This window comes from Massilia rubra (genome assembly GCF_011682065.1).
GTDB lineage: Bacteria > Pseudomonadota > Gammaproteobacteria > Burkholderiales > Burkholderiaceae_D > Telluria_A > Telluria_A rubra.
Map to the genome: position 1 here is coordinate 1 of NZ_VUYU01000042.1, position 46,280 is coordinate 46,280.

At 65.7% G+C, this 46,280-nt stretch carries 38 protein-coding genes and 4 tRNA genes; 24 read left to right on the forward strand and 18 right to left on the reverse strand.

Annotation, left to right across the window (positions count from 1 at the left end; genetic code table 11):
• Nucleotides 1-160: 160 nt before the first annotated feature.
• Nucleotides 161-655, reverse strand: a complete 495-nt coding sequence (rraA, locus tag F0185_RS32255) for a ribonuclease E activity regulator RraA (RefSeq protein WP_167232511.1) — start codon at nucleotides 653-655, stop codon at nucleotides 161-163.
• A 232-nt stretch (nucleotides 656-887) separates the two neighbouring features.
• On the opposite strand from rraA, the gene F0185_RS32260 reads away from it, so the two are divergent.
• Complete coding sequence (locus F0185_RS32260) at nucleotides 888-1,619, forward strand: hypothetical protein (protein ID WP_167232513.1); 732 nt, start codon at nucleotides 888-890, stop codon at nucleotides 1,617-1,619.
• A gap of 12 nt (nucleotides 1,620-1,631) precedes the next feature.
• Here F0185_RS32260 and F0185_RS32265 read toward each other — a convergent pair whose 3' ends face one another.
• On the reverse strand, nucleotides 1,632-2,840 hold the full coding sequence (locus F0185_RS32265) for an MFS transporter (protein WP_167232515.1): 1,209 nt from the start codon (nucleotides 2,838-2,840) through the stop codon (nucleotides 1,632-1,634).
• Between the two features lie 73 nt (nucleotides 2,841-2,913).
• On the opposite strand from F0185_RS32265, the gene F0185_RS32270 reads away from it, so the two are divergent.
• A complete protein-coding gene (locus tag F0185_RS32270; protein ID WP_229477297.1) occupies nucleotides 2,914-3,741 on the forward strand; it encodes an AraC family transcriptional regulator in 828 nt (275 codons plus the stop codon).
• Nucleotides 3,742-3,837: 96 nt separating this feature from the next.
• On the opposite strand, the gene F0185_RS32275 is transcribed toward F0185_RS32270, so the two are convergent.
• From F0185_RS32275 to F0185_RS32285, 3 genes are read right to left on the reverse strand one after another with little or no spacing between them, the layout of a single operon-like run.
• Complete coding sequence (locus F0185_RS32275; protein WP_167232517.1) at nucleotides 3,838-4,386, reverse strand: hypothetical protein; 549 nt, start codon at nucleotides 4,384-4,386, stop codon at nucleotides 3,838-3,840.
• Nucleotides 4,387-4,400: 14 nt separating this feature from the next.
• Entirely contained in the window at nucleotides 4,401-4,955 is a 555-nt protein-coding gene (locus F0185_RS32280; RefSeq protein ID WP_167232519.1) for a hypothetical protein, read from the reverse strand.
• A gap of 14 nt (nucleotides 4,956-4,969) precedes the next feature.
• Nucleotides 4,970-5,947 carry a questin oxidase family protein gene (locus F0185_RS32285; protein ID WP_167232521.1) on the reverse strand — a complete coding sequence of 326 codons (978 nt, stop codon included), beginning with the start codon at nucleotides 5,945-5,947 and terminating at the stop codon, nucleotides 4,970-4,972.
• 158 nt (nucleotides 5,948-6,105) lie between these two features.
• On the opposite strand from F0185_RS32285, the gene F0185_RS32290 reads away from it, so the two are divergent.
• The 3 genes from F0185_RS32290 to F0185_RS32300 all read left to right on the forward strand — a co-directional run bounded on the left by F0185_RS32290 (nucleotide 6,106) and on the right by F0185_RS32300 (nucleotide 12,033).
• Entirely contained in the window at nucleotides 6,106-8,520 is a 2,415-nt protein-coding gene (locus F0185_RS32290; RefSeq protein WP_167232523.1) for a catalase, read from the forward strand.
• Nucleotides 8,521-8,862: 342 nt separating this feature from the next.
• On the forward strand, nucleotides 8,863-10,677 hold the full coding sequence (locus tag F0185_RS32295) for a response regulator (RefSeq protein ID WP_167232525.1): 1,815 nt from the start codon (nucleotides 8,863-8,865) through the stop codon (nucleotides 10,675-10,677).
• A 309-nt stretch (nucleotides 10,678-10,986) separates the two neighbouring features.
• Nucleotides 10,987-12,033: an NF038122 family metalloprotease gene (locus tag F0185_RS32300; RefSeq protein ID WP_167232527.1), complete on the forward strand. Its 1,047-nt coding sequence runs from the start codon at nucleotides 10,987-10,989 to the stop codon at nucleotides 12,031-12,033.
• Nucleotides 12,034-12,205: 172 nt separating this feature from the next.
• Here the strand turns inward: F0185_RS32300 and clpB are convergent, their stop codons facing one another.
• The gene (gene clpB, locus F0185_RS32305; RefSeq protein ID WP_167232529.1) at nucleotides 12,206-14,788 is read right to left on the reverse strand and encodes an ATP-dependent chaperone ClpB; all 2,583 of its coding nucleotides are present in this window, start codon (nucleotides 14,786-14,788) and stop codon (nucleotides 12,206-12,208) included.
• Nucleotides 14,789-14,925: 137 nt separating this feature from the next.
• Here clpB and pepN point away from each other — a divergent pair, with 137 nt between their 5' ends.
• The gene (gene pepN / locus F0185_RS32310) at nucleotides 14,926-17,571 is read left to right on the forward strand and encodes an aminopeptidase N (protein WP_167232531.1); all 2,646 of its coding nucleotides are present in this window, start codon (nucleotides 14,926-14,928) and stop codon (nucleotides 17,569-17,571) included.
• Between the two features lie 64 nt (nucleotides 17,572-17,635).
• Here pepN and yiaA read toward each other — a convergent pair whose 3' ends face one another.
• From yiaA to F0185_RS32335, 5 genes are all read right to left on the reverse strand, one after another.
• Nucleotides 17,636-18,070 (reverse strand): inner membrane protein YiaA, encoded by a 435-nt coding sequence (yiaA, locus tag F0185_RS32315; protein ID WP_166895767.1) that lies wholly within the window; start codon nucleotides 18,068-18,070, stop codon nucleotides 17,636-17,638.
• Between the two features lie 21 nt (nucleotides 18,071-18,091).
• A complete protein-coding gene (gene crcB, locus F0185_RS32320) occupies nucleotides 18,092-18,478 on the reverse strand; it encodes a fluoride efflux transporter CrcB (protein WP_187362711.1) in 387 nt (128 codons plus the stop codon).
• Nucleotides 18,463-18,921, reverse strand: coding sequence for a molybdopterin synthase catalytic subunit MoaE (gene moaE / locus F0185_RS32325; RefSeq protein WP_166895771.1), 459 nt, complete (start codon nucleotides 18,919-18,921; stop codon nucleotides 18,463-18,465). Before moaE ends, crcB begins: the two co-directional genes overlap by 16 nt.
• Nucleotides 18,918-21,485 (reverse strand): DUF349 domain-containing protein, encoded by a 2,568-nt coding sequence (locus tag F0185_RS32330; RefSeq protein ID WP_167232535.1) that lies wholly within the window; start codon nucleotides 21,483-21,485, stop codon nucleotides 18,918-18,920. Before F0185_RS32330 ends, moaE begins: the two co-directional genes overlap by 4 nt.
• Before the next feature lie 159 nt (nucleotides 21,486-21,644).
• A complete protein-coding gene (locus F0185_RS32335) occupies nucleotides 21,645-22,259 on the reverse strand; it encodes a hypothetical protein (RefSeq protein ID WP_187362712.1) in 615 nt (204 codons plus the stop codon).
• 485 nt (nucleotides 22,260-22,744) lie between these two features.
• On the opposite strand from F0185_RS32335, the gene F0185_RS32340 reads away from it, so the two are divergent.
• Both F0185_RS32340 and F0185_RS32345 read left to right on the forward strand, forming a co-directional pair.
• On the forward strand, nucleotides 22,745-25,705 hold the full coding sequence (locus F0185_RS32340; protein ID WP_229477298.1) for a PAS domain S-box protein: 2,961 nt from the start codon (nucleotides 22,745-22,747) through the stop codon (nucleotides 25,703-25,705).
• A gap of 126 nt (nucleotides 25,706-25,831) precedes the next feature.
• On the forward strand, nucleotides 25,832-26,221 hold the full coding sequence (locus F0185_RS32345) for a hypothetical protein (RefSeq protein WP_167232539.1): 390 nt from the start codon (nucleotides 25,832-25,834) through the stop codon (nucleotides 26,219-26,221).
• Here F0185_RS32345 and F0185_RS32350 read toward each other — a convergent pair.
• Nucleotides 26,218-27,252 (reverse strand): metallophosphoesterase, encoded by a 1,035-nt coding sequence (locus tag F0185_RS32350; protein WP_167232541.1) that lies wholly within the window; start codon nucleotides 27,250-27,252, stop codon nucleotides 26,218-26,220. The two genes, F0185_RS32345 and F0185_RS32350, sit on opposite strands and share 4 nt — an antisense overlap.
• A 198-nt stretch (nucleotides 27,253-27,450) precedes the next feature.
• Between F0185_RS32350 and F0185_RS32355 the strand changes: the two genes are divergently transcribed.
• The 5 genes from F0185_RS32355 (at nucleotide 27,451) to F0185_RS32375 (ending at nucleotide 34,249) form a co-directional block, all read left to right on the forward strand.
• On the forward strand, nucleotides 27,451-27,852 hold the full coding sequence (locus tag F0185_RS32355) for a hypothetical protein (protein ID WP_167232543.1): 402 nt from the start codon (nucleotides 27,451-27,453) through the stop codon (nucleotides 27,850-27,852).
• A gap of 219 nt (nucleotides 27,853-28,071) precedes the next feature.
• Entirely contained in the window at nucleotides 28,072-28,596 is a 525-nt protein-coding gene (locus F0185_RS32360; RefSeq protein ID WP_167232545.1) for a hypothetical protein, read from the forward strand.
• A complete protein-coding gene (locus F0185_RS32365) occupies nucleotides 28,587-29,018 on the forward strand; it encodes a PIN domain-containing protein (protein ID WP_167232547.1) in 432 nt (143 codons plus the stop codon). Before F0185_RS32360 ends, F0185_RS32365 begins: the two co-directional genes overlap by 10 nt.
• 201 nt (nucleotides 29,019-29,219) lie before the next feature.
• Nucleotides 29,220-30,491 carry an exonuclease SbcCD subunit D C-terminal domain-containing protein gene (locus F0185_RS32370; protein WP_167232549.1) on the forward strand — a complete coding sequence of 424 codons (1,272 nt, stop codon included), beginning with the start codon at nucleotides 29,220-29,222 and terminating at the stop codon, nucleotides 30,489-30,491.
• A complete protein-coding gene (locus F0185_RS32375) occupies nucleotides 30,488-34,249 on the forward strand; it encodes an AAA family ATPase (protein WP_167232551.1) in 3,762 nt (1,253 codons plus the stop codon). Before F0185_RS32370 ends, F0185_RS32375 begins: the two co-directional genes overlap by 4 nt.
• 24 nt (nucleotides 34,250-34,273) lie before the next feature.
• On the opposite strand, the gene F0185_RS32380 is transcribed toward F0185_RS32375, so the two are convergent.
• Nucleotides 34,274-34,426: a hypothetical protein gene (locus F0185_RS32380; protein ID WP_167232553.1), complete on the reverse strand. Its 153-nt coding sequence runs from the start codon at nucleotides 34,424-34,426 to the stop codon at nucleotides 34,274-34,276.
• 125 nt (nucleotides 34,427-34,551) lie between these two features.
• On the opposite strand from F0185_RS32380, the gene F0185_RS32385 reads away from it, so the two are divergent.
• The 11 genes from F0185_RS32385 to F0185_RS32435 all read left to right on the forward strand — a co-directional run bounded on the left by F0185_RS32385 (nucleotide 34,552) and on the right by F0185_RS32435 (nucleotide 43,525).
• The gene (locus F0185_RS32385) at nucleotides 34,552-34,764 is read left to right on the forward strand and encodes a hypothetical protein (protein WP_167232555.1); all 213 of its coding nucleotides are present in this window, start codon (nucleotides 34,552-34,554) and stop codon (nucleotides 34,762-34,764) included.
• Between the two features lie 104 nt (nucleotides 34,765-34,868).
• Nucleotides 34,869-35,720, forward strand: a complete 852-nt coding sequence (locus F0185_RS32390; protein WP_167232557.1) for a hypothetical protein — start codon at nucleotides 34,869-34,871, stop codon at nucleotides 35,718-35,720.
• 98 nt (nucleotides 35,721-35,818) lie between these two features.
• Nucleotides 35,819-36,976: a methyltransferase gene (locus F0185_RS32395; protein ID WP_167232559.1), complete on the forward strand. Its 1,158-nt coding sequence runs from the start codon at nucleotides 35,819-35,821 to the stop codon at nucleotides 36,974-36,976.
• Entirely contained in the window at nucleotides 36,955-37,731 is a 777-nt protein-coding gene (locus tag F0185_RS32400; protein WP_167232561.1) for a substrate-binding periplasmic protein, read from the forward strand. The genes F0185_RS32395 and F0185_RS32400 overlap by 22 nt, the downstream gene beginning before the upstream one ends.
• A 53-nt stretch (nucleotides 37,732-37,784) precedes the next feature.
• Nucleotides 37,785-37,861 (forward strand) — tRNA-Met (locus tag F0185_RS32405).
• A 94-nt stretch (nucleotides 37,862-37,955) separates the two neighbouring features.
• Nucleotides 37,956-38,189: a hypothetical protein gene (locus F0185_RS32410; RefSeq protein ID WP_166895797.1), complete on the forward strand. Its 234-nt coding sequence runs from the start codon at nucleotides 37,956-37,958 to the stop codon at nucleotides 38,187-38,189.
• Nucleotides 38,190-38,259: 70 nt separating this feature from the next.
• Nucleotides 38,260-39,669: an ATP-dependent RNA helicase DbpA gene (gene dbpA / locus F0185_RS32415; protein WP_166895799.1), complete on the forward strand. Its 1,410-nt coding sequence runs from the start codon at nucleotides 38,260-38,262 to the stop codon at nucleotides 39,667-39,669.
• A 307-nt stretch (nucleotides 39,670-39,976) separates the two neighbouring features.
• Nucleotides 39,977-40,606: a type VI secretion system-associated FHA domain protein TagH gene (gene tagH, locus F0185_RS32420; RefSeq protein WP_166895801.1), complete on the forward strand. Its 630-nt coding sequence runs from the start codon at nucleotides 39,977-39,979 to the stop codon at nucleotides 40,604-40,606.
• A complete protein-coding gene (locus F0185_RS32425; RefSeq protein WP_167232563.1) occupies nucleotides 40,584-41,372 on the forward strand; it encodes a PP2C family protein-serine/threonine phosphatase in 789 nt (262 codons plus the stop codon). The genes tagH and F0185_RS32425 overlap by 23 nt, the downstream gene beginning before the upstream one ends.
• A complete protein-coding gene (locus F0185_RS32430) occupies nucleotides 41,369-43,042 on the forward strand; it encodes a serine/threonine-protein kinase (RefSeq protein ID WP_229477299.1) in 1,674 nt (557 codons plus the stop codon). The genes F0185_RS32425 and F0185_RS32430 overlap by 4 nt, the downstream gene beginning before the upstream one ends.
• Before the next feature lie 18 nt (nucleotides 43,043-43,060).
• Complete coding sequence (locus F0185_RS32435) at nucleotides 43,061-43,525, forward strand: TssQ family T6SS-associated lipoprotein (RefSeq protein ID WP_167232567.1); 465 nt, start codon at nucleotides 43,061-43,063, stop codon at nucleotides 43,523-43,525.
• 66 nt (nucleotides 43,526-43,591) lie between these two features.
• On the opposite strand, the gene F0185_RS32440 is transcribed toward F0185_RS32435, so the two are convergent.
• The 5 genes from F0185_RS32440 to F0185_RS32460 all read right to left on the reverse strand — a co-directional run bounded on the left by F0185_RS32440 (nucleotide 43,592) and on the right by F0185_RS32460 (nucleotide 46,230).
• Nucleotides 43,592-44,167, reverse strand: coding sequence for an elongation factor P (locus F0185_RS32440; protein WP_054267202.1), 576 nt, complete (start codon nucleotides 44,165-44,167; stop codon nucleotides 43,592-43,594).
• Nucleotides 44,168-44,285: 118 nt separating this feature from the next.
• The gene (gene earP / locus F0185_RS32445; RefSeq protein ID WP_167232569.1) at nucleotides 44,286-45,461 is read right to left on the reverse strand and encodes an elongation factor P maturation arginine rhamnosyltransferase EarP; all 1,176 of its coding nucleotides are present in this window, start codon (nucleotides 45,459-45,461) and stop codon (nucleotides 44,286-44,288) included.
• Nucleotides 45,462-45,882: 421 nt separating this feature from the next.
• Nucleotides 45,883-45,958: transfer RNA gene (locus tag F0185_RS32450), tRNA-Glu, on the reverse strand.
• Nucleotides 45,959-46,013: 55 nt separating this feature from the next.
• Nucleotides 46,014-46,089 (reverse strand) — tRNA-Ala (locus F0185_RS32455).
• A gap of 65 nt (nucleotides 46,090-46,154) precedes the next feature.
• Nucleotides 46,155-46,230 (reverse strand) — tRNA-Glu (locus F0185_RS32460).
• Nucleotides 46,231-46,280 lie beyond the last annotated feature (50 nt).

A 46,280-nucleotide genomic window follows, 5' to 3' on the forward strand; every position in this document is an offset into this window, starting at 1 on the left:
CCCGCCCCCCCCCCCCTCCGCCCCCGCCCCCCCCCCCCCCCCCCCCCCCCCCCCCGGGGCTCCAACCCCCCCGGCGGCGGGGGGCCCCGCCCCCCCCCCCCCACGCTGGTTCGACGCCCTTCCCCGCTGTTTTCCGCTTTTCCGCGCCCTTCCCTCCCTGTCAGGCCAGCTTGCGCTGCGCCACCACGATGCCGTCGGCATCGGCATACAACCAGTCGCCCGGCTGCACCGCCACCCCGCCGACGCAGATGCGCACATTGCGCTCGCCCGCGCCCAGCTTGCTGCTCTTTTGCGGATGCGTGCCCAGCGCGCGCACCCCGATGGCGCAGGCGTTGATTTCCTCGCTGTCGCGCACGCACCCGTCGACCACGATGCCGCTCCAGCCATTGTTTTGCGCCAATAACGCCAGCTGGCCGCCCACCAGCGCGCGCCGCAGGCTGGCGCCGCCATCGATCACCAGCACATTGCCGTTGCCGGGCGCTTCCAGGGTGGCGCGCACCAGGGCGTTATCTTCAAACACTTTTAGTGTGGTCACGCTGCCGCAAAAGCGCAGGTGCTGGCCGTAGTGCCTGAACAGCGGCGGCAGCACGGCCATGCGGCCCTCTTCCAGCAGGTCGGGATGGTCGTCGCACAGGTCGGTGGTGGCAAAAGTCATGTCGGCTCGCTCGCAAAAGGTGAAATGAGAACAATTCTAAGCGATTGCCGCCGCCGCCCCTGCGCGCGCCTGCCGCTGCATGCAGTAGGACCACGCGAACGGCGTTCAGGTTCCCGTGAAAACCAGGCATTCGCGGCGCGCGTGACGTGTCACAAGCAATGCGCAGGGAGCGGCTGACGCGGGGCCCAAAGCGCGCCATAATCGGCTCCTCTTTCTCGTCAAGGGGGCATGCATGCTCAGCACGCTGTCACAGCTCCGGCGCCTGTGGGACATTCTCGCCGCGATCGTCAAACTGCCGCTCGCTCACTTGCAATTCGACACGGCGCTCGCGCCCGCCGAAGTGGGCGCCACCTACCGCCATTTCACCCGGCGCCATCCGCGCTACCGCATCATCGGCAACAAGACCATCGGCGCGGCCCTGCTCGACATCGGGCAATTCGCATCAAGCGCGCAGTACCGCGACTCGATCGGCGAGCGCAACTGGGGCGGTTTCTTCGCGCGGCGCGCCCAGGCGCGCGGCTACCACTTCACCCGCATCGAGCGCAACCGCTATGTCGACGACATCCACGCCATCAACCAGTCCATGCCCGAGCGCCAGGGCCGGCCCATGGCCGCCGGCTACCAGGACCGGGTAGCGCATTACACCGACCGCGAGAACTTCCGCTATTTCGGCGTGCTCGATGCATCGGGCAAGCTGGTCGCGTACTGCGAACTGGGCATCTACGGCAACTTCGCCCTGTTCTCGCGCCTGCTCGGCTACCGCAACAACGATGGCGTCATGCACTTCATGATCGTCGAAATCGTCAGCATGCTGATCGCCGAGCGCAGCGTGCGCTACGCCATGTACGACACCTGGTTCGGCGCCTCCGAGGGACTGCGGCGTTTCAAGACCATCCTCGGTTTCAAGCCGTACCGGGTGCGCTACGCGCTGCTGGGCGTGGCCAGCCTGTGCCCGGTCACCTGAGTAGCCTGGCGCTCAGGCTTGCTTGAGCGCCGGCGCCCGGCTGCTGCCGCCCACGGTCAGGGCGGTGCCGATCGCCAGCACCTGGAACAGGGCGATGCAGCCGAACACCCAGGCCGGATGGCCCCGGTCCATCATGGCGCCGAACAGTAGCGGACCGAGCGCCAGGCCGCTGTCGAGGCCCGAGTACACGATGCCGAATACACGGCCGGTCGCGTTTTTCGGGGCCGCGGCGCGAATGAGCAGGTCGCGCGAGGGACCGGCGACGCCGGCGGCCAGGCCGATCCCGCCCATCAGCACCACCGCCATCCATCCCGGCGCCACGGCCGCCCCCACCAGCAGCGCCATCAGCGCGGCGCAGACGAAGGCGAGCGCAATGGTGCGGTCGTGGCGCTTGGCGCGCGTCGCCAGGAAGCCGCCCAGCACCATGCCGGCGGCGGACGCGAGCATATAGGCGGTGTAGGCGGTGGTGGCCGAGGCCAGCGAAATGCCGTACAGCGCCACCAGGCTGGCCGACGAAAAACTCTGGATTCCGCCCAGCGCAATGGCGGTCAGGAAAAAGAAGCCAAAGCTCATCCACACCGCCGGCAGCTTCATGAAGGCGAACGAGCTGTCCTGCGCCGTGCCGGCCGCCTGCAGCGGGGCCGGGTCGGCGCGCAGGTGGGCGCGTTGAAAGAACAGCAGCGCCAAGGTGGCGAAGGGAATGGCGGCGGCCGACAACAGGGCGATGCGCCAGCCGGCCAGCGCGGCGATGCCGGCCAAAAACGCCGGCGCGGCAGCCCAGCCCAGGTTGCCGCTGATGCCGTGCAGCGAAAAGGCGTGGGCGATGCGGGCGCGGCTCACGCGCTGGTTCAGCAAGGTGTAGTCGGCCGGATGGAACACGGCGTTGCCCAGGCCGGCGAGCATCGACCCGGCCGCCAGCATCACATAGCTGTGCGCGCCCGCCAGCACCAGGGCCGCCGTGCCGAGCAGCGCCAGCCCGCAAAACAGCACGCGGCGCGCGCCGACCTTGTCCACCACGAAGCCGGACAGGGCCTGGCCGATGCCGGAGACCACGAAGAACAAGGTCATCAACAGCCCCAGCTGGGCGTACGACAGGTCGAAGGCGGGCTTGAGCCACGGGAACAAGGCCGCCAGGATCAGGTGATAGAAGTGCGATACGCCGTGCGCCAGGCTGACCAGGCCGATGACGCGCGCATCGTCGCGCAGGGTGGGTGTGTTCATAAAGCATCCTTAGTTGAGCAGATGTCAGTGTAAGCAAAAAGCCATCGACAGTTTTGAGACAGGAAGCCATACTTTGTCGCAAATCCGCCAATTGCATCCCGAGCCGACCGTGTCCCTGACCATCCTTACCGATACCCGCTGGCAAGCTCCCGATCTGGCGCCGACCCCGGCACGGCCGGTACGCGCCCTCGCCCGCGACCTCGACATCACCCAGTCGCTCGATCCACACCGGCATGCCTGGGGCCAGGTGACCTTCGCCCTGTCCGGGGTGCTGCGCGTGACCACGCCCGGCGCAAGCTGGATCCTGCCGCCGCTGCGCGCGATCTGGGTAGCGCCGGAAGTGATCCACTCGGTCCATGTGCTGGAAGATGCGCGCCTGCGCCCGCTCGGTATCCTGGCCGCGCGCGCCCCGTTCGAAGGTGACGAGTGCCGCGTGCTGGCCGTGTCGGCGCTGTTGCGCGAACTGATCGTTGCGCTCGGCGAGACCGGCGCCGGTCCGCGCGAAACGCTGCTGGCCGAACTGATCCTCGACGAGTTGCCCGGCGCGGCCACGCGGCCGATGCGGGTGCCGCTGCCGCAGGACAAGCGCCTTGGCGCCCTGTGCGCGGCCCTGATCGACGACCCCGCCTGCCAGCTGACCCTGGGCCAGTGGGCGGCCCGGGTCGGCGCCTCCGAGCGCACCCTGACCCGCCTGTTCGAAAGCGAGCTGGGCATGCGCTTCGGCCACTGGCGCCAGCAGGTGCGCCTGGCGCACGCCGCGCCGCTGATCGCGCGCGGCATGCCGCTCTCGCAGGTGGCCGGGGAGCTCGGTTACGCCAGCCAGTCGGCGTTTTCGGCGATGTTCAAAAAGACCTTCGGCAGTTCGCCGTCGGCATTTTTCGCCGGCGACAGCGCCGCTTGAGCTTGCATCGTCTCTACTCGAACGGGCGCGGCCTGTTCCTGCCGGGCGAGGATGGCCGCTCGACCATGGTGCTCAAGGGCGACCTGGTGGGCGACATCATCGCACGTTGAGCCGGTACATCGGATCAAATACCGCGTCAAGTTCCTGTGCTGAACATCGTTGCAAAAGTCCCATGCCGACAGAACGTTGTTCTCCCTCGGCCGGACCGGCGATGACCTTTTTGATATTGATTATTTTTGCTGTGCGCAAGTTGAATAATATGGCGACATGCGTCCGTAACCTGCGCGCCTTGACTGTCCCGGATGCGGCAAAGTGAATGTCGAGGTAATCCGGCAGCGTACTGATGCCCTCGTGGTACCAGGACGCACTGGCGCTCACGTGCGCCATCTGCCGTGACGGCAGCAGCGCCACGATGCAGGGCGGCAGCGTCGTCACGTGCCCACCAAGCTGCAGGGTCACGCCGTCGACGGCTTGTTTCGCCCCTTGCGCAGCGAAGGCCACCTTCATCTGAGCCGGCCCGTACTTGGCCGGAATCGTGTCCATCATTCCATCCGGGGAAAATTTAACGATGGTATCAACGTGAGCGAGGCAGGCACTGCTGCTTCCCATCAATGCGCCCAGCAACAGCAGTTGGTGTAGTTTCACGTGGTTCTTTCTGTTCATTGCTTGGGAAGCTTGCGCATGTTGAGCCTGGCCGCCGGATCGAACACCGCGTCCAGCTCGTGTGGCGGGCACATCGCCGCGATGTCCAGGCTGACGTAAAGGCGACTTCGTTCGTCGCCATCGATGGTGAAGCTGTGGATGTCGGCCAGCTTGGCCGTCCGCACGTCGAACAACATGACGACCGGGTCCGCGCGCGCGCTCGCCGCGACGGCCTCGGGAGCGACAAAGGTGAGGCTGAGCTTGGACGGACCGCTTTCCTCATGGTTCCAGGCTTGCGCGGCGCTGATCTGCGCCATCTGCCGCGATGGCAGGCGTTCGACGAGGCAGGCCGGCAGCGTGGTCACGAGCGCGCCGAGCCGCAGCGTGACGCTGGCGACCGCTGCCTTGGCCCCCGGCGCGGCAAATGCCACATCGAGCCGCCCCGGCCCGAACGTGGCCGACAGATCCACGCTTCCCGACGCCGGCGCGGCAGGGAGACCGTCTTGTTGCCCCAGGCAGGTACGAGGGCTCCCCATCAGCGCCAGCATCAACAGCAGGTGATTCAGTTTCACATGGTCCTTTCTGGTCATTGCGCGGCCAGTTTGCGCGCGGCAATCGCGAGATAGCGCGCATCGCCGTAGGCCAGGTGTTCGCAATACGCCGACCAGCACAGCTTGACGACGTGCGCATCGGTGGCCCGCGCAGCTTGCGCCATGCAGGCTGGCCAGTCTATGCCCACCGTTGTTGCGGCGGCCGGCGTGGCGGTGGCGGGCTCGACCGTCAAGGTGGCGACCACGACCGCCTCCCACAGGTAGCGCAGCGCCTGGCGCGGCTCGCCGGCATACGGCAGCAGCAGGCGGAATGCATGGCATGCCGTAACGGTATGCAAGAGCGTGAAATCTTCGCGCGCATGATAGGCGCCGAGCGCGAACTGCGCCACCTGCCGCAGGTCCAATCCCGATGGCTGGATCGCCGTCCCGGCCACGCCAGGATGGCGCGCAGCCTGCCGCATGCGGTCGATAATGATGCCGTCCCACGCTGCATGGCCGGCCACCGCCACCGCCAGGCGCGCGGCGGTCGCGGCCGGCGTGGCGTTGACCGTGTCCGGCGGCAAGTCCAGGGTCGTGTATTCCATGACCCAGTACGCCAGCGCGGCGCAGGTTTCGTCATACTCGCCGGCGTCAAGCGCGTACGCCAGCCGGATCAGGCAATGAAAAGCCGACGCCGACACGCCCGGCAGCAGGCGCGGCACCCAGTCGCGCAGCACGGCGTCGAGTCCGTCGCGCCCCGCGCACGCCTGGAAATACCGTTCCAGCCCGCCCACATTGCGGCCCTGGCCCAGCCAGTCGGCCGCGTGCGTGACCGGGCTGAGCTCGGCGTCGCGCGCCCGCAACTGGCGCGCGTTGGCGTCGAAAGCGCGCGCCATGCTGTCCGCCGGCGCGCCCATGCGATCGAGCGCGATGAGCGTCATCGGCAAGTGATTGGCGAGCCGGTCGCCATACAGCGGCCCGAAACGCTTGCTGCGTTCGAGCAAGGCCCGGCAGGTATCCGACAAAGTTTCCATGCACCTTCTCCCTGTTGTTCGTCCACCGGCAGGGTGGCACTGGCGACGCCCTGATCTCCCGCGCCGCATCGCCTGTCCGTGATCAAGCACGCGGGGCCTGAGCGATGCAAACTCGACAAGCCAGGGGCGCCGGCCCCACTCTTTCTAAGAGGTAATCCATGGTCACACGTAAAAAATACGGACCGTCCACCGACGGCGCAGGTTCCGTTTTCAGCACCGTCGCGGGTCCCTCGGACCCGACCTTGCCCGGCAGCCTGGGCACCACCGACCCGATCGCCGAGCGCCTGCTGGAAAAGGCCGGCGGCGAAGCCGACCTGGCCGACGAGCGGCCCTTCAACGCCACCAAGCCGCTCGAATATGGCGACAAAGCACTAACGCCGCATACCGGCGAAGCCTATGCGGCGTCGACCCCGCTGGCCACGGCCAGCACCAGCACCGAAAACATCGCCTCGCCCAAGGTCGGGGACGGCACTGCGCACCTGGGCGTCAACGCGCTCAACAGTTCGCTGGACCGCGTGCGCGCCGACGATACCGAACAACGCCTGACCACTAACCAGGGCATTCCTGTTGCCAGCAACCAGGACTCGCTCAAGATCGGCCTGCGCGGACCGATCGCGCTGGAAGACTTCGTCATGCGCGAAAAAATCATGCATTTCGACCACGAGCGCATCCCGGAGCGCGTCGTGCATGCGCGCGGTTCGGCCGCCCATGGCTACTTCGAATCCTACCAGGACCTGGGCCACCTTACCCGCGCCGCCCCCTTCGCCTACGCCGGCAAGCGCACCCCGGCGTTCGTGCGCTTTTCCACCGCCACCGGCGAGCGCGGCTCGCCCGACACGGCGCGCGACGTGCGCGGCTTCGCGGTCAAGTTCTACACGGACGAAGGCAACTGGGACCTGGTCGCCAACAATATCCCGGTGTTCTTCATCCAGGACCCGATGAAGTTTCCCGACGTCGCCCACGCGCTCAAGCCGGAGCCGCACCACGGCATGCCGCAAGCCTCCAGCGCGCACGACACTTTCTGGGACTTTGCCTCGCTCAGCCCCGAAATCACCCACATGCTGATGTGGCTCATGTCCGACCGCGCCATTCCGCGCAGCTACCGCATGATGCAAGGTTTCGGCGTGCACACCTTCAAGCTGATCAACACCAGCGGCGAGGTGCGCCTGTGCAAATTCCACTGGACCCCGCTGCAGGGCACCCACTCGCTGGTGTGGGACGAAGCGTTCAAGCTGCGCGGGCTCGACACCGACTTCCACCGGCGCGACCTGTGGGAAGCCATCGAAGCGGGCAACTTCCCCGAGTACGAACTGGGCCTGCAAGTGTTCACCGAAACGCAGGCCGAGAGCTTCCCCTTCGACATTCTCGATCCGACCAAGCTGATTCCGGAAGAACTGATCCCGGTGTTCCCGGTCGGCAAATTGGTCCTGAACCGCAACCCGGACAATTTCTTTGCCGAGACCGAACAAGTGGCCTTTTGCACGCAGCACATTGTACCCGGCATCGATTTCACCAATGATCCGATCTTGCAGGGCCGCAACCATTCCTATCCGGATACCCAGATCACGCGCCTGGGCGGTCCCAATTTCCACGAAATCCCCATCAACGCGCCCTTGGCCGAGGTGCACAACAACCAGCGCGAGGGTTTCCACCGGCAGGCCATCAACCGCGGCCGGGTCAATTACGAGCCCAACTCGCTGGCCGGCGGTTGCCCGTTCCAGGTGGGCCGCGCCGGTTTCGTCAGCGTGCCCGAGCCCGTCATCGGCAACAAAGTGCGCGGCAAACCGGAACTGTTCGCCGACCACTATTCGCAAGCGCGCCTGTTCTGGATCAGCCAGAGCGCGCCCGAAAAAGCCCACATCATCGACGCCTTCCGCTTCGAACTGACGCGCGTGGAAACGCTGGCGATCCGGGTCCGCATGGTGGCCGGGCTGGTCAATGTGGACGCGACCCTGGCGCACGCCGTCGCGTGCGGTCTCGGCATCGCGGTGCCGCCGCCGCTGCCGCTGGCCACCAGCTTGCCGCTGCCGGTCTACCCGCCCTCGCCCGCCCTGTCCCTGCTCAGCCGGCCGGGCGTGACCGGCATCCGCACGCGCCAGGTCGCCATCCTGGTCGCGCCGGGCGCCGACGGGGCGACCGTGCGCGCGATCTATGCGGCCTTGCTCGATGCGGGCGCCGTGCCGCGCCTGGTGGGCCAGCGGCTGGGACAGGTCAGCTCGCAGGACGGCCAGCCGCTGCATGTCGAAACCACCTTCGACGTCACGCCCTCGGTGGTGTACGACGCAATGGTCGCGAGCGGCGGCGACGATGCCGTCCTCGCACTGGCGCGCGACGGGCGCGTGCTCGACTTTGTGCGCGAGCAATACCGCCACGGCAAGCCGATCCTGGCCCTCGGCAACGGCGCCGACCTGCTCGCCAGCGCCGCCATTCCCTTGCTGCTGCCGGACGGCTGCGACGACCCCGGCATCGTCAGGCTGGACGCCACCCTCGCCACGCTGGCGCTGGCCCAGTTCAAGCTGGCGCTCGCGCGGCACCGCACATTCGAGCGCGAAACCGATCCGCCGACCGTGTAAACGACGGCGTGTGTGGTAAAGCCGGCATGCGCCGGCTTTTTTTGTGCAGCGCAAAATAGTGTCGGGATCTGCCGTTTCCTGCCAGACCAGCGCAGGTATGCCGAAAAAGTAGCATAAAGCGATACTAAATCTCAAGATTCCTCAATCGCGTGCGGTCTGTCGTGACACAAGCCGACGTGAATTGCCCACAACCATCCATCGTGTTCTCCCCCGCGCCGGTGTATCATTATTGCCTAGAACCAAGATCGCCTTTTATTAACCCATTGCCTTGAAAAAAGGTAACGACGGAGAGCTGTTCGCGTGTTTACTTCAAGTTACGAAACCAATGTCGGCATAGGCGTTTTGATCATTTTGTTACTCTACGTGGCGTACCGCGTAGTGATCTACAAGTTGCGCGAGCGCGAAATCAAGGAGCTCCAGCAACGCGATGAACCGAGCATGCTCGATGTTAACGAGCAAGCAAAGAGCTTCGCGCGCATCCAGGCCGAGAAGGAAGCCGCCGAGGAAGCCGCGCGTGTCGAAGAGGCGCGCCTGGTCGCCGAAGCGCGCGCCCAGGACGAACAGAACCGCCTGTTGGCGCTGGAACAAGCGCGCCTGGAAGAAGAGCGCCTCGCTGCCGCCGAAGAAGCGCGCCTGGAAGAGGTGCGCGAGGCGGCCCGCCGCGAGGCCGAACGGGTCGCCGCCGCCGAGGAAGCAGCGCGGCTGGAAGCCGAACGCCTGGCGCTTGCCGAGGCCGAGCGCCTGGAAGCCGAACGCCTGGCAGCCGTGGAAGCGGCCCGCGTCGAAGAAGAACGCCTTGCAGCCGAGGAAGCGGCGCGGGTCGAAGCGGCCCGCATGGCCTTCGACGCAGCCGTTCGCGTGGAAGCGGAACGCATCGCCGCGATCAATATTGCCCGCATGGAAGCGGAGCGTCTGGCCGCCGAGCAAGCTGCGCGGCAAGATGCGCAACGCCTCGCCGACGAACAGGCAGAGCAGCTGGAAGCGGCGCGTCTGGCCGATGAGCAAGCCGCGCAAGCCGACGCCAAGCGCATCGCCGAAGAGCAAGCGGCGCAACTGGAAGCGGCGCGCCTGGCCGACGAGCAGGCCGCCCAGCTGGAAGCGAAGCGCCTGGCCGACGAGCTGGCAGCGCAGCTGGAAGCACAGCGCATCGCCGACGAGCAAGCGGCGCAGGCCGAAGCGAAGCGTCTTGCCGATGAACTGGCCGCGCAGCAGGAAGCGGAGCGCATCGCCGCCATCGAAGCGGCCCAGCGCGAAGCGGACCGCATCGCTGCCGAAGAGGCGGCGCGGCGCGAAGCCGAGCGCCTGGCGGCAGCCGAAGCCGAGCGGATCGAAGCGGACCGCCTGGCTGCGCAAGAAGCGGCGCGCGTGGAAGAACAACGGCGCGCCGAAGCCGAGGCTGCACGCCTGCAGGCCGAACAGGCAGCTGCGGAAGAAGCCACACGTGTCGCCGCCGCGCAAGCGGAAGCTGAACGTGTCGCCGCTGAAGCAGCCGCCCGCCAGGAAGCCGAACGTCTTGCCGCCGAACAGGCCGCCCGGCTTGAAGCCGAACGCGTTGCGGCGCAAGAAGCTGCGCGTGTGGAAGCTGAACGTGTCGCGGCAGAACAAGCGGCACGTGTCGAAGCTGAACGTGTCGCCGCCGAACAGGCGGCACGTGCCGAAGCCGAGCGCATCGCCGCCGAAACGGCGGCACGCCTGGCGGCTGCGGACAGCGCCCCCGCTGTCGCGGCCCCGGCCCCGGTGGCGGCTCCCGCCACCCCCGCACGCGTCCACCAGGCCAAGGTCGCAACCGACACCGTCGTCATGATCGCCGACGATTCCAAAGTGGTCCGGGTGAAAACCAACCGCTTGCTGGTCAACAATCAGTTCCAGGTAGCGATGGCGGAAGATGGCCTCGACGCGATGAAGCAGATCGCCGAACGCATGCCCGACGTGCTCATCACCGACGTCGAAATGCCCGGCATGAATGGTTTCGAGCTGACCAGGCACGTGCGCCAGAACCCGCTGACGGCGCACATTCCGGTGATCATGATCAGCGCCGAAGAAACCTACCAGGTCAAGGCCGCCGAAGCCGGTGTCGATGTCCTGCTCGGCAAGCCGTATTCGGACGCCGTCATGCTCGATCACATCCAGCGCTTCATGCGTGAAGGCCGCGCCTGACGCGCACGCCGTCCGCTTCCCTCCACACTGACCGCCATCCCTGCACACGCAGGCATGGCGGTTTTTTCTTTCCAGCCACGATACGCGCGCCCACGCCGGCGCTGTCGGATATCTTTACACTCCAACTGTCAAATCCGCCCTCGTTCAAAATTTCATGTTTAGTAACAAAGGCTTAAGTTTCAGGCGCGAAACTTGCTTTAAAAATACGCTTTGACGAGTACGCCATGCGGGCAATGCCACATTGCACCAAGCATGGTTAAAAATATAATCATAGTCTGATTCCAATCAGCGACACCTTGAAAAGCGGAAATGAAAAACCTCAAACATCTACTGAAGATCGCGCCGGCCCTGCTGTGCGCTTACGCCGGCTCTGCGCAGGCGCTCGTCATCAACTTCACCCCGGCGCCCGGCATGGATCCGCTGGCGCTGGCCGGCTTCCAGGCGGCTGCCGCGCGCTGGACCAATGTGTTGCAGGATAACGTGCAGGTGAACCTGAACATCGGCTTCATGGCACTTGAACCGGGCGTGCTCGGCTCGACCGGCTCGACCCAGGAACTGTTCAGCTACGACGCCTACCGCAACGCGCTCGCCAAGGATTCCTGGAGCATCAGCGACAAGAAAGCCGTGTCGAACCTGTCGACCGCCAGCTGCCTGAATGTGATCATGAACGGCACCGGCACCAACCCGTCGGGCATCGGCAGCGCCACGCCCTTCCTGGACGATAACTGCGACGACAACAACAACAGCATCCGCATGACCCGCGCCAACGCGCGCGCGGTCGGCCTGGCCGGCGCCAAGGACGACGTCTCCGACGGCGAGATCAATTTCAGCAGCCTGTTCGACTGGGACTTCGATCCGGACAATGGCGTCGACGGCAAGGCCTACGACTTCATCGGCGTGGCCGCGCACGAAATCGGCCACGCGCTCGGCTTCATCAGCGGCGTCGACGTCCTCGACTACAACCGCGACGGCGACTATGCCGACTCGGAGTTCAGCTACATCGCCCCGGGCGACCTGTATCGCTGCTCGGCGCACAGCAAAAAGAAAGCGGCGGACCTGGACTGGTCGGCCGACACGCGCACCAAGTTCTTCTCGCTCGATAAATGCCAGACCACCCTGGCAACCTTCTCCACCGGCTCGACCTACGGCGATGGCCAGCAAGCGAGCCACTGGCAGGATGACCTGCATCTGGGCCTGCTCGACCCGACCGCCGGCCGTGGCGAAAAGCTCGGCCTGTCGCCGCTGGACGTGCAGTATTTTGACGTGATCGGCTGGAACGTGGTTCCCGAGCCGGGCGCGATTGCGCTCTTCATGCTTGGCCTGGCTGGCCTGGTCGGCGTGCGCCGCAAGCGTTGAACCAACTGACGCAGGCAGAATGTCGCTAACCTAAGCTCCGTCATTCCCGCGCAGGCGGGAATCCAAGGCATCTTTGCTAAACCACGGTGCCTTGGATTCCCGCCTGCGCGGGAATGACGGAGCGAAGTTTAGGGGCAAAATCATTAATTAGATCCTGCCCGCGCTAAACCGACTACTCGAAGCTCAAGCTACCGCCCTTGACCCGCACCGGAATGGTGTCCTTGGGTCCGAAGCGTCCCGACAAGATCAGCTTCGACAGCGGATTTTCGATCTGCTGCTGGATGGCGCGCTTGAGCGGGCGCGCGCCGTACACCGGGTCGTAGCCCGCCTCCGCGATCTTCTGCAAGGCCTCTTCCGACACGTCGAGCGTCATCTCCATCTTCGCCAGGCGCTGTTCCAGGTGCTTGAGCTGGATCTTGGCGATGGCGCCGATATTCTTCTCGTCGAGGGCATGAAACACCACGATTTCGTCGATCCGGTTGACGAACTCCGGCCGGAAATGCGAGCGCACCTCGGCCATCACCGCCAGCTTGACCACGCCCGGATCGTCGCTGTCCATCGACTGGATCTTGTGCGAACCCAGGTTCGAGGTCATCACGATCACCGTGTTCTTGAAGTCCACCGTGCGTCCCTGGCCGTCCGTCATGCGGCCGTCGTCGAGCACCTGCAGCAGCACGTTGAAGACATCGCTGTGCGCCTTCTCGACTTCATCGAGCAGGATCACGCTGTACGGTTTGCGCCGCACCGCCTCGGTCAGGTAGCCGCCTTCGTCGTAGCCCACATAGCCCGGCGGCGCGCCGATCAGGCGGGCCACCGAATGCTTCTCCATGAATTCGCTCATGTCGATGCGGATCATCGATTCCTCGGTATCGAACAAAAAGCCGGCCAGCGCCTTGCACAACTCGGTCTTGCCGACGCCCGTGGGGCCAAGAAACATGAAGGAGCCGTACGGGCGGTTCGGGTCCGACAGGCCCGCGCGCGAGCGCCGGATCGCGTCGGACACGGCGACGATCGCCTCGTCCTGCCCCACCACGCGCTCGTGCAGCTTCTCTTCGATGTGCAGCAGCTTGTCGCGCTCGCCCTGCATCATGCGCGAGACCGGAATGCCGGTCGCGCGCGAAACCACTTCGGCGATTTCTTCGGCCCCGACCTGGGTGCGCAGCAGCTTCGGCTTGGCGCCGTCGGCGGCCTTGCTGGTGTCGGCTTCGGCGTGCTTGAGTTGCGCTTCGAGTTCGGGCAGCTTGCCGTACTGGAGTTCCGACACCTTCTGCCAGTTGCTGCTCCGGGTCGCTTCTTCCATCTGCAGGCGCACGCGCTCGATTTCTTCCTTGATGTGCGTGGTGCCCTGCACGATCGCCTTTTCGGACTTGAGGATTTCTTCGAAGTCGTTGTACTCGCGTTCCAGGCGCGAGATTTCGTCGCCGATCAGGTCGAGGCGCTTGCGCGAGGCCTCGTCCTTTTCCTTCTTGACCGCTTCGCGTTCGATCTTGAGCTGGATGATGCGCCGTTCCAGCTTGTCCATCACCTCCGGCTTGGAATCGATCTCGATCTTGATCTTCGACGCCGCTTCGTCGATCAGGTCGATCGCCTTGTCGGGCAGGAAGCGGTCGGTGATGTAACGGTGCGACAGTTCGGCCGCCGCGATGATGGCGGCGTCGGTGATTTCCACCTTGTGATGCAGCTCGTATTTGTCCTGCAGGCCGCGCAGGATGGCGATGGTCGCCTCCACGCTCGGCTCGTCCACCAGGATCTTCTGGAAGCGGCGCTCGAGCGCGGCGTCCTTCTCGATGTACTTGCGGTACTCGTCGAGCGTGGTGGCGCCGACGCAATGGAGTTCGCCGCGCGCCAGGGCGGGCTTGAGCATATTGCCCGCATCCATGGCGCCTTCGGCCTTGCCGGCGCCGACCATGGTGTGCATCTCGTCGATGAAGACGATGGTCTGGCCTTCATCCTGCGCCAGTTCCTTGAGCACCGACTTGAGGCGCTCTTCGAACTCGCCACGGAATTTGGCGCCGGCCAGCAGGGCCGCCATGTCGAGCGAGAGCACGCGCTTGCCCTTGAGCGAATCGGGCACCTCGCCGTTGATGATACGCTGCGCCAGGCCCTCGACGATGGCGGTCTTGCCCACGCCAGGCTCGCCGATCAACACAGGGTTGTTCTTGGTGCGCCGTTGCAGCACCTGGATCGCGCGCCGGATTTCGTCATCGCGCCCGATCACCGGATCGAGTTTGCCCAGGCGGGCGCGCTCGGTCAGGTCGAGCGTGTATTTCTTGAGCGATTCGCGCTGGCCTTCGGCGTCGGCCGATTTCACGCCTTCGCCGCCGCGCACGGCCTGGATCGCCGTCTCGAGCGCTTTGCGGGTCAGCCCGTTTTCGCGCGCCAGGGTGCCGGCGTCGGACTTGTCTTCGGTCAGCGCCAGCAACACCATTTCGCTCGAGAGGAACTGGTCGCCGCGCTTTTGCGCTTCCTTATCGGCCAGATTGACGACGCCGACGAATTCGCGCCCGGCCTGCACCTGGCCGCCATTGCCGGACACTTTCGGCAGGCGCTCCAGGGAACTGCGCAGGGCCGTGGTCAGGCTGCCCACGTTCACGCCGGCGCGCTGCAGCAGCGAGCGCGCCGCGCCATCATCCTGGTTCAACAGGGCCGACAGCAGGTGGACCGGTTCGATATACTGATTGTCATTGCCCACCGCGAGGCTTTGCGCATCGGACAGCGCTTCCTGCAGTTTAGTGGTCATTTTGTCTTGGCGCATGGTCGAGCTCCACGTAAAAGTGCGATTAACTTGATTAAAAGATTGGGCCACGGCCGGTTTTTTCAAGGCGCTCCTTCCCGGCCAAGGTGTTTACCATGATATTCTTGCATCATTGAAACCTTTATTGGACTGCCGCCTTGTCTGCTTCGTCTCTTTCCCGCTTCAGCGCCGTGGGCGCCCTCCTCCTGGCCAGCGCCGCCTGCGCGGCCGCGCCACCAGCGGCGCCCGCGCGCACCGACGCGCTGACCCACGCCGACGCCATGGCGCGCTCCCAGCGCATCGCCAACGTGGCCTATGTGCTCGACTTTACGCTGAGCGGCAAAGAGACCTTCGACGGCGCCAGCACCTTGCAGTTCGACCTGGCGGACACGCGCGCGCCGATCCGGGTGGACCTGGACAAGGCCACCATCGCCAGCCTCACCGTCAACGGCGTGGCGCTCGCGCCGCAGTACAACCAAGCCTACCTCACGATCGCCGCGCGCGACCTGAAGGTGGGACGCAACAGCATCACCGTGACCTACCAGCGCGCGCACAGCACCAATGGCGAAGGCCTGCACCGCATGCTCGATCCGGTCGACGGCAAGGTCTACACCTACTCGCACTTCGAGCCGGCGGCGGCGAGCCAGATGTTCGCCCTGTTCGACCAGCCCGACCTGAAAGCGACCTACCAGTTGACGGTGACCGCGCCGGCCGACTGGCAGGTGGTCTCCACCAAGCGCGAAAGCGCCATCGAAGAGCGCGGCGCCACGCGGCGCTGGACCTTCCCGGCCACCAGGCAACTGTCGGCCTACAATTTTTCGATGCACGCCGGCCCGTACAAGGTCTGGGAAGACAACAGCGGCCCGTATCCGATGCGCCTGTTCGCGCGCCAGTCGGTGGCCGCCCAGGTGTCGCCCGCCGACTGGTTCAAGTACACCAGACAGGGCCTGGCCTACTTCGACAATTACTTCGGCATCCCCTACCAGTTCGAAAAATACGACCAGCTGATGGTGCCGGACTTCCTGTACGGCGCGATGGAAAACGCGGCGGCGGTCACCTTCGCCGAAAACGGTTTCCTGTACAAGACGGCCATGACCGAGGCCCAGCGCGAAAGCCTGGCCGAAGTCATCCTGCACGAAATGGCGCACCAGTGGTTCGGCGACCTGGTGACCATGAAATGGTGGAACGGCCTGTGGCTCAACGAAAGCTTCGCCTCCTTCATGGCCACCATGGCGACGGCCGAATCGACCGAATTCACCGGCGCCTGGCAAACCTTCTATGCCGAAGGCAAGCAGCAAGCCTACGTGCAGGACCAGAGCCCGGCCACGCACCCGATCGAGGTGCCGGTGGCGTCGAGCGCCAACGCGTTCGATAACATCGATGCGATCACCTATTCGAAAGGCGCGTCCACCCTCAAGCAGCTGCGCCACCTCTTGGGCGAAGAGGTGTTCCGCAAGGGCGTGCACAACTACCTCGTCAAGTACCAGTACAAGAACGCGCAGCTGGACGATTTCATCGGCAGCCTGGGCGACGCCGCCGGGCGCGATCTCACGCCGTGGACCCGGCAATGGCTGTACAAGGCCGGCGTGAACACGCTGGCGGCCGACTACCGCTGCCAGGCCGGCAAAGTGGCCAGCTTCACCCTGCGCCAAAGCGCCCCGCCCGCGCTGCCGACCCTGCGCGAGCAACGCGTGCAGGTCGCCACGTTCGTGCTCGATGGCGGCAAGCTCGCTCGCGGCAAGACCGTGGCCGTCACCTACAAGGGCGCCGCCACCCGCGTGCCGGAACTGGTGGGCAGCGCCTGCCCCGACCTGGTGTATCCGAACTACCAGGACTGGGGCTACGTCAAGGTCAAGCTGGACCAGCGCTCGTTCGCCTCCGCCAGCGCGCACCTGGGCGCCATCGACGAGCCGCTGCTGCGCGCGATGATGTGGCAAAGCCTGTGGGATGGCGTGCGCGATGGCGAACTGCCGCTGGACAGATTCATCCAGACCGCGCTGGCCAACGCCCCGCTCGAAACAGACTACAAGCTGCTGGGCGACGTGCTGACCAAGGTGGCGAAAGCCAAGCACTACATCGATGTGATGCACGCGCCGCCGCGCTACGCGCAAAAGACCACCGCCGCACTCGAAGCGATGATGTGGCGCGGAGTCGAAGCGAGCAAGGGCAACGCCAACTTCACGCACCAATGGATGGACGCCTACCTGGACGCGGCCACCACCGTGCAAGCGCAAGAACGGCTGCTGTCGATCCTCCATGGCGAAACGGTGCTCGGTGGCGTGCCGCTGGACCAGGACCTGCGCTGGAAGATCATCGAAGCGCTCAGCCGCGCCGGCCACGCCGGCAGCGTGGCGCTCATCGCGGCCGAACAGGCGCGCGACAATTCCGACGCCGGCCAGGCGGCCGCGCTGCGCGCCACCGTGATCCAGCCCGACCCCGCCGTCAAGCAGCAGTGGCTGGCCACGATCATGGACTTGAAAACCCCGCTGCCGTTCGCGCGCGTGCGCACGGCGATGGAAAGCCTGTATCCGCCCGGGCAGCGCGTGCTGAGCGAAATGAGCGCGACCGAGCGCCTGCGCCAGCTGCCGGCGCTGGACAAGGCCGCCGGCCCGGTCTACATGCGCAGCTGGGCCGCGACCATGATTCCGAAGGATTGCACGCCGGCCAGCGTGGCGCGCCTGGCCAGGGCCGGCAAGGAGTTGAAGGGATTATCGGAAGGGACCATGCGCGCGCTGCGCGAACAGCATGAAAACGAGCGGCGCTGCCTGGCGGTGAGGAAGGCGATGAAATTCCCGCAGGAGTGACGGGGCAACGTACGGCGCAGGGGCCGGGCCGCGATGGCCCGGCCGGGATAACTTCAACCCGCGCTTATTCCTTGCCCGGGTCGACGTAACCGGTCGCTTCCTGCGACAGCGACACGTCGCGCACGTTCTTTTGCACCGCCACCGCCGCGAACAGGCTCAGGACGAAGGACATCGCGAAGAAGCCCTTTTCGCTCTGCGCCAGGGTGGCGTTAAACAGGCCCACCGTCAGCAGCAGCACCGACAACAGCAAGGACACCCAGCACAGCCCAAAGTAAATGCCCGTCACCTTGACGCCTTCGAGGCGGTCGCGCACCGACTTTTGCAGCGACACGGCGGCGAACAGTCCGTACATCAGCAAGGTAAAGTAGTAACCGCGCTCATTGAGCTGCATCGTCGAGTTCCACAGCCCGACCAGGTAGGTACCGGCGCCGACGAACAGGGCTGCCCACGATGCGCCGATAAAGGCCCCGGTAGGACGTTGCGGCAGTTGCTTGGACATTCAATTCTCCTTGGTTTGACATCACGTGGACAAAGCGCGCCAGCTGGCATGGCCGGCGATACAGCAGATAAGCGATCCGGCCAGGTGCAGGGACGCATGCGCCAGCGCCCAGCCATAGTCGCCGCGTTCGAGCAGCACCATCGCCTCGCCTGAAAAAGTGGAAAACGTGGTCAGCCCGCCCAGGAAACCGGTCACCGCGAACAGGCGCCATTCGGGCGGCAACTGCGGATGCGCGCCAAAAAAGCCCAGCGCCACCCCGATCAGGTAGCCGCCCGCCAGGTTCACGGCCAGGGTGCCGAGTTGCAGCTTCGGGTGCCAGGCGCCCATCCACAATGCCAGCCCCCAGCGCAGCCACGCACCGAGCGCGGCTCCCACGCCGACGGCGACAAAGCTCACCCGGCGGCCCATTTGGCCAGCGCCGCGTCGTCGCTCACGCGCGCGTCGACCCAGCGCGCGCCGTCCGGAGTTTGTTCCTTCTTCCAGAACGGGGCGTCGGTCTTGAGGTAATCGATGATGAATTCGCAGGCGGCAAACGCTTCGCCGCGGTGCGCGGCGCTGCACGCCACCAGCACGATCTGGTCGAGCGGCGCGAGCGGCCCGACCCGGTGCACCACCAGCGCGCCATACAAGGGCCAGCGCTGGCCGGCCTGCGCCACGATCTTTTCCAGCGCCTGTTCGGTCATGCCCGGATAGTGTTCGAGCTCCATCGCGGCCACGCTGGCGCCGTCGTTCATGTCGCGCACCGTGCCGACAAAGCTGACCACCGCGCCGATGCGCGCATCCTGCGCGCGCAGGGCCGCCATTTCGGTGCTCAGGTCGAAGTCGGCGGCCTGGACCCGCACCGCCATCATTTGCCGGCCTTCGATTTGTCGTCCCTGGCAATGCGCGTGAACAGGTGGTCGATGCGCGAGGCGGTGCGCTCGTCCACCAGCGCCGGCATGGCGCACAGCGGCAGGAAATGGGCCGCCTGGTTGCCCGGCTTTTGCCCGGACTTGAGCGACGATTGCAAGGTTTCGACCTGGAGTTTGAGGCGCTCGCGCGCAAATTCGCTGCCGCTGTCGATGCCGGCGACGATTTCGAGGCGCAGGATTTCGTGCAGCAGCGGCGCGCTGTTCTTCTCGAGCAGCGCGGCAAAGGCGGCACGGCCGTCGCCGCTCGCCGCCAGCGCCGCATCGAAGCGCGCCTTGAGCGTGCGTTCGTAGGTGGCGTCGAGCGCCGGCAAGGCGCTCCAGCGCGCGGCCCAGTCGCAGCTAGCGGCTTGCTCGCCGCCGGCGGCAACCTGGGCTTCGAGTTCCTGGCACAGGCGCAGCTTGTCGCGCAGCGCGCTGGCCTGGGCGCGGCTGGCCTCGCGCTTGGCGGCATCGACATGGTGCTGCAGCGCGGCGATGGCGGCGTGATAACGCTTGTCGACCTTCGCTTCGTTGGCGCGCGGGACGGCGCCGATGGCGTTCCATTCGGCCGCCGCTTCGCGCAGCAGCCTGGCGGCGTGGGCGACGGCGTCCGGCTCGCCGGCGGCGTGTTCGAGGCGCGCGCTGATGGCGTCCTTGGCTTCCTGGTGGCTGCGCCGTTCGGCGTCGGCGGCGTTGGCGCTTTCTTTACGGCGCGCGAAGACGGCGTCGCAGGCGGCGCGGAATTTCTGCCACAGGGCCTGCTCGGACTTGCGTTCGAGCGGCAGCGCCCGGGCGTGTTCCTGCCAGCGTTCCTGCAAGGCGCGCAGGGTGTCGAGCGCGTGGCGGTCGTGCGCGTCGAGCGCGGCCACCTGGGCGATCATGGCTTCGCGTTCGGCCACTTCGTTCTTGCGCTGCTGTTCCAGCGGCGCCTGCAAGGTGTTGAGCGCGTCGGTGAATTCGTGGTCGAGGCGCTTCTTTTCCTTGCGGTCGATCGCGCCCAGGTGGCTCCACGCCAGGCGCATGCGCTGCACGGTGGCGGCCATGTGCTTCCAGTCGACGCTCTCGCCTTCGGCCAGCTTGGCGGTTTCCTGCGCCGCTTCGGCGATCAGCGCTTGCGCCTTGGCCGCGTTGGTGTGGCGCTCGTCGGCCAGGTGCTTGAAGTGGGCGGCGGCCGGCGCGTAGGCGGCGCTGCAGGCGGCGTCAAAGCGCTCCCACAGGCTCTTGGGCGCGGCGCCCGACAAGGTATCGAGCGCCTTCCAGCGTTCGCGCATGCTGCCGACCTTCTTGGCCAGTTCGCTCATCGCCAGTTTTTGCGTGGTCAGTTGCTCGACCGCCTTGATCAGTTCCTCGCGCGAGACGTTGCCGCCCCAGCGCGCCCAGTCCGACAGGCGTTTGAGTTCGGCGCGCGCGTGCGCCAGGCGCTCCGACAGCGCCGGCGTGAGGCGCGTGCCCTTGCTGTCCTTGAGGATCTTGTCCATCTCGGCCGCGCTGCCGAGCGAACCTTGCTGCAAGGCCGCTTCCATCGCATCGAGCGCGTCGAGGAAGTGCTGGTCGGGCGCTTGCGCGGGGGTGTTCTTGCGCGACTCTTTGGCCGCCTTGCCAGGTGTTGCGACCGGCGCCGGCACCAAAGCAAGCAGTTCCTCGAAGCGCTGCTGCAGGTCGGCCGCTTCGGCCGGCGCGGCCGGCGGCAACTGCTGCCAGGCTTTTTTGAGTTGTTCCTGGTTGAACGCGCCGGGCGGCGTGGCGCGCCATTCGGCGAGCGCGGTTTCGCGCGCGATCACGGCCGACTGGCCCTGCTCCAGCGCGCCGAGCGACGCGGTCAGGCGCGCGTGCTCGGAAGCGAATTCATTGGTCAGGCTGCGCGGCAGCGAGGCGTGTTCCGGCGCGGCCAGGGCGGCGGCCTGGGCCTGCGCCATGGCGTCGAGCCGCTCGGCCAGGTCGGCGGCGCGCAGGTCGCCGGCGCCGAGGGCGCGCAAAGCGGTGAGGCTGTCGATCATGGCGCGCTGCAAGGTCACCTGCGCTTCGAGGCGCTGGGCCAGCCGGGTGCGGATGGCGTTGAACTGCTCGGCCAGTTCCGGGGCGGCGATCACCGACCAGCGGCGGTCCAGGTCGGCAACCTGGTTGGGCGAGAGCTTGTCGTCCTTGAGCAGGGCCTCGGCCTGGTCGATGCAGGCCTGGCCACGCCCAAGCTCGGCCTGGTGGTGGCGCAGCGCGTCCAGGCGCGATTGCATGAGCTTGGCGACGCGGCGGTCGGTGTTGCGCATGGCGGCGTGGACTTTTTCGAGCTGGGCCGCTGTATGGACGTGCTCGGCGGCAGCCAGGCGCAGCTCGGAAAAATCGGATTGCAGGATGAATTCGACGGCGGCGGCTTCATCGCCGGCCAGCGCGCCTACCTTTTCGGCCTGTTGGGCACGCAGCACGCTGGTCTGCGAGGGCTGCGGCGCCGGATTCGGGCTCGCCTGCGCGGACTTCCCGGCAGGGGTGTCGGACTTGTCGGCCGGTCGCTTGAAAAGGAATTCGAACATGACGTGAGATCAACCATTCAAAACCACCATGATAGCAAGAATGGCGCGAAAAGCACGCGATCGGCTAGAGTATTCCTGCCCGATACCGCGGGTGGCATGTGCCACCGGCTTGGCAAGCGCCGGCCCGGAGCGCTCCGGCGCGGGTGAAGCGGCCCGCCGTCAGTGGGCCAGATGGGTGGCGAAGCGACGCCGCCCGGCGTCTTCGGTGCGGGCGACTCCACGCTCCTGCCCGTAGCCGGCCGTGCCGATGGCCGGGCGCGACGGCTTGCGGTCTTGCTCGTACGCATCATGCACCAGCATTTCATTGGCGATTGAAAACCACGCCTCGCCGGAAATCACCGCCCGCGCCACCGGGAACAATTCCTTCTCCTCGCGTTCGAGGCGTTTGAGCGTGGCGCTGCAAAAGGCGTCGAGCGCGGCGCAGAACTGGGCCACGCCGGCATACGTGTCGAGCGCCGTGACACCGAGGCGCACCACCAGCACGCCCACGGCGTCGGCGGCGGCCCGGCCCAGTTCTTCCAGGTCGAGCAGCAGCCGCTCGGCGGCGGGGCTGGCCTTGCGGATGGCCGGCGCCAAAAACATGTCGATTTTGCGCCAGTGGCAATTTTCGTACAGGCGTTTGACCATCTCGCATGCGGCGCCAACCTGCCCGGCGGCCAACGCATTCTGGTGCGCGAAGGCCGAGTGAAGCAATTTTTGCAAAGTCTGCACTTGCTTGCGGATATTCGCTTGCTCGACAGACAGTGCAACCAGGGTATATGTCGCCGTTAACATTCGTTCTCCTCAGAAGATGCCCGCATACGCAAGACCCGGACGCTGCAAGCGCCCGGGAGCCTGGCTGGAGTCGTGTGTTCAGGCAGGCTTGGAGTTGTTCTTTATGAACTTTTGCATCAGCCCGGAGAAACCAGTGTAAAGAACTCCGACACCATCCGTTTGATCTAGCGCAAGGGGCGTGCCATCAGCGCGTTTCTTGTCAGCACATCGCAACGTAGCGTAGAGCATTTAGTAACGAAACGCCACGCCATGTTCTTGCACCCAAGATTTTTTCGCGTGCGCCAACCACATCACCGGTATTTGCGCGCAGAATGTAAGTTAGCCTGCGGCCGCATGCCATGCACTTGCAGCCGCGCCAAGTCTTTTGATGCTACTCAACCATCAGGGGGACGCCTATTCCTTCCGCCAGCGCATTTCGCCGATCAGCCAGGCGCCTGTTCCGGGTCCTGCTGCTCCCCTGCTTCGCGCTGGCGCTGATGGCGTCCATGTGGATCACCCTGTTTCACCAGATGGGGGTCGAGCGCGCCGCAGCCCATCACGACGCGGTCCTGGCCAGCCAGGCGCTGGCGCGCGTGCTGTCGGAGCACGTCAGCCACATCCTGCGCCAGAGCGACCATGCAACCCAGCTGTTCAAGCTCAAGTTCGAGGAAACCGACGGCGCCCTGCGCCTGGCCGAATTCAGCCGGCGCAACGGCCTGCTCGACAGCGTGCTGCCGGCCAAGCTCAATCTGCCGATGGCCCTGGTCGGGCGCGACGGCGCGATTCTCGACAGCGCCAACGGCTTCCAGGCCGGCGCCGCGGCCGGCGCGGCGTGGTTCGAGGCGCTCGCGCGCGGCGCTGGCGACGCGCCCCAGTTCTCGACCCCGGTGGTGGAGCCGCGCAGCGGCAAATGGATGATCCAGATCGCGCGCCGCCTGAACGATGGCGCCGGCCGCTTCGCCGGCGCCATCGTGATCATGATCGACCCGCTTTATTTCGTCGACGACTACGACCGCGTCAACGTCGACGACGAAGCGGCCCTGTTCCTGTGGGCCCACGATGCCCAACTGAGCATCGGGCGCGTCGGCGAGCACCTGTTCGTGGGCGAACGCCTCGGTTTTCGGGCGCACAGCAAGGGGTCGGACGAACTGGTGCCGAACGCGCCGCCGGACCGCATCGCCCGCATCTACAGCTACAGCGACATGGACCGCTACGCGCTGGTGGCGGTGGTCGGCATCACCGAGCGCGCCGCGATGGAAAAATTCGAACGGCACCGCATCCGCTACCTGGTGATCGCGCTGGCCGCAACCCTGGCGATCGCCCTGGTCACGGCGCTGCTGATGCGCCAGAGCGCGCGCCTGCGCGCCAGCATGCGCGCCGCGCGCGACGCCCAGGCCACCTCGCGCGCGGCGGCCGAGGGCAGTCTCGATGGGGTCATGTTCCTCAAGGCGCGGCGCGACGCCGATGGCCAGGTGGTGGACTTCACCGTCACCGACATCAACGACAAGGGCGCGGCCCTGCTCGGGCACACCCGGGCGGCCGTCACCGGGCAAGGCATCCTGCCGCTGCTGCCGCACAACGTCGACCCGCCGTTCCTGACGCGCTACGCCCAGGTGCTGCTCGAATCGCGCCCGCTGGAAGAAGAAGTCGAACTGCGCACGCCGGGCGAGCGCCCGGTCTGGATCCGCCATCAGATCGTGCCGCTGCCGGCCGGCGTGGCGGTGAGCTGGCGCGACATCAGCGCGCGCAAGCTGGCCGAACTCGAAATCAGCGGCAACCGTGGCTTTTTGCAATCGCTGATCGAACACCTGCCGCTGCTCATTTACGTCAAGAGCGTGCGCCCGGCCAGCTTCGGCACCATGGTGGTGTGGAACAAGGCGGCCGAAGCGGCCACCGGCTACGCCGCCGACGACGTGATCGGCCAGACCGACTGCGCCGCTTTCGCGCCGGACTTCGCCCTGTGCAGTCCCGAAGAAGACCGCGCCATGCTGGCCAGTCCGGCGGCGGTCGACCTGCCCGAAAAACCGCTGCGCCGTCCCGACGGCGAACTGCGCTACCTGCACACGGTGTCGGTGCCGCTGTTCGACAACGACGGCGTCATCGAGTATATCTTATGCATCGCCGAAGACGTCACGCGGCGCCATGAACAGGACCAGAACCTGCGCAACAGCGAAGCGCAGCTGACCGCGATCACCAACGCCTCGCCGCTCGGCCTGATCCGCGCCGACCTGCGCGGCCAATGCACCTACGTCAACCGCATGTTCGAAACGATCACCGGCGTGACGCGCGAGCGGGCGCTGGGCAGCGGCTGGAAAGACGCGCTGCTGCCCGAGGAGCGCGACAGTCTCGACACCATCTTCCGGCACCAGAGCAGGAACGCCGAGCCGTTCAAGAAAGTGGTGCGCTGCCTGCATCCCGACGGCAGCCTGGTATGGGCCTCGCTGAAGGTGGCGGCGGTGCGCATCGGCGGGCGCATCGAAGGCTTCGTGGGCACCGTCGACGACATCACCACCCTGCGCGAAGCCGAGATGGCGCTGCGCGAAAGCGAGGCGCGCCTGCGCACCATCGCCGACACCTTGCCGGCCATGGTGGCCTACATCGACGCCAACCAGGTCTACCGCTTCCACAACCTGGCCTACGACCGCGAGTTCGGGCGCGGCGGCACCCAGGTTCCGGGCATGACGGTGCGCCAGACCGTCGGCGAAAAGCGCTTCGCCACGCTCGAACCGTACATCCTGCGCGCGCTCGGCGGCGAGACCCTGGTGTTCGAAGAACACGACGAGCGCGAAGGCAGCGAGCGCGCGCTGGAAGTGACCTACATTCCCCAGCTGGGCGAGGACGGCGTGACGGTGGTCGGCTTTCACGTCATGCGCCAGGACATCACCTCGCAAAAGCGCGAGAAGAAGCGCCTGCTCAAGCTGGCCCAGGTCGACGCGCTGACCGGGCTGGCCAACCGCGCCGGCTTTTTGCACAAACTCAGCCTGGCCATGCGCGAGAGCGCCGACGACGGCCATCTGATGGCGCTGATGTACATGGATATCGACCATTTCAAGCCGGTCAACGACACCCATGGCCACCATGTGGGCGACGCCCTGCTCAAGGCGTTTTCGGCGCGCCTGGCGCAGACCCTGCGCGCCAGCGACACGGTGGCGCGCCTGGGCGGCGACGAATTCACCATCATCATGGAAAAGCTGGCGCGCCCGGAAGACGCGCAGGCGATCGCGGCCAAGATCGTTGGCGCGATGCAGGCGCCGTTCGAGCTGGGCATGGTCACGGTGTCGGTCTCGGCCAGCATCGGGCTGGCCTACTTCAGCGGCGGCCTGCCCGATCCGGACGCGCTGCTGCAGCAGGCCGACATGCAGCTGTACCAGGCCAAGCAGGCCGGGCGCAATACCTGGCGCGCGGCGGCCGGAGACCGCGCGCCGCCCGCAGCGCCGGCAAGCGCTTCCTTCCAACGGGTGTGGTAGGAATTTTCCTATTCGCTGATGTGTCCGCTTTGCAGCTGGGCGGCGCGGATTAGAATTTCCTTTCACTATTTTCTGAAAGGATTCGGCATGGACAGAAGGCCCGATGGGAGCGATGCGGCGTGGAGCATGATTGGCTTGACCATCATCGTTGCATGCATGCTGTGGAAGTGTTTCAGCACCCTTGCGGCAGCCATGCATCTTGGCCTGGAGCCGTGCATCTGGTTCACGTTTGGCGTGATCGCATTGGCGGCGAGCGCGTACGCTGTGGTCCGGCACGACTGGCCGGGCCGGGTAATCGCCTTCATCTTGCCGCTAATCTATTTCTTCTTCGTGCCCGCGCTGAATTTTTGGGCGCGCATCGGGCCGTGGGGGTTTGCCGCCCCCCGTTTCTCCGAGCATGTCAAGCACACCGATCCGCTGTGGTACGGCACGATCTGGACCCACGGCGCGGTCGTTGCGGTGCTGGTCGCCGTGGCGTTTTACCTCAACCGGGACCTGCTCGAGCGATCGTATTAACGTGCTCCATCGGCCGGAGCGCTGCTGCCGGGAGGGCTACTATCAGGGAGCAATTGCGCCGGCAGGCATCCGGCGTAACCGGGCCACGGCCGCAGGCAGCGCCAGGCCGGTGGCGCGGCCTTGGTGATGCTGCGCTGGTACAGCAGCTTGCCATGGAGGTCGTAAAACTCCGCGCTGAAACGCTCGCCGTCGATGCTGGCCCACAGGAAGCCGGGGCTGCGGTCGTAGGCGAAGTGCACCGGATTGGCGTCGCGTCCGACCAGGCGCGTGGTTTTCGAGCCGGCGCCTGAGACGATGAATTGCGTGCCGCAGCGCGCCGTCGGCCATTGCAGGTTGTGGTCGTGGGCGCTGAGGACGATGTCGGCGTTGCCGCAGATGACGTCCTCGAACAGGCGCTTGAGGGGCGCGCCGTTGATAATCTCCGGGCAAACATTGCCGCAGCCTTCATAGTTGCCCGCATTGCCGTGCTCGCCATTGGACAGGTAGGGATGGTGGCCGGCCACGATCTTCCACCTGGCCCCGGAAATCGCCAGCGCGCCGGCCAGCCAGGCGCGCTGCGTATCGGTGTTGACGCCCTGCAGGTAGCCGGTGGTGTCGAGCGCAAACAAGGCCACCTCGTCTTTCTGCACGTGATAGAACGGGTGCGGCATTTTCCAGCGCGCCGAGCGCCAGGTATAGGCGACCTGGAACTGCGGCTTCCAGTAGTCCAGGGGCGGATCGCCATAGTCGTGGTTGCCCAGCATGGCATAGAACGGCAGGTCGAGGCCGGCGTAGGGCAATTCGAACTTTTGCTGGAACTGGGGATCGTCCGGGCGGGTGATGCCTTTCCCGTAGAAATTATCGCCCAGATAGATCACGAAATCGCAGCCCTTGCGCGCGCACAAGGCCGCCATGGCCTTGCCGTTCGCGTACTGGGCGCGATTGCCTTCGCCAGCGTCGCCCAGGGCCAGGAAGCGCACCGCGCCAGTTGCCGGCAGCGCCAGCGCGGCGCACAGAAGCGCGCAGATCCGATGTGTCAGTCGAGCAAACATGGCAGTCCTCCCGGTTGGCCGTCCGGTTTGACTGTAGCAGGGGCGCCAGGACGGCCGCTGAGCGGGCACAAGCGCAAGCGCATGGCGGGTGCGCAGGCAAACGGACTAAAATACTGGACTTACCCTGCAATCGGCTGCCTGGCGTTCATCGACATGCATGCGGGTGCAGCCTGGAGAAGTTGTCGATATCGAGAAAAAATGACCACACCAGATCGCTCTGACGAGGATGATTTTTACACCCAGGACTTTGAAAAGGATGGCTTTGTGTCCGTTTGGGTGGGCAAGAAGGGCGCATGGCACGCACCAGACGTCGACATACTGCAAGAGCTTTGCGGCGTCGGCTATTACCGCCTCGACGATCAGGAAGCGAATTGTTTCGATTTCGACGAAGTGCCGTTGCAATCCCTGCTGAAAGATATTTCTTACTCCACATCGTTCATGGATGAGGTCCTGCGGGCCGCGGGTGGAAAGGGCTGTCTTCAAGCGCGCTGGGTGGTTCTGCAGTACGAGTTTGCATATGACCCGGCACAGGTGACCCGCCCCATTGCGGATGACCCAATCTTCATTGGCGCGTTTCCGTTTACGACCGACGACGAGTAGCATCGCGCTTCGGCCGCATCTCCGCCACATCCTGACTGAACGTGAGCCGACCGGCGCTGGGCGGGAACTTCAGCGAAGCGGGCCTGTCCAACTTCTATCGCAGGCAATCACTTGGCATTTTCCCAGATCCGCGCTACGAGGCGCCACAGGCGCACGGGGCACGACGGCTTAAGTGCGCTAGACTGATGCGGCATGCATGGACAACCGGGGGAACAACGCATGAGCTCACTAAATCAAAGCAGTGGCGATACCGCGAGGGGCACAGATAGGTCCTCTCCAGCAAGCGCGTCGCCGGATGAAAGCGGGGTTCAGGCGGCCCGCACAGTCCCGCCGCAATCCTACTCGACGCATTTCCATCTGAGCTACGTGACGACCGTGCATACAACGGGGAAAATTGTTGAAGACAGAAAAGTCCATCAAATTCTCTATACCTATCGACCAGAGGCGGGGACGAGCAATTCGGTTCCGCAAGCTCGCATGTCGATCACTTGCCAAATCGAGAGCGAGGATAAACATGAGCAGTTGCGCCTGCGTGTCGACAGTCCCCCCTTCGAAGGGGGGCTGGTTTCCCCCTCGGAAGTTCATCTTCCAGTGGAGAAGCCAGGGTCATCTGACGATGCATTGAAAAGCATACGTGAGAGACGTACTGCGGTACTCAAGGAGATGTTTGGAATTTGGAAAGATCGCGATGATATACCCGAGGGTCTTCAGTTTCAAAAGGCAATGAGGGACGAATGGGGTTAGTCTTATTTGACACAAACATTCTTGTCGATGCTTTGAAGGGTATTCCGGAAGCCCGTCAAGAGCTGGACTATTATGCCAACCCTGCCATCAGCGCTATCTCATGGATGGAGCTGATTGCTGGCGCACCGCTCCTGGAACAGTTGCGCGCGCATGCATTTTTGGTCAGTTTGCGATTCGACGTTATTCACACGAATGAAGCGATCATGCACGAAGCAGCCGCGGTTCGCGGCGCTAGTATCCGCAGGCCGCCGAAGATGGCGCTACCAGACGCCATCATCCGAGCCACCGGAAATGTTACGCAGCGACTGCTCATCACCCGGAATACAAAGGATTTTGTCGGCTCAAACATTCGTGTTCCCTATGAACTTGACACGCAAACCATCGTACGCGTCATTAATGTCGTTCCGCCGCCCCCGCCATGACGGCGCAGAAACACAAATGAGCCGGCTGCAGGACGGGGGACTGCTGGCGGCCGGAACATTTGTCGCGTGGGGTGAAGGCCGCGCCGCGCTGGCTTTTCTGCGCCGCTTTCTCAAGTGAGCGCGCCGCCGCCTGCGCCGGCGCCGGTCGTGCGTCGCCATATTGCGCTATATTGAGCGCCTGTTCCTCGCCTCAACACACCTATGCGCCTGCTGCACACTTCCGACTGGCATCTGGGCCAGACTCTCCATAATCACGACCGCACCTACGAGCACCAGTGTTTTCTCGACTGGCTGCTCGACATCATCGTGCTGGAGCGCCCCGACGCGCTGCTGGTCGCCGGAGACGTGTTCGATACCGCAAATCCGTCCGCCGCGTCGCAAAAGCAGTTGTACCGCTTCTTGCAGCAGGCCCGCACCCGCGCGCCCTTGCTCGACATCGTCATCATCGCCGGCAACCACGATTCGCCCGGCCGCCTGGAAGCGCCCGCGCCGCTGCTCGAAGCCTACGGCACCACCGTGGTCGGCCACGTGGCGCGCCGGCGCGACGGCGAGATCGACCTCGAACGCCTGATCGTGCCGCTGCACGACGCGGCCGGCGCGGTGGCGGCGTGGTGCATCGCCGTGCCCTTCCTGCGCCCGGGCGACGTGCCGCGTGTGGCGCCGCCCGGGCCGGTGGCGCCAGCCACAGATGCGCCGCCGCCCGACCCCTACCTGAACGGCATCGCCCTGCTCTACCAGCAGGTGTTCGCGCTGGCCAAAGCCCGTTGCGAAGACGGCCAGGTGGTCGTCGCGATGGGTCACTGTCACATGGTCGACGGCCAGGCCTCGCTCGACTCCGAGCGCCGCATCGTCATCGGCGGCACCGAAGCGCTGCCGGCGGCGATGTTCGATCCGGCCATCGCCTATGCCGCGCTGGGCCACCTGCACCTGGCGCAGCGCGTCGGCCAGAAGGAGCAGGTGCGCTACAGCGGCAGTCCGCTGCCGCTGTCGTTCTCCGAAGTGGCCTACCAGCACCAGATTTTGCGCGTCGACCTGATCGACGGCGCCGTCAAGGTCGAACCGCTGCTGGTGCCGCGCGCGGTCGACCTGCTGCGCGTGCCGGCCCAACCGGCGCCCCTGGAAGAAGCACTGGCCGCGCTCGCGGCGCTCGAGCTGGAAGACTTGCCGCTGCCGGCCCAGCCCTTTCTGGAGGTGCGGGTGTTGCTGGACGCGCCAGAACCGGGCCTGCGCGGCCGGGTCGAAGCGGCCATCGCCGGTAAACCGGTGCGCCTGGCGAAAATCGAACCGACCCGCAAGCACAATGGCGCGGGCGAGGCGGGCACGGTGCTCTCGCTCGAGCAGTTGGCGCAGATCCAGCCGGACGATATTTTTCGCCGCCTGTACCGCCAGAAATTCGGCGACGAGGCGCCGCCCGACCAGCTCAGCGCTTTTGCGGAACTGATGCTGCCCGGCGCGCACGGGGACGACGCATGAAGATCCTCAAAATCAGCGGCAGGAACCTCGCTTCGCTGGCCGGCGAATTTTGCGTCGACTTCGAACAGGAGCCGCTCGCCGCGGCCGGCCTGTTCGCCATCAGCGGCCCCACCGGCGCGGGCAAAAGCACCCTGCTCGACGCCCTCTGCCTGGCCTTGTACAACGCCACGCCACGGCTGCTCAAGATCGTGCGCAACGGCAGCGTGCTGCCCGATGTGGGCCAGGACACCGTCTCGGCCCACGATCCGCGTACCTTGCTGCGGCGTGGCGCGGGCGAGGCATATGCCGAAGTCGACTTTGTCGGGAACGACCAGTTGCGCTACCGCGCGCGCTGGAGCGTGCGGCGCTCGCGCGGCAAGGCCGGCGGCGGCCTGCAGCCATCGGCCATGAGCCTTCAGCGCTTGCCGGAGCTGATCGCGCTCGGTGGAACAAAAACCGAAGTGCTCGACGAGATTACCAAGTGTATCGGGCTCTCGTTCGAACAGTTCACGCGCGCCGTGCTGCTGGCGCAGAACGAATTTTCCGCCTTCCTGAAGACCGAGGAAAACGACCGCGGCGAGCTGCTCGAGACCTTGACCGGAAGCGCCATCTACACCGCCATTTCAAAGCGCGCATTCGAGCGCTTCCGGAACGAGCAAAAAGAACTGGAACGCCTCACCGCGCGCCTGGCCGACCAGGCCCCGCTGCCCGCCGAGGCGCGCGCCGGCATCGACGAACGCAGCGGCGCCGCCGACATCGCCCTGGCGGCGCTGGACCAGCGCAAGGCCCTGCTCGAGCATCAACTGCGCTGGCACCAGGAGCGTGCGCGCCTGCGCCGCAACGAACTGCTGGCCGAGGAAACGCTGGCCAGCGCCCACGCCGACGCCACCCAAGCCGAGGCGCGCCGGCGCCACCTGGCCACGCTGGACGCGCTGCAACCGGCGCGCGCGCTGCTGGCCGAACAGGCCCGGCTCGACGCCGACCTCGCCGCCATCGAGCAAGCGCTGGCGGCCAGCGGCGGCGAGCTGCAACGCGCCCAGGACACGCTGCAAGGCGCGACCGTCGCTTTCGCCGGCGCCAGCGCCGCCTTGCAGGACAAGGAACAAGCCCTGCGCGCCAGTGCGCCGCAGCTGGACCAGGCCAAGGCGTTCGACGCCAGCATCGCGGCGCTCAAACCGTCGCACGCCAAGGCGGCGCAGGTGCGCGAGCACGCCACGCGCGACGCCGCCCAGGCCGGCGCCGCGCTGGAAGCGAAAGGCGCCGAACTGGCCGCGCTGCGCAGCGCGCACCAGCAAGGCGCCGACTGGCTGGTGCGCCAAAGCGACTGGGAAGTACTGGCCGCCGGGTGGCCGCGCTGGGACACGCTGTTCGCCCAGGCCGCGCAAGCCGCTGCGCAGGACAGCGCCAGCGCCGCCGGCCTGGACGCGGCGCAGCAAGCCATGCTGGCCGCCACCGACAGCGAAGCGCGCGCCGCCGAAGCGCTGGCGCAATCGACCCAGCAACTGCAAGCGTTGGAGACCACGCGCCAGCAAGCCATCAGCGCGCTTGACGCCGTCGACGCCGACCAGCTGCGCGCCGAACGCACGGCGCTCGACCGGCATCGCGACAGCCTGGTCGAGGCCGAGAAAATCTGGGCCGCCGTGAACGCGACGCGCGAGCGCCTGCGCCAGGCCGGCGCCAATGCGGCGCGTGCGCGCGGCGCGATCGCCGCCGCCGACAACGCGCTGGACGCGCGCGTGGCCGCCGGCGGCGCGCTCGAAGCGGCACTGGCCCAGGCCGAGCGCTCGCTCAAGATCGCCGAGCTGGCGTGCGCCGACAGCGTCGTCGACCTGCGCGCCAACCTCGATGACGGCCAGCCCTGCCCCGTGTGCGGCAGCGCCGAGCACCCGTACCAGCACCAGGATGCGGGCCTGCGCGCCATGCTGGACAGCCTGCGCGCGGAAGTGGCCGCGTGCCGCGCCGCGCTGCAAGAGAACCTGTCGGCCCAGGCCACCGAACGCGCGCTCGCCGCGGCCGCCAGCGTCCAGCTCGACGCCAGCGTGCGCGAACACGAGCTGCTCGACGCCACCCTGGCGGAGGCTCACGCGGCATGGAACGAGCACGCCCTGGCCGACGTCGCGCCCGAAGAAACCGCACGCGGCGCGTGGTTCGTCGGCGAAGTGGCCGCGCTCAAGGCGCGCTCGCAGCAGCTCGACGAACGCGAACGGGCCGCGCGCACGGCCGCCAGCGCGCGCGACGCCGCGCAGCGCGCCTGCGATACGGCCAACAGCGCCCACGCGCGCCTGCAGGAAGCCGCCAGCGCCGGGCGCACCGCCCTGGCCCAGGCCAGCGCCCAGCACGCGGCGCTGTCGGACAAGCGCACCCGCGCGGCAAGCGCCCTGGCGCAGCTGCTGGAAGAACTCAACCCCGCCTTGAGCGGCGACTGGACCAGCGCATGGCGGCGCGACGCGGCGGCGTTTCGCGATGCGCGCGCCGCCGAAGCGCAGCAATGGCGCACGCAATCGGCGCAGCACGCCAGCCGCGCCGCGACGATCCTGACGCTGGAAGCGGCCAATCTGGCGGCGGCCGGCGACCTGGAACGCGCGCGCCAGGCCAGCGCCGGCGCCGACGCCGACTTTGCACGGATCGACGCCGAAGTCCGGGCCATGCATGCGCAGCGCGCCGCGCTGTGGGGCGGGCAGCCGGTGCGCGAGATCGAGGCGCAGCTGGCCGGCGCCGTCGACGCGGCCCGCGCCGCGCTGGCGCAGCAGCAAAGCGCCGCCCAGCAAGCGGCGCAAGCCGAAACGCGCGCGCGCGACGCGCTGCTGCACCTTGGCGCCCGGCTCACCGGCTCGCAGACCGGCAGGCAGCAGGTGAGCGAGCGGCTGGCGCAATGGCTGGCCAGCTACGGCGAACGCCATCCGGCGTTGGAGAGCGTGGCCGATGGCGCGCGCCTGGCCGACCTGCTGGCGGAGGACGCCGGCGTCATCATGCGGGAGCGCGCCGCCTTGCAGGCGCTCGACGAGCGCAGCGCCAACGCGGCGGCGGTGCTGGCCGAACGCCGCGCCCAGCGCGAACTGCACGAGCGGCACGAACGGCAGGAGCGGGATGGCGACGATCCGGCCGCCAGCGAGGCCTTGCTGGAGCACACGCTGGCCCAGTTGGTCGACGAGCGCAACGCGGCCGCCGGCGACGCCGCCGCGCTGCGTTTGCAGATCGCCCAGGACGACGTGCGGCGCACGCAGGCGCAGGCGGTCATGGCGCAGATCGAGGAACAGCAGTTGCGCGAGCGGCGCTGGGGCAAGATGAACGAGTTGATCGGCTCGGCCGACGGCAAGAAATTCCGCAACTACGCGCAGCAGTTCACGCTCGATGTGCTGCTCGGGTACGCCAACAGCCACCTGCATCACCTGGCCAAGCGCTATCGCCTCGAACGCGTGGTCAACGCAGCCGGGCCGTCGCTCGGGCTGATGGTGCGCGACCAGGACATGGGCGGCGAGGTCCGCTCGGTCAATTCGCTCTCGGGCGGCGAATCGTTCCTGGTGTCGCTGGCGCTGGCGCTGGGACTGGCGTCGCTATCGTCGAACCGGGTGCGGGTCGAGTCGCTGTTCATCGACGAGGGTTTCGGCAGCCTCGACAGCGAAACGCTGCGGGTGGCGATGGATGCGCTGGACGGCTTGCAGTCGATGGGCCGCAAGGTCGGCGTGATCTCGCATGTGCAGGAGATGACGGAACGCATTGCAACGCGCATCCTGGTGCAGCCGGGCGGCGGCGGCACCAGTACCGTGACGGTGCAATAAACCGCCCGCTTTGTTTTCAAGCACTTATCGTTTTGCTTTCGCCAACTGCACCTTGGTCCGCTCCCATCCCAGCTCGCGCCGGATTTCCTGCGGGTCGGGCGGCGGGCGGCGCTGGGCGATTTGCGTGCGCAGCCACTGGCGCACGCTTTCCTTGCTTGGTTGCTTGTCGGTGTTCATGTTGCTTCCTGTCTCGATCTGTTCGCCCAGGGGCCTGCTCCGTTAACGCCGTGCCAGGCCAACAGTTGACTGCGACTGCGCATCCCGATGATAAAATGCGCGTTTTTTACGTCCGGATCTTTCCCATGTCAAAACCCGCCCGCGTGCTGACCTTTAAATGCGTCAAGTGCGAGAAACCTGTCAAAGTCTTCCTGCAGAAAGTGTCCGCCTGCTCCCACATCCAGCCCTACCAGGGCGTGTGCGCCTGCGGGGAAATCAAGCGCCATGCGACAGGAAGCAAGGACGCAGTTCAATCCTATCTCGCTTCGCCAGAAGGGCAATGGTCCCATCACCATTGATTGAGATGCCTCAAGGCAATAAAAAAATAATAGAAAAATAACTAAAGTAATCGGCATGACTGCCGTTATGGTCAGTAACGCAACGTTTTTATTGTCTGGCCACCATGTCTTTTTTGTCCGCCCTGAGCGCCCGCGCGCCCGTTTCCACTGTCCCTCCCGCCATCGCGCAGGGTGGCGGCCGGAACGTGGGCGCGCAACTGACCCCGGCCAGCGGCAATGTCGCCCCGCGTTTGCCGGTGGTCGATCCGGTGTCGCTGTACAACGATAACGTCAGCTTGTCGCCACAGAGCATGATCAACCGGGTCGGCGACCTGGCCAGCTCCACCGTCGATGTGGCGCAAAAGTTTCTCGATACCTTTGTGGGCAAGTTGTTCGGCGACGCCGCCAAGGGCGCCACGGTCAGTTTCGACGCCGTGGCGGTGCAGGCGCAGTCGGCGTTGTCAAGCTCCGCCATGCAAAACGGCAGCGTGCGCAGCAGCGCCTTTTCCCTGAACGAGTCCGCCAGTTTCATCGGCACCGGCCAATTGCGCACGGCCGACGGCCAGACCTTCGATTTCGAGCTGGAAGTCAATTACGAAGCCAGTGCCAGCCTGGCCAGCGAAGCGCGCGCCGACACGGCGGCGAACCCCGCATCGGCCAATCGCCCGGCCCGGCTCGATTCGCCCGATGTGCTGGTACTGACCGGCAAACCGCTGCCGCCGGTGAAGTTTCCCGGCAGCCTGGACGACCTGTTCAAGCTGCTCGGACGCGAATTGCAGGCCAACGTCAATGGCCCGTCCGGCGAAGGCGGCGGCGATCTCAGCTTGCGCCTGTTGCGCCTGGTCGACCGCGCCGCCCTGCTGGCCCCGCGCCCGCGCGCCGACCAGCCGGACGTGCCGGCACAAGACCGCAGCAAGGTGCTGGCCAGCTCCTACGGCAGCGCCCCGGCGGGCGCGGGCATGCTGGCGCGCGCCTGACGAGGCCACAGGCCCACGTATAATAGTGATATCGACGCCCCGTGCCCGCACGGGGCGCTTGCCGTTTTCCGTTTTCGCACCACTGACCGATCGCCCCCATGCAACCTGAACACACTGCCGACGCCCCGGCGCGCATCCACTGGACCGAAGAGGGCCAGCCGCGCAGCGCGCGCTGGCGCTCCGAGAGCGGCATGCCGCCGCCCAAAAAAGTCGTCATCGCCGACGACAAAACCCCGGCCGACGTGGCCTACCGCCTCGCCTGCGAAGGCACCGCCCTGCTCTGGCGCGGCGACTTCCACAACGCGCGCCAGCTGCTGCAAGCGCTGGCGCGCCGCGCCGACCATAAAGGCGGGCGCGCCAAGGCGCCCAAGGCGCCCGCCTCGCCGGCCGACGCCTTCCACCTGCACCGCCAGGCCCAGTCGCAGCGCGCCCGCACCCTGGCCATGCTGCTGCTGCCGTTCGAGGCCGACTACAGCGTGCCGCTGCGGCGCGCGCCGGATGTCAAACAAGCCTGCAACGAAGCCTACGGGCGCAGCGACGAAGCTTTCGTGGCGTCGATGCGCGAGCTGCTTGGCCTGATCGGCGCCCACGAGTGGCGCAAGAACGGCGTCGAGATTGCCGCGCTGGAGGCGCGCATCCACCCGCACTACGGCGTGTTTTCGCCCATCCGCGGCGAGTACGTGACGCTGGTGGCCGACGCGCCGCTGCCGGACGGGTGCGCGCTGGCGTTCGACATCGGCACCGGCACCGGCGTGCTGGCGGCCCTGCTGGCGCAGCGCGGCGTGGCGCGCGTGGTGGCCACCGACATGGATGCGCGGGCGCTGTCCTGCGCGCGCGAAAACCTGCAGCGCCTCGGCCTGGCCGGCACGGTCGACGTGGTGCAGGCCGACCTGTTCCCGGAAGGGCGCGCCAAGCTGGTGGTGTGCAATCCGCCCTGGCTGCCGGGGCGCCCGAGTTCGTCGATCGAGTACGCGGTGTACGACCCGGACAGCCGCATGCTCAAGGGCTTCCTCAATGGCCTGGCGGCGCACCTGGCGCCCGGCGGCGAGGGCTGGCTGATTCTGTCCGACCTGGCCGAGCACCTCGGCCTGCGCCCGCGCGAGCAGTTGCTCGCGCTGATCGCGGGCGGCGGCCTTGAAGTCATCGAACGCCACGACGTGCGTCCCACCCATCCGCGCGCGGCCGATGCCGCCGACCCGCTGCACGCCGCGCGCGCCGCCGAACTGACCTCGCTATGGCGCCTGCGCGCACTGTAAGGGGCCTGCTGGCCGCCGCGGCGCTGCTGGCCTGCACGCACGCCGCCGCCTGCAGCCGCCCGCTGAACATGGTCAGCGAGGAGTGGCCGCCCTACTCCTTCACCAACGAAGAAAACCTCCAGACCGGCCTCGATATGGACATGGCCAAGGCAATCCTCAAGGAAGCCGGCTGCACCCTGGTCACCGCCCCGCCGCTGCCGACGGTGCGGCGCATGCTGCTGTTCGAGCGTGGCGACTTCGACCTGATGCTGGCCGCCACCGACACGCCGGAGCGGCGCCGTTTCGCGCGCTTTTCCACCCCCTACCGGCACGAGACAGTGGCGCTGTTCGTGCTGGCGCGCGACTATGCGCGTTACGCCGGCGTGACCAGCATGACGGGGGTCGCGCGCGAACAGGCGGCCGTGCTGGCGCCGCGCGTCGGCTGGTACGGGCCGCAATTCGCGCACGCCGCGCCAGGCCTGCGCGCCGCCGGGCGCCTGTTCGAATTCGGCGCCTTCGAGCAGGGCATGCGCATGCTGGGCGCCGGACGCGCGCAGCTGATCATGGGCGACCGCGCCGCCATCATGTACGAAGCGCAGCGCCAGAAGCTGGTGCTGCGCCAGTTACCCTTTGTACTGCAGCAGGCGCCGGTGCACCTGATGCTCAGCCGCGCCAGCACCACCGACAACGACCTGGCGCGCATCAACGCCGCCATCGCGCGACTGGAGAAAAACGGCGCCCTGCAAGCACTGCGCGCACGCTACGATTTGCGCTGACGGACAGATCATTTGCATATTCGGCGGAACCTCTATATAATTCGCCGCTCAGACGCGGGGTGGAGCAGTCTGGCAGCTCGTCGGGCTCATAACCCGAAGGTCACAGGTTCAAATCCTGTCCCCGCAACCAAACACATTTTGAACTGAGCCCGACTCTTCACACAGCCGGGCTTTTGTTTTTAGAAAGGGACTTGCTGCCTTCAAGCGAGTCCGCCGCGCTTCCCATGAGAGACAAAAAAGATAACGCGACCTTCGATCTGCCGGGGTTCGGCGCGGCTGCGCCGCTCGTTCATCCCCCTGCCGAAGCGCGCCGCGCCAGCGCGCCGCGCCCGCGCAAAGCAACCCTGCGCCAGGAACAACTCGAACTGCTCGACGAAACCGACGCCAGCGGCCTGCCAGTATGGCGGCGCGAAGACAATACCGACCTGACCGGCCTGCCCAACTGGGCTGCCGCGTAATTCCCCGCCATTCGCCCTCTCTCAGCTTGCCTGTTAGACTGGGCCCGTCCCCTTTTTGCCAGAGCATGCCATGAATCCAAACGCCTTCGCCACCCTGCCGCTGACCGCCACGTTCTTGGCCAACCTGGACACGCTCGGCTATCGCGAGATGACCGACATCCAGACCAAGAGCCTGCCGCACGTGCTCGACGGACGCGACCTGATCGCCCAGGCCAAGACCGGCAGCGGCAAGACCGCCGCCTTCGGCATCGGCATCTTGCATAAATTGAATCCGGCCTGGTTCGCGGTCCAGGGCCTGGTGCTGTGCCCGACACGCGAACTGGCCGACCAGGTGGCCAACGAATTGCGCCGCCTGGCGCGCGGCGAAGGCAATATCAAGGTGCTGACCCTGACCGGCGGCGCGCCGATGCGCCCGCAGATCGCCTCGCTCGAACACGGCGCCCACATCGTGGTCGGCACCCCGGGCCGCATCCGCGACCACCTGGGACGCGGCAGCATCGACCTGTCCAAGGTGCAGACCCTGGTGCTGGACGAAGCGGACCGCATGACCGACATGGGTTTCTACGACGAGATCGCCGGCATCGTCAGCGCCTGCCCTTCGCGCCGCCAGACCCTGCTGTTTTCGGCCACCTACCCGGACGATATCCGGCGCGCCACCGAATCGTTCCTGCGCAACCCGGTGGAAGTGGTGGTCGAGGCCCAGCACAGCGGCGACCAGATCGAGCAGCGCTTTTATGAAGTCGGCTTCGACAACCGCGACCAGGCCGTGGGCCGCCTGCTGAAACACTTCAAGCCGGTCTCGGCGCTGGCCTTTTGCAACACCAAGGTGCATTGCCGCGAACTGGCCGATGAACTGCGCGCGCAGGGCTTTTCGGCGCTGGCGCTGTACGGCGAACTGGAGCAGCGCGAGCGCGACGAGATCCTGGTGTTGTTTTCCAACCGCAGTTGCTCGGTGCTGGTGGCCACCGACGTGGCCGCGCGCGGCCTCGACATCGCCAACCTGGGCGCGGTGATCAATGCCGACGTGTCGAAAGATACCGAAGTGCACATCCACCGCGTGGGCCGCACCGGCCGCGCCGGCGAATCGGGCCTGGCGCTGACCTTGTGCGCGCCGAACGAAAAGAAATGGGTCAAGCTGATCGAGGAGTACCAGCACGCGCCGGTGGCCTGGCATCCGCTGGCCGAACTGGCCGACGATGGCGAGCCGGCCGCGCCGGCGCCGATGGTGACCCTGGTCATCATGGGCGGCAAGAAAGACAAGCTGCGCCCGGGCGACCTGCTGGGCGCGCTCACCGGCGACGCCGGCCTCACCAAGGAACAGGTCGGCAAGATCAATGTGTTCGAATTCATGACCTATGTGGCGCTCGACCGCCATGTGGCCGAGCACGCATTCCAGCGCCTCAACGCGGGCAACAAACTGGGCCGCGATTTCGGCAATATCAAGGGCCGCAGCTTCAAGATGCGCTTTATCGACGCCTAGCAGCCTGTCTGAGGAAACATCTGGTAACGATTCTGCAAGGCATTGTGTTGCGCATCCGACAAGCCGGGCTATGCGGCGGGGCACTTATGCAGCTACACTAAACGTGTCACGCGTCCCGCTGCCCAGAAATGCGGCGGAAGGACGCTCGCATGACGCCAATGATGGCGTTCATGCCGGAAGATGCGGCAAATTGCGTTGTCATGAGGCAAAATGCATAAATTAGGTTCATCCGGGTGATGCGCTTAATCGTTAAATCTGGCATGATTGCTTGAGATAAACATCGACGCTCCCCTGCGGCCCCGCACTCATGAATAATAACGTCGTGCTTGATGACATTGAAACACTGAAGCAGGCTTTCCTGCGTGGCGCCGGCATTCCTGCCGATGCGCTCGGTTCCGGCCTGACGCCGGAGTTAATGGAGCTGATGGGCAAGCTGATGGCCAGCTCGCTGCAAGGGACGATCGACTTGCTGGCCCTGCGCTCGCTGGTCAAGCAAGAGGTCAAGGCCGATGTCACGATGGTGGTGATGCGCAACAACAATCCACTCAAATTTTTCCCGGACAGCCAGACCGTGCTGACCCAGATGCTGCGCAAGAAAATGCCCGGCTTCATGGAGCCGCTCGAGTCGCTCGACGACGCCTACAACGACTTGCGCAGTCATCAAAAAGGCATGGTGGCGGGCACCCGCGCCAGCATGGCCGCCATGATGGCGCGCCTGAAGCCGGAGCTGTTCGAGACCGAAGTGTCGGGCGGCGGCATGATGGGCACCCTGATTCCCTCGCGCCGCCAGGCCGAGAGCTGGAAGACCTACAAGCAGGCTTACCACACCGCCGAGGCGGAAACAAAAGACCAGTTCAAGTCGATTTTCGGCCCGGCTTTCCTGGCCGCCTATGAAAAGGAAGTCGAGCGCGCGAATGCCGGCAGCAACAATGGTTGAGCGCAATCCGATCCGGCTGGCCTGGACCCGCATCAGCGAAATCGGCATGCGCGCCAGTAACCAGGACGCTGTCGGCGAAGCCCAGCATGGCGATATTTCCTGCTTCATCATCGCGGACGGCGCCGGTGGGCACGAGGGCGGCGAAGTGGCCGCTCATATCGTGGTCGAAGCCATGCTCGAGAAATTCGCCGCCGCACCGGCCTTCGGGGCCCATGCCTTGCTGTCGTATACGGCCAACGCCATCGCCAGTGTTGCGAAAAACAAACAAACCCAGCCGCAGAACCACGACATGAGCGCCACCGTGGCCGCCCTGCTGGTGGACCAGGCCAATGCCCACGCTTTATGGGCGCACCTGGGCGACACCCGCGTCTACCTGTTCCGCGACGCGCAACTGGTCAGCGTCACGCGCGACCACAGCCTGACCCAGCAACTGATCGACGCCGGCTATGCGCGCGCCGAGCAACTGCGCAGCCATCCGCAACGCAACATCCTGTTCGCGGCGGTCGGCGCCGAAGGCGAAACCCCGGTCGCGCTCGGCGACGGCCCGGTCCAGTTGCTCGACGGCGACGCCTTGCTGGTGTGTAGCGATGGCTTGTGGGAATGGGTGCACGAAGACGACATGGAACGCACCCTGGCCGAATCGGGCAACAGCGAGCAATGGCTGAGCGCCATGTGCGCGCTGGCCGAGGCGGCGCTGGAAGGCACCGACAAGGTACGCGACAATTTCTCCGCGTACGCCATCCGTGTCGAGAGCGAGATCGTATGAACGCCCTCGCCCCCGGCTCCGAAAACTGCCTGCCGATCGGCACCCGGCTGGCCGACTTCGAAATCACCGGCGTGCTCGGTGAAGGCGGCTTCGGCATCGTCTACATGGCGTTCGACCATTCGCTGCAGCGCAGCGTGGCCCTGAAAGAATACATGCCGGGCGTGCTGGCCGCGCGCGCCAGCGACAACAGCATCATGGTGCGTGCCGAACGGCACCAGGAAACCTTCAATGTGGGGCTGAAAAGCTTTATCAACGAAGCGCGCTTCCTGGCCCAGTTCGACCACCCGTCGCTGGTCAAGGTCCACCGTTTCTGGGAACAGAACCGCACCGCCTACACGGCGATGCAGTATTACGACGGCCGCACGATCAAGGATATTGTCACGCATAGCCCGGAGCTGGTGACCGAAGCGTGGTGTAAAAAGGTAATGAAGCAGATTCTCGACGCCCTCGAGATGCTGTACACCATGAAAATCCTGCACCGCGACGTTTCGCCGGACAACATCATCGTGCAGGAAAGCGGCGACGCCGTGCTGCTCGACTTCGGCTCGGCGCGCCAGATCATCGGCGACCGCACGCGCGGCCTGACCGTGATCCTGAAACCCGGCTATGCGCCGGTGGAACAGTACGCCGGCGACGCCTCGCTCGACCAGGGTCCGTACACTGACATCTACGCGCTGGCCGCGGTGATGTTTTTTGCCATCATCAAGGAACCGCCCGCGACCTCGATCGCACGCATGGTGCGCGATCCGGTCAAGCCGCTGGCCGAACGCGGCCTGCCCGGCTATGGCCAAGAATTCCTGGCGGCCATCGACAAGGGCCTGGCCGTGCTGGCGCAAGACCGCCCGCAAACCATCGACGCCTTCCGCGCGTTGCTGGGCATCGACACCAGCGGCGAAGCGCCGCGCGCCCGCCCCACTGGGCCGGCCCAGCGCTTCGCCACGATCGACCGCTTGCCGGACGCTACTGCCAGCGCCAGCACCGGTCCCGTGCCGGCCACTGGGGCCGAGGGCGCGCCGCCCAAGCCAAACCTGTCGAAGTCGCCCGGCTCGTCGTCGAAACAAGATCCGCTGGCCAAGTCCTCGCGCCGTCCGAAGCCGGAGGTGGCCGACAAAGCCGCCAAACCGGTCAAGCCGGCCAAAAAGGGCTTGCCGGCCTGGACCGGCATTGCCGCGTCCGGCGTGGTGATGGTTGCGGCGATCGGCGTGGGCCTGTATTCGCTGCTGTCCAAGCCGTCCGACACCATCATGGTCGCGCCGGCCCAGCCCCAGCCCGCCATGCCCGCCGCCGTCCTGCCGCCGCCGGCAGCCATACCGGCGCCAGTGGCTGCGGTAACCCCGCCGGCCGAACCGCCTGTGCCGGCCGAGACCGTTGTCGCCGATGCGACCGTGCCGACCGAGGGCGTCGCTGCCGCCGATGTGCTGGCCGAGCCGGTGCCGGAAGCGGCGCCGGAATCGTTCAATTACAAGCTGTCGATCAAGCCATGGGGCACCATCTATGTCGATGGCAAAGAGGCGGGCGTGACGCCGCCCCTGAAAAAACTGACCCTGGCCGCCGGCAAGCACAAAATCCGGATCGCCAATCCCGGTTTCCAGGATTTCACGGTCAATCTCGACACCAGCAAAAACAAGTCACGCACGATTGAACATGATTTCACAGCGCAGCCTAAATAAACGCATTAAGATCGAGGCATGAACCGATCCCAACACTTTCTGATGTACGCCGCACTGGCCGGCAGCCTCGCGCTGTCCGGCTGCGTCACCCCTGAAGCGCCGAGCAAGCCGAGCGCGGCCGCCAAGCCGAGCACCCCGCGCACGCCCACGCCACGCCCGCCCACGCCCGTGGTCCCGGCCACCCAGGCGCCCAACAGCGACCAGGTGGCGCTGAGCGAAGGCATCGAGCTGTATAACCAGGGTGCGTACAACGACGCCATCAAGCGTCTCGGCGCGGCCGATGTCAGCGGCGGCTCGAAGGCCAACCAGGTGATCGCGCACAAGTACATTGCCTTCAGCTACTGCGTGACCTCGCGCCCGGCGCCGTGCCGCCAGCATTTCGACAAAGCCTTCAAGCTCGATCCGTCCTTTGCGCTGGCGCCCGGCGAAAGCGGGCATCCGCTGTGGGGGCCGGTGTTCGCCAAGGCCAAAAAAGCCAAGTAAGCACATCATAACGACCAAAAAAAACGCTGCCCATGAGGCAGCGTTTTTTTTGGAGCAGCGGCGTGATCAGTTACGGACGACGCGCTTGTACTCGTTGGTGCGGGTGTCGATCTCGATGACGTCGTCGGTGCTGACGAACAGTGGCACCTGGACCGAGTGGCTGTGCGCTTCGATTGCGTTCTCGAGCTTGGCTTCTTTCAGGACGTTGCCCGACGTATTGCCTTTGACTGCTGGCTCGGAGTAAGCAACCTTGCGTGCGATCGTGGTTGGCAGCTCGACCGAGATGGCCTTGCCGTCGTAGAACACGGCTTCGCATTCCATGCCGTCTTTCAGGTAATGCAGTGCATCGCCCAGGTTTTCTTCTTCGATTTCGTACTGGTTGTATTCAGTATCCATGAAGACGAACAGCGGATCGGCGAAGTACGAGTACGTCACTGGCTTTTTGTCCAGCACGACGACGTCGAACTTGTCGTCGCCACGGAAAACGTTTTCCATCGGGCTGTTGTTCAGAAGATTCTTCATCTTCCATTTGTAGGTGAAGCCCGTGCGGCTCGAGCCGTTGACATCGGAACGCAACACGATCATAGGCTTGCTGTCAACCATAATGATGTTGCCAACACGAATTTCTTTTGCAGGTTTCATAAAGAGTGTACGTAAAAAGTGGGTTGCATAAAAATCATCTGTCGCCTGCTGGCATGACGCCGGAAGCTCACGTTTGATCGAGGTAAAAATACGTTAGAAATTAACCGAATATTGTACCTTATCCGGGCCGTGATGACCTAAGCGAAGAGGCAAAGTTCAGCAAATTACTGGTGAGGTCTCCGTTTGCCAACATCTGGCGCCGCCATTCGTCGGCATGCGCATGCAGTTCCGGCAAAGCGGTGCAAAAGGCCGGCCACAGCGGCGCCGGATCGGGCGCGTCCGGGATGGCGCCGTTCCAGCACAGCGAGAGCGCGGACAGGCTGTCGAGGCCGCTGGCGTAGCGCCCTAAAAAGGCGCGCAGCTTCTTGTGGTGCAAATTCTCGTCTTGCGGGTAGATATGCCAGACAAACGGGCGCCCGGCCCACTGCGCCCGCACGAAGGAATCTTCTCCGCGCACGAAGTTCAGGTCGCACGCCCACAGCAGGCGGTCGTAGTCGGGCTGGGCGACGAAGGGCAGCACGCGCACGGTCAGTGCGCCGCAAGTGCGGGACGCGCCGGGATCGGCAGGCGCTTGCAGGAAACTTTCTACCGCGTCGCGTGCGACGCCGTCGGGCACCAGGCAGGTGATGGCGTGCGAGCCGCCCTGCCAGGCCGCGAACAGCTGCGCGACCGGCGCGTGCGGATAGCAGAACAGCGAAATCTTCGTCGACGCCATTTCTTGTTCGGTGACGCCGAGATTCGCCAGAAATTCGGCCATCGTGGCGGGATCTTCCTGGAACTGGCGGCGTTCGTCGTCGAGCGTCGCCTCGCGCATCAAGCCGCCGGTTTTGGCGGTGAAGCCAGGGAAGAAGAAATGTTTCGTCAGCGGCAGGCGCGGATGGGACGATGGCAAGGTGTGGCAGCCTTCGACCCATTCTTCGGCCGTCAAGCCTTCCAGGTTGAACCAGACCGGACGCGGTTCGCACTGCGCCATGGCGGTGATATAGCCGGGCGGGATGTCGCAGGCGAAAAATTCGATGACGATGTCGGCGATGTCGCCAAGGGTGAAGGCACCATCCTGGTCGGCCCAGTGGCGCACTTCCACACCGCCCACCCGCTGGAGCGCGGCGGCGGGGTCGATCTCGGGGCAAATGCGCTGAAAACTTTGCAGGTCGTCGACCCACAGGGTGACCGCGATGCCGTGTTCGCGCCGGAGTTGGCGCGCCAGGCGCCAACAGATGCCAATATCGCCGTAATTATCGACGACGCGGCAGAACAGGGCGAGGGTGAGTGCGGGTTTGTTGGCGAGGGGCATGTCGGTTGTCGGAATAGTTGGGTAAAGCTGCTGCCGGTGGCTCCGTCATCCGCGCGCAGGCGGAGACCCAAGTTCGGTGAGCCATCGACTGCGCCATGAACTTGGGTACACGCCTGCGCGCGTACGACGTGCTTGATCCCGCTGGCCTAAAAACCGTCGTCCTCGCGCAGGCGGGGACCCAGGTTCGGCGAGCCATCGACTGCGCTACGACCTTGGGTGCCCGCCTGCGCGGGCACGACGTGCTTAATGCCGCTAACCTAAAAACCGTCGTCCCCGCGCAGGCGGGGACCCAAGTTCGGTGAGCCATCGACTGCGCCATGAACTCGGGTGCCCGCCTGCGCGGGCACGACGTGCTTGATGCCGCATCAACGGATCGATCGCACAATGCAAAAAGCCGCACAAGGCGGCTTCTCACACTTACTGGCGTCCCCAAGGGGATTCGAACCCCTGTACTCACCGTGAAAGGGTGATGTCCTAGGCCTCTAGACGATGGGGACCTGAACTGTTGTCAGGTAGTGGCAACTACCTGCAATGTACGACTACATCAAAACTTGGTGGAGGTAAGCGGGATCGAACCGCTGACCTCTTGCATGCCATGCAAGCGCTCTCCCAGCTGAGCTATACCCCCCATGTAACGCGAACTACTCTGCGCTGGAATAACAAAGAACCGTTTTCACGACCCTCTGGTAAAACTGGCGTCCCCAAGGGGATTCGAACCCCTGTACTCACCGTGAAAGGGTGATGTCCTAGGCCTCTAGACGATGGGGACCCGGTACTGCAATCAGGTAGTGGCATCTACCTGCAACACATTACAACTGC

Bases quoted from the DNA above. Each gene is read 5' to 3' on its own strand.
- clpB (WP_167232529.1), bottom strand. From the start codon at position 14,788: ATGCGCCAAGACAAAATGACCACTAAACTGCAGGAAGCGCTGTCCGAT.
- F0185_RS32350 (WP_167232541.1), bottom strand. From the start codon at position 27,252: ATGTTTGCTCGACTGACACATCGGATCTGCGCGCTTCTGTGCGCCGCG.
- F0185_RS32300 (WP_167232527.1), top strand. From the start codon at position 10,987: ATGAAAAACCTCAAACATCTACTGAAGATCGCGCCGGCCCTGCTGTGC.
- F0185_RS32375 (WP_167232551.1), top strand. From the start codon at position 30,488: ATGAAGATCCTCAAAATCAGCGGCAGGAACCTCGCTTCGCTGGCCGGC.
- F0185_RS32365 (WP_167232547.1), top strand. From the start codon at position 28,587: ATGGGGTTAGTCTTATTTGACACAAACATTCTTGTCGATGCTTTGAAG.
- F0185_RS32370 (WP_167232549.1), top strand. From the start codon at position 29,220: ATGCGCCTGCTGCACACTTCCGACTGGCATCTGGGCCAGACTCTCCAT.
- F0185_RS32265 (WP_167232515.1), bottom strand. From the start codon at position 2,840: ATGAACACACCCACCCTGCGCGACGATGCGCGCGTCATCGGCCTGGTC.
- F0185_RS32355 (WP_167232543.1), top strand. From the start codon at position 27,451: ATGACCACACCAGATCGCTCTGACGAGGATGATTTTTACACCCAGGAC.
- rraA (WP_167232511.1), bottom strand. From the start codon at position 655: ATGACTTTTGCCACCACCGACCTGTGCGACGACCATCCCGACCTGCTG.
- F0185_RS32290 (WP_167232523.1), top strand. From the start codon at position 6,106: ATGGTCACACGTAAAAAATACGGACCGTCCACCGACGGCGCAGGTTCC.
- F0185_RS32340 (WP_229477298.1), top strand. From the start codon at position 22,745: ATGTGGATCACCCTGTTTCACCAGATGGGGGTCGAGCGCGCCGCAGCC.
- dbpA (WP_166895799.1), top strand. From the start codon at position 38,260: ATGAATCCAAACGCCTTCGCCACCCTGCCGCTGACCGCCACGTTCTTG.
- F0185_RS32440 (WP_054267202.1), bottom strand. From the start codon at position 44,167: ATGAAACCTGCAAAAGAAATTCGTGTTGGCAACATCATTATGGTTGAC.
- F0185_RS32330 (WP_167232535.1), bottom strand. From the start codon at position 21,485: ATGTTCGAATTCCTTTTCAAGCGACCGGCCGACAAGTCCGACACCCCT.
- F0185_RS32285 (WP_167232521.1), bottom strand. From the start codon at position 5,947: ATGGAAACTTTGTCGGATACCTGCCGGGCCTTGCTCGAACGCAGCAAG.
- tagH (WP_166895801.1), top strand. From the start codon at position 39,977: ATGAATAATAACGTCGTGCTTGATGACATTGAAACACTGAAGCAGGCT.
- F0185_RS32395 (WP_167232559.1), top strand. From the start codon at position 35,819: ATGCAACCTGAACACACTGCCGACGCCCCGGCGCGCATCCACTGGACC.
- F0185_RS32335 (WP_187362712.1), bottom strand. From the start codon at position 22,259: ATGTTAACGGCGACATATACCCTGGTTGCACTGTCTGTCGAGCAAGCG.
- F0185_RS32430 (WP_229477299.1), top strand. From the start codon at position 41,369: ATGAACGCCCTCGCCCCCGGCTCCGAAAACTGCCTGCCGATCGGCACC.
- moaE (WP_166895771.1), bottom strand. From the start codon at position 18,921: ATGATGGCGGTGCGGGTCCAGGCCGCCGACTTCGACCTGAGCACCGAA.
- F0185_RS32435 (WP_167232567.1), top strand. From the start codon at position 43,061: ATGAACCGATCCCAACACTTTCTGATGTACGCCGCACTGGCCGGCAGC.
- earP (WP_167232569.1), bottom strand. From the start codon at position 45,461: ATGCCCCTCGCCAACAAACCCGCACTCACCCTCGCCCTGTTCTGCCGC.
- F0185_RS32410 (WP_166895797.1), top strand. From the start codon at position 37,956: ATGAGAGACAAAAAAGATAACGCGACCTTCGATCTGCCGGGGTTCGGC.
- F0185_RS32390 (WP_167232557.1), top strand. From the start codon at position 34,869: ATGTCTTTTTTGTCCGCCCTGAGCGCCCGCGCGCCCGTTTCCACTGTC.
- crcB (WP_187362711.1), bottom strand. From the start codon at position 18,478: ATGGGCCGCCGGGTGAGCTTTGTCGCCGTCGGCGTGGGAGCCGCGCTC.
- F0185_RS32260 (WP_167232513.1), top strand. From the start codon at position 888: ATGCTCAGCACGCTGTCACAGCTCCGGCGCCTGTGGGACATTCTCGCC.
- F0185_RS32380 (WP_167232553.1), bottom strand. From the start codon at position 34,426: ATGAACACCGACAAGCAACCAAGCAAGGAAAGCGTGCGCCAGTGGCTG.
- yiaA (WP_166895767.1), bottom strand. From the start codon at position 18,070: ATGTCCAAGCAACTGCCGCAACGTCCTACCGGGGCCTTTATCGGCGCA.
- F0185_RS32385 (WP_167232555.1), top strand. From the start codon at position 34,552: ATGTCAAAACCCGCCCGCGTGCTGACCTTTAAATGCGTCAAGTGCGAG.
- F0185_RS32345 (WP_167232539.1), top strand. From the start codon at position 25,832: ATGATTGGCTTGACCATCATCGTTGCATGCATGCTGTGGAAGTGTTTC.
- F0185_RS32400 (WP_167232561.1), top strand. From the start codon at position 36,955: ATGGCGCCTGCGCGCACTGTAAGGGGCCTGCTGGCCGCCGCGGCGCTG.
- F0185_RS32425 (WP_167232563.1), top strand. From the start codon at position 40,584: ATGCCGGCAGCAACAATGGTTGAGCGCAATCCGATCCGGCTGGCCTGG.
- F0185_RS32360 (WP_167232545.1), top strand. From the start codon at position 28,072: ATGAGCTCACTAAATCAAAGCAGTGGCGATACCGCGAGGGGCACAGAT.